Origin of the sequence: Rosenbergiella epipactidis, from assembly GCF_018494055.1 — a bacterium.
GTDB classification, from domain to species: Bacteria; Pseudomonadota; Gammaproteobacteria; order Enterobacterales; family Enterobacteriaceae; genus Rosenbergiella; species Rosenbergiella epipactidis.
On the sequence record NZ_JABBFQ010000002.1, the window covers coordinates 115,343 to 173,013 of the forward strand.

The 57,671-nt window shown below is 48.0% G+C and carries 46 protein-coding genes, 3 pseudogenes and 1 riboswitch (2 of these 50 running past the window's edge); of the genes and pseudogenes, 26 read left to right on the forward strand and 23 right to left on the reverse strand.

Translation table 11 applies throughout. The features are described from left to right. Together fhuE and HGT71_RS03480 are read left to right on the forward strand one after the other, a co-directional pair. Window positions 1-1,565, forward strand: the 3' portion of a protein-coding gene (gene fhuE, locus HGT71_RS03475; RefSeq protein WP_214216916.1) for a ferric-rhodotorulic acid/ferric-coprogen receptor FhuE. It extends 610 nt beyond the left edge of the window; only the last 1,565 of its 2,175 coding nucleotides appear in the window; the start codon falls outside the window, past its left edge; its stop codon occupies window positions 1,563-1,565. Between the two features lie 71 nt (window positions 1,566-1,636). Next, the gene (locus HGT71_RS03480; RefSeq protein WP_214216633.1) at window positions 1,637-2,707 is read left to right on the forward strand and encodes a YncE family protein; all 1,071 of its coding nucleotides are present in this window, start codon (window positions 1,637-1,639) and stop codon (window positions 2,705-2,707) included. A gap of 98 nt (window positions 2,708-2,805) precedes the next feature. On the opposite strand, the gene queA is transcribed toward HGT71_RS03480, so the two are convergent. Further along, complete coding sequence (queA, locus tag HGT71_RS03485; RefSeq protein WP_214216634.1) at window positions 2,806-3,876, reverse strand: tRNA preQ1(34) S-adenosylmethionine ribosyltransferase-isomerase QueA; 1,071 nt, start codon at window positions 3,874-3,876, stop codon at window positions 2,806-2,808. Window positions 3,877-3,975: 99 nt separating this feature from the next. Between queA and HGT71_RS03490 the strand changes: the two genes are divergently transcribed. The 6 genes from HGT71_RS03490 to HGT71_RS03515 all read left to right on the forward strand — a co-directional run bounded on the left by HGT71_RS03490 (window position 3,976) and on the right by HGT71_RS03515 (window position 10,283). After that, window positions 3,976-4,557, forward strand: a complete 582-nt coding sequence (locus HGT71_RS03490) for an acyl carrier protein phosphodiesterase (RefSeq protein WP_214216635.1) — start codon at window positions 3,976-3,978, stop codon at window positions 4,555-4,557. A 115-nt stretch (window positions 4,558-4,672) separates the two neighbouring features. Then, window positions 4,673-5,275: a peroxiredoxin C gene (locus HGT71_RS03495; protein ID WP_048911659.1), complete on the forward strand. Its 603-nt coding sequence runs from the start codon at window positions 4,673-4,675 to the stop codon at window positions 5,273-5,275. A gap of 512 nt (window positions 5,276-5,787) precedes the next feature. Then, complete coding sequence (locus HGT71_RS03500; RefSeq protein ID WP_214216636.1) at window positions 5,788-6,570, forward strand: glycoside hydrolase family protein; 783 nt, start codon at window positions 5,788-5,790, stop codon at window positions 6,568-6,570. Window positions 6,571-7,390: 820 nt separating this feature from the next. Further along, window positions 7,391-8,038: a lysozyme family protein gene (locus tag HGT71_RS03505; RefSeq protein WP_214216637.1), complete on the forward strand. Its 648-nt coding sequence runs from the start codon at window positions 7,391-7,393 to the stop codon at window positions 8,036-8,038. After that, window positions 8,025-8,375 (forward strand): hypothetical protein, encoded by a 351-nt coding sequence (locus HGT71_RS03510; RefSeq protein WP_214216638.1) that lies wholly within the window; start codon window positions 8,025-8,027, stop codon window positions 8,373-8,375. The genes HGT71_RS03505 and HGT71_RS03510 overlap by 14 nt, the downstream gene beginning before the upstream one ends. Window positions 8,376-9,014: 639 nt before the next feature. Next, window positions 9,015-10,283: a mechanosensitive ion channel family protein gene (locus HGT71_RS03515; protein ID WP_214216639.1), complete on the forward strand. Its 1,269-nt coding sequence runs from the start codon at window positions 9,015-9,017 to the stop codon at window positions 10,281-10,283. Between the two features lie 28 nt (window positions 10,284-10,311). Here the strand turns inward: HGT71_RS03515 and HGT71_RS03520 are convergent, their stop codons facing one another. From HGT71_RS03520 to HGT71_RS03530, 3 genes are all read right to left on the reverse strand, one after another. Further along, window positions 10,312-11,496, reverse strand: a complete 1,185-nt coding sequence (locus HGT71_RS03520; RefSeq protein ID WP_214216640.1) for an MFS transporter — start codon at window positions 11,494-11,496, stop codon at window positions 10,312-10,314. A gap of 70 nt (window positions 11,497-11,566) precedes the next feature. Continuing rightward, window positions 11,567-12,634, reverse strand: coding sequence for an AraC-like transcriptional regulator QhpR (qhpR, locus tag HGT71_RS03525; protein WP_214216641.1), 1,068 nt, complete (start codon window positions 12,632-12,634; stop codon window positions 11,567-11,569). A gap of 126 nt (window positions 12,635-12,760) precedes the next feature. Then, window positions 12,761-13,777: a phosphotransferase enzyme family protein gene (locus tag HGT71_RS03530; protein WP_214216642.1), complete on the reverse strand. Its 1,017-nt coding sequence runs from the start codon at window positions 13,775-13,777 to the stop codon at window positions 12,761-12,763. Between the two features lie 252 nt (window positions 13,778-14,029). On the opposite strand from HGT71_RS03530, the gene eat reads away from it, so the two are divergent. The 5 genes from eat (at window position 14,030) to thiQ (ending at window position 20,305) form a co-directional block, all read left to right on the forward strand. After that, window positions 14,030-15,397 (forward strand): ethanolamine permease, encoded by a 1,368-nt coding sequence (gene eat / locus HGT71_RS03535; RefSeq protein ID WP_214216643.1) that lies wholly within the window; start codon window positions 14,030-14,032, stop codon window positions 15,395-15,397. 66 nt (window positions 15,398-15,463) lie between these two features. After that, window positions 15,464-16,804, forward strand: coding sequence for an aspartate aminotransferase family protein (locus tag HGT71_RS03540; RefSeq protein WP_214216644.1), 1,341 nt, complete (start codon window positions 15,464-15,466; stop codon window positions 16,802-16,804). 84 nt (window positions 16,805-16,888) lie between these two features. Next, window positions 16,889-16,983: riboswitch (TPP riboswitch) on the forward strand. A 43-nt stretch (window positions 16,984-17,026) separates the two neighbouring features. Then, window positions 17,027-18,025 carry a thiamine ABC transporter substrate binding subunit gene (gene thiB / locus HGT71_RS03545; RefSeq protein ID WP_214216645.1) on the forward strand — a complete coding sequence of 333 codons (999 nt, stop codon included), beginning with the start codon at window positions 17,027-17,029 and terminating at the stop codon, window positions 18,023-18,025. Then, entirely contained in the window at window positions 18,001-19,623 is a 1,623-nt protein-coding gene (thiP, locus tag HGT71_RS03550) for a thiamine/thiamine pyrophosphate ABC transporter permease (RefSeq protein WP_214216646.1), read from the forward strand. The genes thiB and thiP overlap by 25 nt, the downstream gene beginning before the upstream one ends. Continuing rightward, the gene (thiQ, locus tag HGT71_RS03555) at window positions 19,595-20,305 is read left to right on the forward strand and encodes a thiamine ABC transporter ATP-binding protein ThiQ (protein WP_214216647.1); all 711 of its coding nucleotides are present in this window, start codon (window positions 19,595-19,597) and stop codon (window positions 20,303-20,305) included. Before thiP ends, thiQ begins: the two co-directional genes overlap by 29 nt. Here the strand turns inward: thiQ and HGT71_RS03560 are convergent. Both HGT71_RS03560 and HGT71_RS03565 read right to left on the reverse strand, forming a co-directional pair. Then, window positions 20,292-21,056 (reverse strand): DedA family protein, encoded by a 765-nt coding sequence (locus HGT71_RS03560; RefSeq protein ID WP_214216648.1) that lies wholly within the window; start codon window positions 21,054-21,056, stop codon window positions 20,292-20,294. The genes thiQ and HGT71_RS03560 overlap by 14 nt on opposite strands. 132 nt (window positions 21,057-21,188) lie before the next feature. Further along, window positions 21,189-21,767 (reverse strand): histidine phosphatase family protein, encoded by a 579-nt coding sequence (locus HGT71_RS03565; protein ID WP_244986391.1) that lies wholly within the window; start codon window positions 21,765-21,767, stop codon window positions 21,189-21,191. Window positions 21,768-21,915: 148 nt separating this feature from the next. Between HGT71_RS03565 and HGT71_RS03570 the strand changes: the two genes are divergently transcribed. Next, window positions 21,916-22,062, forward strand: coding sequence for a hypothetical protein (locus HGT71_RS03570; RefSeq protein WP_214216649.1), 147 nt, complete (start codon window positions 21,916-21,918; stop codon window positions 22,060-22,062). Between the two features lie 39 nt (window positions 22,063-22,101). Here HGT71_RS03570 and HGT71_RS03575 read toward each other — a convergent pair whose 3' ends face one another. After that, complete coding sequence (locus tag HGT71_RS03575; RefSeq protein WP_214216650.1) at window positions 22,102-23,007, reverse strand: LysR substrate-binding domain-containing protein; 906 nt, start codon at window positions 23,005-23,007, stop codon at window positions 22,102-22,104. Between the two features lie 160 nt (window positions 23,008-23,167). On the opposite strand from HGT71_RS03575, the pseudogene HGT71_RS03580 reads away from it, so the two are divergent. From HGT71_RS03580 to rluA, 5 genes and pseudogenes are all read left to right on the forward strand, one after another. Further along, window positions 23,168-23,691 (forward strand): annotated as a pseudogene (locus HGT71_RS03580) (sugar ABC transporter). A gap of 205 nt (window positions 23,692-23,896) precedes the next feature. Beyond that, a pseudogene (locus HGT71_RS03585) lies at window positions 23,897-24,738 on the forward strand (MBL fold metallo-hydrolase). Between the two features lie 509 nt (window positions 24,739-25,247). Then, window positions 25,248-27,593: pseudogene (locus tag HGT71_RS03590) on the forward strand (DNA polymerase II). 144 nt (window positions 27,594-27,737) lie between these two features. Continuing rightward, window positions 27,738-30,644: an RNA polymerase-associated protein RapA gene (gene rapA, locus HGT71_RS03595; RefSeq protein WP_214216651.1), complete on the forward strand. Its 2,907-nt coding sequence runs from the start codon at window positions 27,738-27,740 to the stop codon at window positions 30,642-30,644. A 36-nt stretch (window positions 30,645-30,680) separates the two neighbouring features. Next, window positions 30,681-31,331, forward strand: a complete 651-nt coding sequence (gene rluA / locus HGT71_RS03600; protein WP_048911494.1) for a bifunctional tRNA pseudouridine(32) synthase/23S rRNA pseudouridine(746) synthase RluA — start codon at window positions 30,681-30,683, stop codon at window positions 31,329-31,331. Window positions 31,332-31,360: 29 nt separating this feature from the next. Here rluA and djlA read toward each other — a convergent pair whose 3' ends face one another. Continuing rightward, window positions 31,361-32,173 carry a co-chaperone DjlA gene (djlA, locus tag HGT71_RS03605; protein ID WP_099823632.1) on the reverse strand — a complete coding sequence of 271 codons (813 nt, stop codon included), beginning with the start codon at window positions 32,171-32,173 and terminating at the stop codon, window positions 31,361-31,363. A 181-nt stretch (window positions 32,174-32,354) separates the two neighbouring features. Here djlA and lptD point away from each other — a divergent pair, with 181 nt between their 5' ends. From lptD to apaH, 6 genes are read left to right on the forward strand one after another with little or no spacing between them, the layout of a single operon-like run. Continuing rightward, window positions 32,355-34,712 carry an LPS assembly protein LptD gene (gene lptD / locus HGT71_RS03610; protein WP_214216652.1) on the forward strand — a complete coding sequence of 786 codons (2,358 nt, stop codon included), beginning with the start codon at window positions 32,355-32,357 and terminating at the stop codon, window positions 34,710-34,712. A gap of 54 nt (window positions 34,713-34,766) precedes the next feature. Then, complete coding sequence (surA, locus tag HGT71_RS03615; RefSeq protein WP_214216653.1) at window positions 34,767-36,062, forward strand: peptidylprolyl isomerase SurA; 1,296 nt, start codon at window positions 34,767-34,769, stop codon at window positions 36,060-36,062. After that, the gene (gene pdxA / locus HGT71_RS03620) at window positions 36,055-37,047 is read left to right on the forward strand and encodes a 4-hydroxythreonine-4-phosphate dehydrogenase PdxA (protein ID WP_214216654.1); all 993 of its coding nucleotides are present in this window, start codon (window positions 36,055-36,057) and stop codon (window positions 37,045-37,047) included. The genes surA and pdxA overlap by 8 nt, the downstream gene beginning before the upstream one ends. Next, window positions 37,040-37,867, forward strand: a complete 828-nt coding sequence (gene rsmA, locus HGT71_RS03625) for a 16S rRNA (adenine(1518)-N(6)/adenine(1519)-N(6))-dimethyltransferase RsmA (protein ID WP_099823627.1) — start codon at window positions 37,040-37,042, stop codon at window positions 37,865-37,867. Before pdxA ends, rsmA begins: the two co-directional genes overlap by 8 nt. Next, on the forward strand, window positions 37,867-38,244 hold the full coding sequence (gene apaG, locus HGT71_RS03630) for a Co2+/Mg2+ efflux protein ApaG (RefSeq protein ID WP_214216655.1): 378 nt from the start codon (window positions 37,867-37,869) through the stop codon (window positions 38,242-38,244). Before rsmA ends, apaG begins: the two co-directional genes overlap by 1 nt. Before the next feature lie 22 nt (window positions 38,245-38,266). Continuing rightward, window positions 38,267-39,094, forward strand: coding sequence for a bis(5'-nucleosyl)-tetraphosphatase (symmetrical) ApaH (gene apaH / locus HGT71_RS03635; RefSeq protein WP_214216656.1), 828 nt, complete (start codon window positions 38,267-38,269; stop codon window positions 39,092-39,094). Window positions 39,095-39,106: 12 nt separating this feature from the next. Here the strand turns inward: apaH and folA are convergent, their stop codons facing one another. The 10 genes from folA to HGT71_RS03685 form a co-directional block, all read right to left on the reverse strand. Next, window positions 39,107-39,592 (reverse strand): type 3 dihydrofolate reductase, encoded by a 486-nt coding sequence (gene folA / locus HGT71_RS03640; RefSeq protein ID WP_048911486.1) that lies wholly within the window; start codon window positions 39,590-39,592, stop codon window positions 39,107-39,109. A gap of 128 nt (window positions 39,593-39,720) precedes the next feature. Further along, complete coding sequence (gene carB / locus HGT71_RS03645; protein WP_214216657.1) at window positions 39,721-42,945, reverse strand: carbamoyl-phosphate synthase large subunit; 3,225 nt, start codon at window positions 42,943-42,945, stop codon at window positions 39,721-39,723. A gap of 14 nt (window positions 42,946-42,959) precedes the next feature. Further along, the gene (gene carA / locus HGT71_RS03650; protein WP_214216658.1) at window positions 42,960-44,108 is read right to left on the reverse strand and encodes a glutamine-hydrolyzing carbamoyl-phosphate synthase small subunit; all 1,149 of its coding nucleotides are present in this window, start codon (window positions 44,106-44,108) and stop codon (window positions 42,960-42,962) included. 455 nt (window positions 44,109-44,563) lie between these two features. Continuing rightward, complete coding sequence (dapB, locus tag HGT71_RS03655) at window positions 44,564-45,370, reverse strand: 4-hydroxy-tetrahydrodipicolinate reductase (protein ID WP_214216659.1); 807 nt, start codon at window positions 45,368-45,370, stop codon at window positions 44,564-44,566. A gap of 145 nt (window positions 45,371-45,515) precedes the next feature. Then, on the reverse strand, window positions 45,516-46,469 hold the full coding sequence (ispH, locus tag HGT71_RS03660; protein WP_214216660.1) for a 4-hydroxy-3-methylbut-2-enyl diphosphate reductase: 954 nt from the start codon (window positions 46,467-46,469) through the stop codon (window positions 45,516-45,518). Continuing rightward, window positions 46,450-46,923: an FKBP-type peptidyl-prolyl cis-trans isomerase gene (gene fkpB / locus HGT71_RS03665; RefSeq protein ID WP_048911480.1), complete on the reverse strand. Its 474-nt coding sequence runs from the start codon at window positions 46,921-46,923 to the stop codon at window positions 46,450-46,452. Before fkpB ends, ispH begins: the two co-directional genes overlap by 20 nt. Continuing rightward, window positions 46,920-47,429, reverse strand: coding sequence for a signal peptidase II (gene lspA, locus HGT71_RS03670; RefSeq protein ID WP_214216661.1), 510 nt, complete (start codon window positions 47,427-47,429; stop codon window positions 46,920-46,922). Before lspA ends, fkpB begins: the two co-directional genes overlap by 4 nt. Next, window positions 47,429-50,245, reverse strand: coding sequence for an isoleucine--tRNA ligase (gene ileS, locus HGT71_RS03675; RefSeq protein WP_214216662.1), 2,817 nt, complete (start codon window positions 50,243-50,245; stop codon window positions 47,429-47,431). Before ileS ends, lspA begins: the two co-directional genes overlap by 1 nt. Window positions 50,246-50,270: 25 nt before the next feature. Continuing rightward, window positions 50,271-51,209 carry a bifunctional riboflavin kinase/FAD synthetase gene (gene ribF / locus HGT71_RS03680; RefSeq protein ID WP_099823684.1) on the reverse strand — a complete coding sequence of 313 codons (939 nt, stop codon included), beginning with the start codon at window positions 51,207-51,209 and terminating at the stop codon, window positions 50,271-50,273. A gap of 73 nt (window positions 51,210-51,282) precedes the next feature. After that, entirely contained in the window at window positions 51,283-51,477 is a 195-nt protein-coding gene (locus HGT71_RS03685; protein WP_214216663.1) for a hypothetical protein, read from the reverse strand. A 50-nt stretch (window positions 51,478-51,527) separates the two neighbouring features. Between HGT71_RS03685 and rpsT the strand changes: the two genes are divergently transcribed. After that, complete coding sequence (gene rpsT, locus HGT71_RS03690; RefSeq protein ID WP_048911476.1) at window positions 51,528-51,791, forward strand: 30S ribosomal protein S20; 264 nt, start codon at window positions 51,528-51,530, stop codon at window positions 51,789-51,791. A 223-nt stretch (window positions 51,792-52,014) separates the two neighbouring features. Here rpsT and dnaJ read toward each other — a convergent pair whose 3' ends face one another. The 5 genes from dnaJ to tal all read right to left on the reverse strand — a co-directional run. Next, complete coding sequence (gene dnaJ / locus HGT71_RS03695) at window positions 52,015-53,157, reverse strand: molecular chaperone DnaJ (RefSeq protein WP_048911475.1); 1,143 nt, start codon at window positions 53,155-53,157, stop codon at window positions 52,015-52,017. A gap of 99 nt (window positions 53,158-53,256) precedes the next feature. Then, window positions 53,257-55,164, reverse strand: a complete 1,908-nt coding sequence (dnaK, locus tag HGT71_RS03700; RefSeq protein WP_214216664.1) for a molecular chaperone DnaK — start codon at window positions 55,162-55,164, stop codon at window positions 53,257-53,259. Window positions 55,165-55,330: 166 nt separating this feature from the next. Further along, window positions 55,331-56,623 (reverse strand): MFS transporter, encoded by a 1,293-nt coding sequence (locus HGT71_RS03705; protein ID WP_214216665.1) that lies wholly within the window; start codon window positions 56,621-56,623, stop codon window positions 55,331-55,333. A gap of 86 nt (window positions 56,624-56,709) precedes the next feature. Further along, window positions 56,710-57,297 (reverse strand): molybdopterin adenylyltransferase, encoded by a 588-nt coding sequence (gene mog / locus HGT71_RS03710; RefSeq protein WP_214216666.1) that lies wholly within the window; start codon window positions 57,295-57,297, stop codon window positions 56,710-56,712. 53 nt (window positions 57,298-57,350) lie between these two features. Next, a protein-coding gene (tal, locus tag HGT71_RS03715; protein WP_048911469.1) for a transaldolase crosses the window boundary here: on the reverse strand, window positions 57,351-57,671 show its final stretch. The gene runs 633 nt beyond the window's last position; the window shows 321 of its 954 coding nt (coding positions 634-954); its start codon lies beyond the right edge, outside the window; its stop codon occupies window positions 57,351-57,353.

A 57,671-nucleotide genomic window follows, 5' to 3' on the forward strand; every position in this document is an offset into this window, starting at 1 on the left:
ATGTCGCTGATCTTTCCACTCCCCTTAACCAATCCGGTTCGCTACGTGGCCGAGTGATTGCCGGTTATCAGAACCAAGATAGCTGGCGGGATCGCTACACCAAAAACACCAAATTCCTCTATGCCGCAATTGATGCGGACTTAAGTGAACGCACCACGCTTTCTCTCGCCTACGACTATCAAGATGCCGATACCAGTAACCCGACTTGGGGAGGAAATCCGGTCTTCTACAGTAACGGAACACTGACGCACTATCGACGAGGCCTTAATTCCTCCGCCGACTGGACCTATTATCACACCACGGTGCGTAAACTTTATGCTGACCTAGAACATCATTTCGAAAACGGTTGGATTGCCCACTTAAACGGTACCCACGCTGAAAACACCTTTAGCGATAAACTGCTGTATGTTGGCTATCTCAGTATGCCCGATAGAGATACTGGTGAAGGGGCTGACGGCTTTGGCAGTAAAGATCGTGGGAAACGTGAACTGACCTCTGTGGATGGCTATGCAAGTGGCCCCTTTGCACTGTTGGGGCGTCAACACCAACTTATGATTGGCGTAAACTACAGCCGTCAACATAATGCGACGGATAGCAGTAACGGAACGACCAGTGAGGACGGCAGCGAGATTACCAGCAATGATATTGGCATCTTTGATAATCATTGGAACGGTAATATCGCACAACCCACTTGGGGGGGTTGGTATCAGAACGCAAATGATATCATTCGTCAGAAGTCTGCTTATACTGCCGCTCGTTTTTCCCTTGCCGATCCCTTAGCCCTGATCGTGGGGGCGCGTTATACCCAATATCGTAACGATGGGTCCAGCGGCAATATGGAGAAAAATAACCTGATGCCTTACGCCGGTGTCGTCTATGATCTCAACGATACTTGGTCAGCCTACGCCAGCTACACCTCTATCTTCCAGCCGCAAACCTATCGCGATAGTACCGGCCATTATTTATCACCGATTACCGGTAAAAGTTACGAAACGGGACTGAAATCAGCGTGGGACGATGGACGACTCACCGCGACTTTCGCTATTTTCCGTATCGAACAAAATAATGTGGGTCAGGTACAAGATGGCGTCTATGTCAATAATAGCAGCGAGCAAGCCTACGTTGCGACCAAGGGCGCACGCAGTAAGGGTGCTGAGTTCGAATTGAACGGAGCCATCACAGATAACCTACAAATGACCTTTGCCGCAACGCGCTATGTCGCGACGGACTCTACAGGTCGCTTCAACAGTAACCAGCCCCAAACCGTCTTTAAACTCTTTAGCCGCTATCAACTCCCTACTCTACCCGAGCTGACGGTTGGCGGCGGGATCACTTGGCAAAACCGAGTATTCTGGGACGTTGCCGCCCCTGATGGCAGCACCCAACGGGTATATCAAAGCAGCTATCCTTTAGCGAGCCTGTTTACGCGTTATCAGATCAACAAGCAGGTTGCGGTACAAGCGAATGTTAACAACCTCTTCGATCGTACCTATTACACTTATAGGAACAGTGATGTCTACGGTGAGCTCCGTAACGTCTCAGTCAGTTTATCCTATCAGTTCTAATCACTCAGGCTAACATCCTGCCCGTCAGGACGTTTATCTCTACCGGTTTGAAGTTAATCAAGGAGTTTAGTATGAGAGGAAGCTTTCCCTCACTTAACGCATTGTACTCGGCACTCTTAATGACCACCCTGACGGCACCGATGGCTTTCGCCCAACAACCAGCATCCGCAGCGTTATCCGCAGCCTCCTCACCTGTAGAGCGGCAACTGGGGGATGGCTTATATGAATTGGCCCTAATTCCCGGACAAAATAAGCTCTATGTTGCGAGTGCACAAAGTTTTAAAGACGTTAATGGTGGCGTGATCTATCGTTTGGATCCCACAACACTGGCCATCACCGGTGAGACACACACTGACCTGAAAAACTTCGGCATGGCCATCGATGATAAAGGCCACTACTTCTACACCACCAACTCGCTTGATGGGGGGGTTTCGAAGGTCGATACCCAGAGCGGGAAGATTGTCGAACGGCTCTTTTTTAAAGGTAAAGATAAAGATGGCGATCCTATTGGTGCGCGGGAAATCCTCTTCCACAACAATCAACTCTATATAGGTCGCGTCACCGATCCCGGTTATATCTCGATTGTCGATGCCCAAACCATGACCTTAAAAGGGAAAATAGAGAATGTCGGCAAATGGGTAACAGGAATAATCTATTCCCCGTCAACTCAACGTATTTATGCGGCGAGTGGCAGTGGCGAAATGGCGGTGATCAATCCTGCGAATAATAAAATTGAACATCGCTGGAAACCTGATGATGGACAGAAGTACCTGTTCCTCAATATGGCGGAAGATCCTACTACCGGACGTTTATTCGTCACCGATAACTCCGAAGGCAAGACGACTTTAGTCTTTGATGAACATTCTGGAAAAGTGATTAAGCGACTCCCGGGTGATGCCTTAGGGATAAAGTTTAATGCAAAACGTCACGAGGTTTATATTAGCCAGCGTGAATCGAAAAAGGTTATTCAACTGGATGCCACCAGCCTAACGCCAAAGCACGTTTGGTCATTCGGCGGTCATCCCAACAGCCTGCTGGTGCCACCTGATGGTAATTCGCTGTATGTCACCATCAAACAGGACTTTAACGCGGATAACACCACCAAGGGTCCAGATAGCGTGGCGAAAATTTCGCTGAATTAACCAGGGTCTTAAGGCTCGTCCCCCCGCTCTACCTTAAAACCTCTCACCTAAAAAAAAGGGGCTTAAATTAGCCCCTGTTTAATTATAGGTGTTCTCCCCTAGTCGTCCATCACCTCATTCACCGCTTGCGGGTTTTGGGTAATAAACATGGCATCACCGTAACTAAAGAAACGATATTGTTGTTCCACCGCTTGCTGATAGGCATTCATAGTATTTTTATAACCCGCAAAGGCAGAGACCAGCATAATCAGCGTCGATTCGGGCAGGTGGAAATTGGTGATTAACGCATCGATAACTTGATACTGATAACCCGGGTAGATAAAGATCTGCGTATCATCGAAGAAAGGCGCGATAAGCGCGTTCTCCGCCGCCTTGGCCGCACTTTCTAAAGAACGTACCGAGGTCGTCCCCACCGCAACCACTTTATTCCCTCGTGCTTTACAGGCCAATACGGCATCCACCACCTCTTGCGGGACTTCAGCGTATTCAGCATGCATAATATGATCTTCGATGCTCTCAACCCTTACTGGTTGAAAGGTTCCCGCCCCCACATGTAAGGTGACAAAAGCCGTTTCGATCCCTTTTTGACGCAATGCGTCCAATAAAGGCTGGTCGAAGTGCAGCCCTGCGGTCGGAGCGGCGACGGCACCCGGTTTCGCGCTATAAACCGTTTGGTAAAGCTCGCGATCAGCCTCTTCATCGGGTCGATCGATATAGGGCGGTAAGGGCATATGGCCGATATGGTTGAGGATATCTAATACCTCACGGCTATCGTGGAATTCAATTTCGAACAGCGTATCATGACGAGCGACCATGGTGGCCCGTACATCTAAAGCGTCACCTAATAGCAATTCCGTGCCCGGCTTCGGTGCTTTCGAGGCACGAACGTGGGCTAAGACCCGCTTTTCGTCAAGCATCCGCTCCACCAGCATCTCAAGCTTACCGCCACTGGCTTTTTGACCATAGACCCGAGCGGGGATCACCCGAGTATTATTAAATACCAGCAAATCACCGGGTTGTAACTTATCCAGTACATCGGTGAAGACGCCATGCTGTAACTCTCCCGAGGGCCCGTCTAACGATAGCAGTCGGCAAGCGCTCCGCTCAGGTTGTGGATAATGGGCAATTAACGACTCAGGTAAAGCAAAGTTAAAATCAGCAACGCGCATGGTGACTTATTCCGATAAAAATTTAGGCGCACAGTGTAACGGAAAAGAGGGCATTACAGAACCTTTGGCTTTTAGGGCAACTCAGGTAATAATGGCAGCATGAATTTTCTCGCTCATCTCCACCTCGCCCAGCTCGCCAGCAGCTCCCTCACTGGTAATTTACTGGCGGACTTTGTCCGCGGCGATCCCGCTGGCCGCTGGTCAGATAGCATTGTGGCTGGGATTCAAATGCACCGTCGGCTGGACAGTCTTTCTGACCAATTGCCAGAGGTCCGTGAAGCGAAACAACGCTTTACGCCGGAAACTCGCCGCGTCGCCCCCATCGCATTGGATGTGATTTGGGATCATTTTTTAGCCCGCGACTGGTCAGCCTTCCATCCTCAGCAAAGCTTGGCCGAATTCTGTGCCGTAGCTGAACAGGCCATTGCTCGCGATTTGGCTCAGACGCCTGATAATTTCCAACATCTCAATCGTCTTATCTGGCAGCAACGTTGGCTAGAACGCTATGCCGAGCCGGAAAATCTGGAGAACGTCTTTCGGCAAATGGCGCAGCGCCGACCGCGTCTTATAATGTTGGCTGACTGTTATCAAGATTTCATTACCCACTATCGCGAATTGGAAGCCTTGTTTTACCGTTTTTATCCCCGATTAATGGCACAGGCAACAGAAAAACAGCTTTAAAGTCCCCCGCCACTGCGTGGGTTCTGATACACTGCCTTCGCGCAACAGACGCAGGATCGGCTCATCTTGAGCCTGTGTCCTAAAACGATTTTATTCATTAACACTTGGAGTATGTATGGTACTTGTGACTCGTTCAGCCCCTGATTTTACCGCTGCGGCAGTTTTAGGTAACGGTGAGATTGTTGAGAATTTTAACTTCCATAAGCACATTGCCGGCAAACCTGCCGTACTCTTTTTCTGGCCAATGGATTTCACCTTCGTTTGCCCTTCAGAGCTGATTGCATTCGATAAGCGTTACGCTGAATTCAAGCAACGCGGTGTGGAAGTCGTTGGCGTTTCTTTCGACTCAGAGTTCGTGCACAACGCATGGCGTAACACGCCAATCGAAAACGGCGGTATTGGTAAAGTGCAATACGCGATGGTTGCCGATATCAAGCGTGAGATCCAACAAGCTTACGGTATCGAACACCCAGAAGCCGGTGTTGCCCTACGTGGTTCATTCTTAATCGACAAAGACGGCGTGGTTCGTCATCAAGTCGTGAACGATCTGCCACTTGGCCGTAACGTTGATGAAATGCTGCGTATGGTTGACGCGCTGCAATTCCACGAAGAGCACGGCGAAGTCTGCCCTGCACAGTGGGAAAAAGGAAAAGAAGGCATGGGTGCATCACCAGAAGGTGTTGCGAAGTACCTGTCTCAAAACGCGGCGAAGTTATAATCGCCTTGCCCCCTAAGACGTTAGGGGGCACTCACTTCGTGTAAGGAATTTTCGCGCCGTAAACTATCTCTTTGCAGCCCTTTTGCTTACTTTTCTCTTTCTAGCCTCTACTTTTACCCACAAAATAAATACTCGAAAATCTCCGAGTCAGAATAGCATCTAGCATCAATTGGTACAGACCTAGTAATAAATATAATAAATGAATTGAAATTAACGATAACCGATTATAAAAATCTTACCTTATTATTTTCTCTGATAAAAATTCGACCATAAAATTCTGAAAAAACAACCCAATCGGCGATGAGGTTACCAATATTGATATAGATCAAAAATAAAACCCTGTATATATGATTGTATTATTTTTCAGATCTGAATAAATATAAAAACCCTGAATATTTTTTTAGAGGATTCGATAAAATTATAGTAACTCACTCGAGGCTAAATGGGTGATGGAGGGCTATGGATTACACTAATTTCACATACTACCGTATATAAAAAAGGATTGATTTTATATGCCCACAAAATATTCCGTGGGACTTATTGCGACGAATAAGCGCAGTGATGTGATAACCATTCAAAAGTTATTAGTCAAACAGGGGTTTTCATTAAAAATTGATGGTCTATGTGGGAATGAAACAATAAATTCTATTAGAGAATTTCAAAAGAGACTAATGATTTATCCCAATTCCTACGTTGACATCAATGGGAAAACGTTGAGATTTTTGAATAGCAACAAAATGACTATACTCAATAATTTAAATTTTCATTCTGTAGGCATAGGTAGAAAATTCGATGTAACGACGTTAAGACTGAGTCAATCCGGTATTAATCTATTAAAAAATTATGAAAGTCTTAGATTAAAAATTTATGATGACCAAACCGGAAAAGAAATCAGCCACTACATTAAAGGGGCGACAATAGGTTATGGTTATTTAATAAGAAATACATCAGAGTTTGAAGAGTATAAAAATGGAATTAGTATCAGTCAGGCAGAATTGTTGTTTAGCAAAGTTTTAGTAATTCATCAAAATGCGGTTAAAAAACATGTGAAAGTTAACCTCACTCAACGTCAATTCGATGCGTTAACAATTTTATGCTATAACATCGGTATAGGGAATAACTCAAGAGGGTTCGGTGGCTCAACCGTTATCAAGATCATCAATGGAGAGAGCTCAGAGAATCTTAATTTAGCTTGGAAGGTGTGGAATAAAAGTCAAGGTAGTATTAGTTTAGGATTAATAAAACGCAGAGAGACTGAATTGAAAATTTATTATAAGGCTAATTATACAAGATAATGGAAAAATATAAATTATTTCTATTCTTTTTCTTCACGCTGATGTCGAGTTTTACCTACGCTAAATCGTTTTCTCACTTTGAAGGAAAAAAATTTAAAGCAACGATTGAATACAATTGCCATGAGGGTAACCTCACATGTAATAACGTCCACCTGAACTCTACAAATATTATTGATAATTCCACGATCAGTCTCGACGGCGAGACGATAAATACTAACTGCCCAGATATCTGTAATTTTCGAGGGTATAAATTTAAAAATGGTAAATATAATTATGCCTTTTATCCTAGCTTAACAGGGGACAGTTTGTGGGATTATGTAGTAACGTTGAATGACAAAGTGATTGCTAAGGACTTAGGTATAATGAAATAGTCGGTAAAGTTATAATTATGCAGACGCAGTACTTAGCAATGAGAAATGATATTTTTATGTGCAGTTAAACTTGGATAGATTCACTTCGTTATACACAGATAGCAAAAAAACACTATTTTGATTTAACCATTCTCCAAATCTAGACGAATATCTCATATTACATGGTCTTACCCAGTAATGGTGAATACACGACTAAGTGAGTCAACGCTAAAACAGATTATTACTCCTGACAATAAAAAATTCAGTGACCGCCCTATTATAATTCATCGCTATGTTAATCGATCTTACACGCCTTAGGACTTTTTATATAGCAGACTATTATACCTAGAAAAATCTCTCGATAAGCCTGATTTTTCTAAAAAACTTTCACCTACCCCGCTTTAACGTCAAGGAAATGTCAGAACACTTCGTAATATAGTTGATTCTGGATAGATTAAGGATGATAAAAAATGCTAGAGCCAAAAAAAGGAAGACTGACATTTCGGGCAGAAGGGAATAATATAAAATCAAGTAGAGATTATTCCAAAAAAATACACTGGCCTGGGAACTCTCTATCTTGCCGGAAAGATCATTCAGGCGTCACAATTGGTAGAGGGTTTGACCTCGGCGATAGAAATCAAACTAGCGTACTCATTACGTTAAAAAAAGCGGGTATAGAAAATAAAAAGGCCGAAGCAATTTCTAAGGGTGCCAAAAAGAAAGGATGTTTAGCCTATAACTTCGTCCTTGAAAACAGGGAGTCCATTGAAGAAACAACAGATATTCAGCAGTTAAGATTATTTGAGATAACTTATAAAGAACTAGAAAAAGATGTTGAAAGAATAAGTAAGTTACGCAAAAATATTCGCGATTACCATTCTAATCCGTATACCCTACCAGATTTAGCTTGGGAAAATATTCCTGATAAAATTAAAGAGGTACTTATCGACCTTAGATACCGAGGAGACTACACGCCACAAGTCAGAGAACTTATACAAAAAATGACTTACGATGGAGATATAGAGGGCTTCGGAAAAGCCATCTCTAATAGAAGCTTTTGGATAAAAGTACCTAATGATAGATTTAATCGGAGAGTTGAGTACTATGAAAAAAATTAAACTTTCGCTTTTAATTATGATTTTTTCATTTAACGTTAATGCGGCTTTCACAGAGCCAGAAATGAGTCAACTCAATGAAATAAACAACAAATATATTAATAAAGAGATTGAGTCTAAGGAAATTCTAAAATTAGCCATAAAAGAATCAATAGCTAACCTACCATCAGAAAAAACAAATATTCTAAAATTACACGAGCTGTGGAGTCAGGCTACTAAAATAAAATGTAGGCTTGCCATCCTTGAATCACTCAATACTGATGCGGAAACAGCAAGTAAATACGAATGTCTGGCTAATGAATACATTGCTGAAGCTAATTTCTTGAAGAGTACATATTAAACGCATAGGGGAAAGAGTATAGAATAGTCCAATGCATTGGTACTCAGGAAGGAGTGATACTAAGAATCAATACTGAGTAAGGTCGGTTTAATCCTGTCGGACAGTCAAGTTGAATGATGAACCGTAACGGCCTAATGATTGGCTACGTATCAGCGATTTTGTTTGCTCCTCACAAAGCCGTTCTGGCTTGTCGAAAACCCTCACAATACTTTCTCGCGTAGTAAACGTACATGGCCTTCAATCAACGCAGAAGGATACTTTGTCGTCTTATTTTTTACTACTCTAGATGCTTTCGTTTCACTGCTAGCAGGGAGATACCCCTTAACGATAATCATGATATGAGGCTGATTCAGGGTCATCAGACACTAAAGCTAAAAAAGGGCCGGGGAGCGCGCCATTACCCAAAATTCACGACAAATTTTCATGTTTAGTATTGTGAAAAGTACCAGAAAAAATGCAATGATGAACGTTGTGTGTAGGATGTTTCATAAACAACCTATTCTTTAGTTTGTTTTTAGATACTTCTTCACATGAATTGATCATGTCGAGTTTGATATAAACAGATTAGTGTAGGTTTAGGTATACTATGAAAGTCGAATTTAAGAAAAATATTTTATGTAAAAAGGACTTACGACAATAATGCAACTTCCACTACAACATTGGCTTCAGACCCTAGGTCTTACTCATTACACCGATATTATCGCAACGCTACTCATGCTTACCGCGATGATTTTCATCTCTCTGATTATTCACCTCTTACTTCATAAACTGCTGTTACCGATACTGAAAAAACAGTCAGAAAAGAGCCAACACCTTTGGCCAAAATCGTTATTTAAACATCGCTTATTTAATCGTGCGACCTGGCTATTACAGGGCGTGCTATTTCAGACATTACTGCATATCCTATTCGACCCACAGAGTATGCTATTCGTCGCGCTGACCACTCTCTGCCAACTGTGGGTGATGCTCTTCAGCTTACTGATCGCCTTCTCACTGCTCGATGTTATTCAAGCGGCGACAGCCAAAAGTGAATTTGCCAAACAGATTCCGCTGCGGGGCATCTTCCAAAGTATTAAATTAATTATGGCGATTTTAATCGTTATCTTGATGATTTCGCTGTTATTAGGAAAGTCGCCCGGCACCTTGCTAACCGGCTTGGGCGCTATGACCGCCGTACTGATGCTGGTCTTTCGCGATCCCATTCTTGGCTTGGTCGCCGGAATACAGCTGTCCGCCAACGATATGCTGAAGATTGGCGATTGGCTGGATATGCCAAAATACGGTGCGGATGGTGCGGTCATCGATATCAATTTAACCACGGTTAAAGTGCATAACTGGGATAAAACTATCGTGACTATTCCTGCTTATGCCTTAATTTCCGACTCCTTTAAAAACTGGCGAGGGATGTCAGAATCGGGGGGCAGACGTATAAAGCGTAGCGTCAATATCGATACCACCAGCATTCACTTCTTATCGGAAACCGAGATCGACCGGCTTGGACAAGCCCATTTGCTCAGTCCCTATTTAGTGAATAAGCAGCAAGAGATCAGCCAATGGAACACCCAGCGCGATAATCAAAATGCATCGTTACTCAATCATCGTGCATTGACCAATATCGGTACATTTCGTATTTGGCTGGAAAATTGGTTGAAGACGCACCCACAGATTCGACAAGATATGACGCTTATGGTGCGACAGCTCGCGCCCACCGAGAACGGTCAACCTATTGAGATTTATGCTTTCACCAACACAGTGGTCTGGGCAGAGTATGAAGCGATCCAAAGCGATATTTTCGATTATCTCTACGCGGCACTGCCTGCCTTTGGATTACGCGTCCATCAAACCCCAACCGGTACCGATATACGGGCACTAATGCCAGGCCAGACCGATCAACAGCGCAATAGTTAAGATGAGGGGGCCTGTAGGCCCCCTGATATTATGCTTGTTCTTTAACGCGCAACAACAGCAGTAGCGAGATAACCATCAGTACAGTTGCTAAAACATAAATCGCCTGATGTCCCAGCAGATCACTCAATAGCCCTTGGCAGAGCCCGGCGAAAATCATCCCCGTCGAAACAGAATTGGTAAATAAGGTAGTCGCGGCCCCCGCTTTCCCTGGCATCAGATCTTGGAACCACAGCATCACTAATCCTGCCACAATCCCAATAAAGACAGCATTCAGCAGCTGGATCACTAATAACCCTGTTTGATGGTGAAATATCAGCATGGCGGGATAGAACAGTAGGCCACATACCGCCGCAACGATCACCAAGGGCCGTTTACCGACCCGTTTAGCCAAATAGCCAGCCAGCAGCATCACTGGGATCTCTAACCCTGCGGCGGTTCCCATCAACACCCCTGCAAAGCTTTCGGGCATGCCCAAGCTGTTGCTAATATAAAGGGGCATATCAATGATATACATCAGATTACAGACCCACATCAGTACCGAGGCCGCAAACAGGAATCGCACATCCGTCCGTTTCCAGCCACTGGCTGCACTTTTCGCTAAATCCTCTGCCGGATAAAGTCTAGGTACGCTAGGTAGGGTTGTTTTAATTAATATCAGCGACAACAGAAATAGCGCCGCGGCGACAAGATAGAGGGTAATAAAGCCATAGTTCAGTGCCAGTGCAAAGGAGATCGGCGGGCCAATCACCCAGGCTAACGACATTTGCGCCCGCATCACCGAGCTAAACATCACTACTTCGCGGCCAGTGCGATCGGCATATTCCCGGGCCAGGGCAAAGAGTTGCGGCATAACGACGCTGGTTAAAGCTGAAAGGATCAGTCCTAAAGTAATCAGCACCACATATTGGCGTACAAAAGCAAACATCAGCGCATTGGCGATAGCCATCGCGCAGCAAAACATCAATAAGCGCCGACGGTCCCCTTTGCGGTCTGAGCGCTTGGCTAATATAAAGCTGATAATAATACCCGTCACGGCATTGATGGTAAAAAATAACCCTACCATAAAGGGTTTAGCCGCTAACTCTTGGCTGAGATAAAGACTGAGGGTAGGTGCCTGTAATGCTCCAGCGATGCTGACAAAAAAAGTCACCAGCATAAACATCATAAAAACGGGGTTTCCCCCTTTCGGGGCGGGCGGGGTAAAAGATTGCATAAATGGCCTATAAGACTAACGCCCTACCTGTGGTAAGACATGGGTCAACATGAGGCGTTTATCATATCAGTTACAGAATGATCGAGGTATCCGCAAAACGCCTTTCCGTTTGCGACTGACGCCATTGGCGAGGACTGGTACCGAACCAACGTTTAAACGCCCGCGAAAAGGCGCTCACTTCCGAATAGCCAAGTAACAATGCCATATCCGTCACCGATATATGTGGCTGTTGCAGAAAGCTCATCGCCATCTCCCCGCGCACTTTATCCACCAACCCGGTAAAACTGATGCCTTCTTGACGTAACCGCCGCTGCAGTGACCAAGGCGTCATCGCAACCTGCTCAGCAATCTGTTCAAGTTCCGGCTCCCCCTGCCCTATCGCGAGCTGGACCTGAACCCGAATCTGATCGATTAAGGGCTGAGTCGAGACATGGCCATTTAATTGGCGAATGGCATCTTGAGTCACCGTCAACAACATCGGATCGCTATCAGGCATACTGCGTAGACCATCACTTTTCGGGATCACCATACAGTTAGTCGGTTGGTCAAACCAGATCGGGGCATCAAAGGCTTTACAATGTTCATGCCACGCCGCCGGCCGCGGGTGTTCGAAATGGATTTCTCTCGGCGCCCAGTGACTGCCCAACGCGTGACGAATCAGGTTTAAGAACATACATAGGGTCAACTCGGCATCTTGTCGACGTTGAAGGATTGCACCGTGACGCACTTGATAATGCAGTTGCCAGCTATCACCCTTATCCACTAATTGAATCAGGGTATCGTGTTGGTGATAGGGGAAAGCACGCACGACATTGCGTAACGCTTGTTCTAAGGTGGCTGAGCAGATGCCGATATAGCCGATCAATCCTAAGGATTGCGGTTTAAATTGTTTACCATAATAAAGGCCGAAGTTATCGACGCCAGAATGTTTCGCCGCAACTTCCATAACACGACAGTAGTTGACTAAACTTAAGCTCATCGTCGGATTCCCCAGTAATTCTGGGTCAATCCCACTCAGGCCAAACACCCGATCAATATCCCCGCCTTGATGCGTAATAAATTGGCTCAGTCCACTCGCGGCTGCCGCTAAAACGCCATGATGAGCGGCTTGCTGAGAGGAGGTGAATAATGATTGCATGGTGATGACCTCATGGATAATCGCAACGATATACACTCTGGTGCAAACTTCATACCAAGAGTGAATTTTGCGATATAACACAGACTTATCATCACCATAACGCTAAGGCGTACGCTTTTTTGCGCCTTAGTAGTGCGCAGTTTGACCAATAGGTCGCTGCTTCCCCTCCAAATAGGTGCGACATAATCCTAGCGTCTGTGCCGACCAACCTTGCGCCACACTTTTCGCCATCTCTGTCTCGCAATGCGAGCCTAACCATGCGGTTAATTGAATACGCCGTTGAATTAATAAGGCAGGTAATATCGCGAAGTCATCGTCGCTAAAATGATGGATACGCTGGTACCCCTCGATCCAGCGATCGACCCACAACGGTGCAGAAGGATGATGCTCGACGAAACTGATCGCCGCCGCCAGATCATGTAAATACCAACCAAATCCACAATCATCGAAATCGATCACCCGCGTTTCGCCACGATCTAACAATAAGTTGGTGAGACGTAGATCGGCATGGATTAATCCAAAACGATCGCTGTGTTGACCATAGCGGGTCAGCTTTGCATCTACATCCGCGATCACTGTCTCAATAAGGTCATGATCACGGGTCCACAGATCACTGATATCACGCCAATCTCCCCAATGGCTGCTGCGGCCTACCATTGAATCATGGTCCCAGCGCAAACGCTGAAAATCATCCGGGCGCTGCCACTGGCGGCTATGTTGGTGTAACCGTGCCGTAATCTCGCCTAACTGCTTGAAAGCATCCGGAGACACCTCACTGGTCGGCATCTCGCCCTCAATCCAGTGAAAAAGTACCGCATGCCGCTGTTCATCCGGCGACAAGACATAGGTTTGAATACGTTCACCTTGCCCATCTCGCAGGGCTTGTGGTACTTGGATCCCTTCCGCACGCAGGGCATCTAACCATAATAGCTCGCTTTCGATAGCCGCTTTCTGATGGTAATTCCCCCGATGCAAACGCAATGCATAACGTTTTCCTTGAGCCATCACTGAAAAAGTCGCGTTTTCTGAACGGCATAATAATTTGATTTCCGCATTTTGTAGCGGTGGATAGGCTTGCACGACATGGTTCGCAATATGCAGTAATACCGCTTGGTCGAGGGCATCGTATTGTTTCACACTCATCATCTTCTCCTACGCAGCGTTAAAACCTAATGTGAGAAGTAGCATCCACCAGAGTGACCTCCGTGAGCTTGACGATAAAACAGGGAAAGTTGACTCGAGAGTACAGGTGTTACTTTTTACACAATGAGTTAACACTGGGTGACAACAAACTGTCTTTTCCGGTCAAGTTTCTCACCGTTAAGCACTGCATTATCTTTCGAAACGCAGCATCAACCTGCAAGAACGTCTTCAATCATGCTAACGGGGTTAACTATGACGACATCATTAAAACCAACGCTGGGGGCACTCCATTTATGGGGGATTGCCGTAGGGCTGGTGATCTCAGGTGAGTATTTCGGCTGGAGTTATGGATGGGGTGTAGCAGGAACGCTCGGCTTCTTAGTCACCACATTAATTATTGCCGTGATGTATACCTGCTTTATCTTTAGTTTTACGGAACTGACGACGGCGATTCCACAAGCGGGTGGCCCTTTTGCTTACAGCCGTGCCGCGTTTGGCGACACGGGTGGCTTAATTGCCGGTCTCGCGACACTGATCGAATTCGTCTTCGCACCCCCTGCCATCGCGATGGCAATTGGCGCTTACCTCAATGTGCAATATCCAACGCTCAATCCTAAATACGCTGCATTGGGCGCTTATGTCGTCTTTATGGGACTGAATATTCTTGGCGTAAAATTAGCCGCGATGTTTGAACTCATCGTTACGCTATTAGCCGTGTTTGAATTGCTGGTCTTTATGGGCGTTGTCTCCCCAGGGTTTAGCATGAGTCATTTCGTTGCCCATGGCTGGTCGGGACAAGAACATTTCTCGATGGCCGCTCTACCCGGTATCTTCGCGGCAATCCCTTTTGCGATATGGTTTTTCTTGGCGATTGAGGGCGCAGCGATGGCCGCAGAGGAGGCTAAAAATCCTAAAAAGACCATCCCTATTGCCTACGTGACCGGTATTTTAACCCTCGTGTTCTTAGCCATCAGTGTCATGTTGTTTGCGGGTGGCGCAGGCGACTGGCGTGCCCTATCTGGGATTAATGACCCACTCCCGCAAGCGATGAAAATGATTGTCGGCGAACACTCACGCTGGATGCATATGCTGGTATGGATTGGACTATTCGGCCTAATCGCCAGCTTCCATGGCATTATTCTTGGCTACTCTCGCCAATTCTTTGCCCTGTCTCGTGGTGGCTATTTACCTGCCTCACTGTGTAAGCTCAGCCGTTTTCAAACCCCGCATCGCGCTATTATTGCCGGGGGGATTATCGGGATGATTGTGGTCTGTAACGATGGCATGATGCTACAAGGCATGAGTTTAACGGCTGCCATGATTACCATGGCTGTATTCGGTGCTAACGTAATGTATATCATGAGTATGTTAAGCCTATTCCGTTTGCGTAAAACTGCCCCAACGCTTGAACGCAGCTACCGTGCGCCGGGCTACCCCGTCATCCCCGGTATTGCATTAGTCCTCTCCATCATCTGTTTTATCACCATGCTCTGGTTCAATCCGGTTATTGGTGGCCTGTTTATTGGAATTATGGTTCTCGGCTACCTCTATTTCCTAACAACTAAGGTGAGACGCCAAACCAGTCCATCGATCAATCTCAACATGATAGAAAGCGAATAATTCCAAGATAGGGCTGCGTCCCTATCTGTGACCTCTTACTGATGACTGCAGTGCAAGGAGTAAATAATGACCACACGTTCCACCATTATGGATACCAACAGCTTTCGCGCTGAACATGCTGAGGCATTGCGCCCTGAAATCCGTCAACTTACAGATAAACGCGATCGGATCCTTGGTGAATCCTACCGCCTGTTTTACCGTAATCCGGTTCATTTGGTAAAAGGGGAAGGACAATATTTATGGGATGCAGAGGGCCGAAAATATTTAGACGTCTACAATAATGTCGCCAGTATTGGCCACTGCCACCCTGCGGTAGTCGAGGCGGTGAGCCAGCAAATGCAGCAGCTCAATACCCATACCCGCTACCTCCACGAGAATATTTTAAACTATACCGAATCTATCTTAGCGACCACCCCGGCAGAGATCGATCGTGCGATGTACATGTGTACCGGCTCGGAAGCCAACGATCTGGCCATCCGCGTCGCTAAGTCCTTTAGTGGCGGTTCCGGGATCATCGTCACCCAAGAGGCATACCACGGCACCAGTGAATTAACCTCCGGCGCCTCTCCTGCACTGGGCAGTGGCCAAGCACTCGCACCGACTACTCGCGTGGTGCCTGCGCCCGATTTTTATCGTTTAACCCCAAACGATCCGGGTCAGTGGTTTGCCAATGAGATTCAAAAACAGATCGATGACATGAAACAAAACGGCATCAAGTTTGCGGGCTTCCTTGCCGATTCGATCTTCTCATCGGATGGGGTGTTACCGAATCCTCCTGGCTTCCTTAAAGCGGCGATCGATGTCGTTCATCAGAATGGCGGCATTTTCATTGCCGATGAAGTCCAACCAGGATTTGCTCGCACAGGGGATACCTTCTGGGGATTCGCGCGGCACGGTGTCGTGCCGGACATTATCACCACGGGTAAACCGATGGGGAACGGGATCCCTGTCTCGGCACTCTTTGCGAAGAGTGATGTACTTGCTTCGTTTAGTGATCATATCCCTTACTTCAATACCTTTGGCGGTAACCCTGTTTCAATGGCGGCCGCGCAAGCTGTATTAAAGGTGATTCAAGAAGAGAACTTACAAGAGCATAGCCGCGTGATGGGCGCTCGATTACTTGAAGAGCTGCGCCATCTACAACAAAAGTATCGCTGTGTCGGCGATGTGCGTGGCGCTGGGCTCTTTATTGGCTTCGAGTTGGTGACCGATCCAGAAACTAAGCAACCGAATAAGGCGTTAGCCCTAGACTTGATCGAGCGCCTGCGGGATCAAGGGATCCTCACATCCGTTGCCGGTCCTTATGGCAACGTACTGAAACTGCGCCCACCTCTGGCTTTCCAAGCCGCCGATATCGACTGGTTAGTAGGCGGTCTCGATCGCGCACTGGAACAGCTCTGTGCTTAATCGCTCCTTCGCGCGCAGTCAGCTCTGGCTGCGCGTCCTTTCATGATCTTTGCTTTCCTCTGACTCAATAATTGCCTAGAATGCTCAGACTCAACGGGGTGCAGTCACGAACTGCTGAGAGACACCCGTAGAACCTGATCCGGTTAATACCGGCGGAGGGATTTGAGCGAACCTTTCTCAGATCCTTTGCGCCAACGAGCAATATTTTTCTAGGAGCGCAAAGTGTTTCCAACTAAAAAGTTTGTTTCAGGGTTAGTATTAGCCCTTACCGCACTGCCCGCCTTGGCGGCTAAGCCTGTATTAACGGTCTATACCTATGACTCTTTCGCGTCAAAGTGGGGGCCTGGTCCAGCCATTAAGGCCGCGTTTGAGAAACAGTGTGGTTGTACATTGCACTATGTCACGCTAGAAGATGGTATTTCGCTGCTTAATCGCCTCCGAATGGAAGGTCCGCGCAGTAAAGCGGATGTGGTATTGGGACTGGATAACAATCTGTTAGAAAGCGCGACCAAAACCGGCCTCTTTGCCCCCGCCAATATCGATACGCAAAAGCTTAAGGTTCCTAATGGCTGGACCGACAAGACTTTTATCCCCTACGATTACGGCTACTTTGCTTTCGTTTATAACAAAAAACGTTTACCGCACCCGCCGAAAAGTCTGCATGAGCTAGTCGAAAGCCCTGAGAAGTGGCGCGTGATCTATGAAGATCCCCGTACCAGTACTCCGGGACTGGGGCTTTTATTATGGATGAACCATGTGTTTGGCGATAAAACCGCCCAAGCCTGGCAGCAGCTGGCGAAAAAGACGGTAACTATCCCTCGCGGCTGGAGTGAAGCTTATGGGCTGTTTTTGAAAGGTGAAGCTGACTTGGTGCTAAGCTACACCACTTCACCGGCTTATCACATTATGGAAGAGCATAATAATGACTACGCCGCTGCCAACTTCTCAGAAGGCCACTATTTACAGGTAGAGGTTGCGGGCCAGTTAGCGAAAAGCCCACAACCGGCGCTCGCCCATCAATTTATGCAGTTTATGCTGTCTGATGATTTCCAAAAAACCTTGGCAACGGGTAACTGGATGTACCCGGCAACGCGTCAACCGCTACCCGCCGCGATCGAGCAGCTTCCGGTGCCACAGCAAGCCCTGCAATATAGTGCGTCACAAGTGGCCGCCTCCCGCGCATCGTGGGTCGAGTCATGGCAAATGGCTGTTTCGCGCTAATGAATCGTTGGCGTCTTCCCGGCAGCATTGCGGCATTCACTATTCTGGTCTGTCTTAGCGCAGCGCTTATCGCGCTGCTGTTTGCCCCCCCCTTGCCCTCATTGACGGGACTACTGGAAGACGCCTACCTCCATCATTTGATCGCGTTTTCGTTTAAACAGGCCTCGCTCTCGGCCCTTATCGCCGTCGGTTTGGCGATTCCCATTGCCCGGGCATTACAGCGGCGACATTTTCCCGGTAAGGTTTTGCTGTTACGCCTTGCCAGCATGACCTTAATTCTGCCGGTATTGGTCGCGGTATTCGGTTTAATGACCGTTTACGGCCGTGAAGGCTGGCTTGCCATGCTGTGTCATCGGCTCGGTATCGATTATACCTTTAGCCCCTATGGACTGAGTGGGATTCTACTGGCCCACGTCTTTTTCAATTTACCGCTCGCCACTCGCCTGTTATTACAAGCCTTACAGCAGATCCCCAATGAGCAGCGACAACTGGCCGATCAATTAGCCATTCAGGGATGGAACCTGTTTAAATTTCTTGAATGGCCTTGGTTAAAACGGCAACTTTTCCCGGCTTTTGTGCTGATTTTTATGCTCTGTTTTACCAGCTTTGCCATCGTCTTAACCTTAGGCGGAGGCCCTCAAGCGACCACTTTGGAACTGGCAATTTACCAAGCATTAAACTTTGATTATGATCCGGGTCGCGCTGCACTACTCGCCATTATTCAACTGTGCTGCTGCGGTGGGCTATTATTATGCAGCCATTGGTTGACCCCGCTTCGCGCCCATGAGGTCAGTCTACGCCAGACTTGGCAGCCTAAAGTGGAAGGTCTAGGGGCCGCTATTACCGACGCGGTAGCGTTACTGGTTCTGTTTCTATTGCTGATCCCGCCCCTTATCGCGGTTATCACTGCCGGCATCGGTCCTCAGACACTTGCAGCCTTAACCGACCCGGCACTATGGCAGGCCGTCGCGCTTTCACTTAAGATTGCTGTAGTCGCTGGCGTGCTCAGTGTCAGTATTACCCTGATGATATTGTGGACGTCACGGGAATACCGTCGACGACAGCAGTATGGCTGGGCCAGTTGTCTTGAAGGCAGTGCAATGCTTATTTTAGGCGTGCCAAGCATTGTTCTCGCGACAGGGGCTTTTCTGATCCTTAACCAAACCATCGGACTTGCTCGTTCACCCACCTATCTGGTCATTATCGTCAATACCTTGATGGCATTACCTTATGCCAGTAAGTTACTCGAGAGCCCGATGCGTGACTTAGCGAATCAATATAGCCGTCTGTGTCTCTCATTGAATTTAACGGGATGGCAACGGTTACGTCATATTGAGTTACCAACGCTGCGACAGCCGCTGTTACAAGCCTTTGCGTTCGCCTCATTAATGTCGATGGGCGATTTCGGCGTGATTGCCCTGTTCGGTAGCCAAGATTTTCAAACGCTACCCTATTACCTCTATCAGCAGATGGGCGCTTACCGGACACAACAGGCGGCGGTGACTGCACTACTCTTATTACTGCTATGCTTCCTGATTTTTATCCTTATTGAAACCTTGGCGGACCGTGATGCTCACCGTAAATCAACTAGGTTGTGATTACCCACAACAACCCCTAAGTTTTACCTTATCCGTGTCGGCGGGGGAACGGGTGGTGATATTGGGCCCTAGCGGCGCGGGCAAAAGCACACTGCTCAATCTCATTGCCGGTTTCATCCCTGCCAGCCAAGGAGAGGTATGGATTGCGGATCAGAACGTGACGACCTTGGCGCCAGCCAAACGACCGCTGTCGATGCTGTTTCAGGAAAATAATCTTTTTACCCACCTGACCGTTAGACAGAATCTCGCCCTCGGCTTATCCCCTGCCATGCGTCTGTCTGCCGCCCAGAAAGAGAAGCTTTTAGCATTAGCTGATCGTACTGGCCTATTGCCCCTGATGGATCGGTTACCTTCGCAGCTTTCCGGTGGGCAACGACAACGCGTTGCGTTGACCCGCTGTCTATTACGCGAACAGCCTTTACTCCTACTGGATGAACCTTTTTCGGCCTTAGACCCTGCCCTGCGCCAAGAAATGTTAGTCCTTACTCAAGCGCTATGTCAGGAGAATCAATTAACTCTCGTGATGGTCTCGCACCAACTCGCGGACGCTCGTTTTCTTGCCGATCGCTGTATTGTGATTGACCAAGGAGAGGTCGCCTGGAGTGGGAGCTGGCAGCAACTGGAAAAAGGCGACAGTGAAGCCGCCAAAATGTTAGGGGTACCGCCTACTAATGGCCAATAAATACTTTCCACAATAAGTGGCCAAACATTGGCATCATTGGATGTTGAAGCAATAGACACAAGGCGATGACGGTAATTCCCACCGTGATTGGCGCAAGATAGCGTAGGCGTGCCGGCGTTAACCAACCCTTAGCGACCGCTTCTTTAGCCGGACGTAACCAGCGCCAAGCAAGCCAAACACTGACCCAAATCAGCACTGCCACCCCGGCTAAATACCATTTGAATAAACTATCTTGTGCGCCAGCAGGCACATCAATCGCCACCCCCGCAAGAATTCCGGGTAGTAAGTAGATGGGCGGCCATAAAATGCATCCCACAAGATTGGGGGGTAAGAATTTTTTCGCTGGGAGCTCTAGCATGCCGGCAATCAACGGGATAAGTGGACGCGTAGGCCCGACAAAGCGGCCAATTAAGATGGTCGCGACGCTATGATTATGTAATGCGTGTTCGGTCTTGTTGAGCAGGGCTTGATGTTTCTGTAAATACTTCCAGCGATGTAACGGACCTTGGAATTTCCAACCGATATAAAACGATAACCAGTCCCCCACCAAGCATCCAATAAAACCTGCTGCCCACGCTGGATAGAGGCTGATATGGCCGCTACCAATGAGTGCACCGAGCGAAGCCATCATGACGGTTCCAGGCAGTATTAAGCCAACCAAGGCTAAGGACTCCAAAAAGGTCACAACCGCAACAACGCCTATCGCCCAGCCGACCGATTGCTCTAATAAATGTTGGATCCAGGCTTCCATTAACTTTCCTCGTAATTCTCGAGCTCGGATTGTTGCGGTCTGTACCGACCACGTCAAGTAAAGTTACCGATATTAAAACACTCCGAAACAAAATCGCTAACGCCTCAGCGAACCCTGTTTCATTTTTACGCTTCACTCTGGCGCGATAGGGTTGACGCACGCCGTCGGTAAATGGTTTAACCCCTCTTTTTCCAGCGTAAACGACTTGAACCGACGATGCTTATCAAGCTCAACCAGATAAATCGAATCATAATCAAACGGCGAAATAGACGGAATCTGCACGCTATCCCCCCCTGTGCTCGCCACCAGTTCTTTTACCGCGTCAACTAAGTGATCGTGCTCCCAGGCGATATAGGTTACTTGATGGTTATCGCTCGCTAACAAGCGACTGACTAAGGCATGGGTATCGCGAGCATGAAATTGTAAACCTATGCTCTCAGAGGTCTGAATAGCGAGCGGCATCAGTGTCGCAACGGCCCGAATTGAACTGCCCTCTTTCTCTTCGATGGGTGCCGAGGCGTACAGTTCGTCCGGTTTACCAAAGCGAGGGACGAGTACCCCAGGTAGACGCAAGGCACGGTTTAATCCTTGGCACGAGAGCTGGCCACTAAAATTCATCTGTTTTTCTGCATGACGGAAGAAAACAAAGGTCCGCTCTGCATGGCAGTTCGCGGCCACCACCAGTAGTAAAAGAAAAAAGACGTTACGCAAGATTCACTCCTCCAGCCAGAAATGATGTTGAATGACTATAACCGATTGCCATGTCATGACAGTCACCGCTTACCGCGATGTTTAGTATTGATTGAGGAAGTGGCGCCTATTTCTACGCTAATTTAAGAGGGTTCTATCAGAAAGTATTTTGTCATGTCCCCAAGGGATGGGGGAAACCGTTAGGGGATTGATCAATAAGGTAAGACTGTACGACGTCGCCGTGTGGACAATAAATCGTCACGCTGGCCATGGCAGTAGCTTAACGACTTACTATCTCACTTATTCAACCAATTAGCGCCATTCCCCAAAATTCCAGCTCTCTATTGCAATACTCTTAGTTTCTATTCACGTTAGTCAGCGTATCAACTTCCGACAATAACCAGCGCTCGAAACATTCCAAAGCCGTTTCGTTAATCCCTGTTTCCTTAGGTTTAATTAAGCTGAATTGTTTACTCAGCCTGCTTGAGCTTGGCCAAGGAGAAATAATCGAACCGTTATTGAGTTCATTCTCAACATACATCCCAGGCACCAATGCGACACCTTGTCCAGCGATGACAGCAGAAATAGCCATTTCATGAAGGTCATACTTTCTCCCTTTCATCGGATTATCTATACGAATTCCACTCTCTTGGGAATATTGAAGCCATGCATCGTGGTTCTGTCGTCTGTGAATAAGCTGGAGTTCGTTTAACTGTTGGTCAATACCATCACTTTTTAACAGTGCAGGATGACAAATAGGAAGTAAATTTTCCTGAAATAGAAATTGTACACGCATACCTGCCCACGCAGAGTGTTCATAATGAATGACCGCGTCAAAACCACTTCCAGAAAGAATAAACGGATCTGCTCGCGCCGCTAAATTTAGCGTTATATCTGGATATAGCTGATTGAATTTATTAAGTCGAGGAATAAGCCAGCGGCTCGAAAAAGTGGGTAAAACCGCTATATCAAGACTTCGACTTTCCTCTGGCATGCCCATTATGGACTGAGCATCTCTTTCCATCCAATAAAGGGATTCGCTTACATGGTGCGCATAATTAATACCTAAAGGATTAAGCTTTACTCTGCTGCCCATACGGTCAAATAACTTGCAGTTAAGTAGGGCTTCAAGACGTGCGATCTGACGACTAATTGCACCTTCTGTTAGCGATAATTCTTCTGCCGCCTTTGAGAAATTACCGTGTCTCGCAGCAGCATCAAAGGCTCTCAGAGATGTCGTGCTAGGTAATTTTCTGCGCATAGATTTGTTTTCCCATTTGGTCTTTGTAACTCGCTTACTGTGACGTAATGTCATTAAGTCATGAAATTTAATCGTTTTAAAGCACGTTGATAACTTTATATCATGATAAAAATCATTATTTACCGCTGATTTTATTAAAAATATAAACGAGGGTAAGCCTGTGCTCTATATCGTGGAATGTTCATATAATGATTCAGAAAGTGAAGATGAATGGAATTTTTTCTACAGCCAACAAAAACTCCCGGCATTAATATCTGTTACAGGCTTCAAGACATCTCAACGATTTCGCGCTATCAAAGAAGGTTATCCTGCCTATCTGCCATTCATACCATTGACAACACGAAGGTTTTAAATAGCGAAGATTACCATCTTAAAGGCGGTGGATACTTTTCTCGCTGGCAAAAAAATATTAGTGACTGGCATCGTAACCTTTATGAAACAGAGGGCATTGCTCCAGCCATTTCAGCCGATCAACGATTAGTGATAAGTACAAAAAAGATAGACTTCTCAGCGTTAGGAACGAGATTCAGCGGGACGAAATTGTATGCAGTAGGATTAGAAAAACACCCTGAATATCGTATTATTTATAGCGTTCCAGTAGAAATAGCGAAACTATTCATAGAGATAGAATCGGTAAGCGTCTATGAACCTATGACACAACAACTGCAGAGCCTGATAACCTAACACGCTTAAGGTAAGAGAGTTATACATACCGATTTACGCGGTAAATAATATAGCGAGCGTTATCTCAATTAACTGTTTATTTATCGAAAGATAAAGGCTGTCGTGAGAAAATTAAATTCAAAATGGTATAAGTCCCTCACCTCATGCCCTGTACTCGTTTTAATATTAGTAAAATCAATTCCCCATCACTGACCCCGAGGCATTAATGAGTAATTATTTTCCATTTTATCAAATTGGCGATTTTAAAATAACGGCAATTAGTGACGGAGATATGACGTCAAGCCTAGATTTACTTTCAGGCATTGAGCGTAATGATGCAGAAATTATCCAACATCATTCTGGAATCGATGAACCTGATGATATTCATATAAATTGCTATCTCATTCAAGGTAATGGCAGAGTTATTTTAGTCGATACGGGTATAGGTCAAAGTAATAGTATGGCAGGGAAACTTAAGGAAAATCTTGCATCAATTGGTATCAGCCCAAGCGATATCGATACTATTCTATTCTATTGACTCATTGCCATCCCGATCATATCGGAGGTCTACTTGATGCTGAAAATAGACGCGTTTTTAACGTCGCAGACATAGTCCTTCATCCCCTCGAAGCACAACACTGGCTAGATGATGAACAATTCACTTTGGCGGATGAGAGAGGGAAACGTAATTTTAGGTTAGTTCGCCAGACATTAGAGGCTTATGCTGGAAAAGTCTCTTTCTTAAACGATGAGAACATTGCTGAGGCTATTATGCCGGTCTGGTTACCTGGCCATACTCCAGGCCATACTGGGTTTCTTATCGAATCTGAGTGTACATCGTTATTAATATGGGGAGATATCGTCCATTACCCTCACATTCAACTCGCTCAACCAACGGTATCCATTCTTTTTGATAATGATCCTGTTCAAGCAAAAGAAACAAGAATGAAGATATTGGAGCATGCTGTGAATGAAAAACTGATTATTGCCGGTATGCACTTAGGGCAGAGAGGTTTTTCCTTTATTCATAAAGAGGAAAATGGTTACTGCATCGCCTATATAAATTAATGGCTAAATTTATAAGGTCGTTTTCAGGACTAAACATTTCATACCGGTTCTCAGCGTTCAATTATTCTACCAAACTGTAAGGTGACAGTTTTAGCGGCCAGAGGTTTGTTTTAGGCGGCTTCGCTGGCGTCGCTTCTACATCTATCACTTTTACCCTTTTAATAACGGATGGTATGAGTAAATAGGGTAACTTTGGCGAGTATTTTTACACTGAGAATAGAGGTGGCACTGTCAATTTTGAGTTTTTCTTCGGTAGGACATAAGCCAGAGAAAACGGTTATGTCCTGTGGGATGTTATGCGTGACAGCCCCCTCTCACAGAGTGGTAGCAGGACAATGGACAGCAGAGCCGTTCATAAGAACACCTCGAAAACTGAATTTACGCTTACTTGATAATGGTGATATCACCTATTCTCCCATCCCCACCGAAGCCTCCCCCACTAAAAGCCCTGTTGTCCTTTTCCAGCTAGCTTATACTGTCTACTGAATACGTAATTATGAGGAAGCGATATGGAGACTGTTTCGGCCGGTTTTATCTTAACCCGCCATTGGCGCGATACCCCCCGGGGTGTTGAAGTCTCCTTTTGGCTAGCGACCGATCAAGGTCCTCGCTCTGTCTCGGTGCCTTTGCAGCGGGCGACCGCTTTTTTCCCAACCGAATATCGTAATCAAGTAGAAGCCCTACTGGCTGACCAGCAAGGCATTACCCTGCACGATTCAGCACTGAAAGATTTCTCTCACCGTCCACAAACGACGCTTTACCTAAATCAGCAACGGTCACTCAAGGCCATCACTCAGCAGTTCGCGCAGGCAGCCATCCCGCTTTATGAGGCGGATATTCGTCCTACGGACCGCTATATGATGGAGCGCTTTATCACCGCGCCCGTCTGGATAGGTCATAGTACCGCGACTGAACCTGCTCGGCTAAAACCTCATCCCGACTACCGACCAACCTTAAAATGGGTATCGCTGGATATCGAAACCAACGAGCGCGGGGAGCTTTACTGTATTGGCTTAGAAGGTTGCGGACAGCGGCAAGTCTATATGCTCGGGCCACCTACCCCAAGCGAAGAACAGCCGGACTTTACCCTAACTTATGTCTCCCACCCACGGGAGCTGATCCATGCTCTCAACCAGTGGATGGCCATGCATGATCCGGATGTACTGATCGGCTGGAATGTCATTCAATTCGATCTGCGCATCTTGCACCGTGAGGCTGAACGATTCGGTCTGCCTCTCAAGTTAGGCCGTGGCGGTGGCTTATTAGTTTGGCAAGAGCACGGCTTCAAACCTGGGGTATTCAGCGCACAAGCTGCCGGGCGCTGGATAATCGATGGTATCGAGGCGTTAAAATCAGCGTTCTGGGACTTTCCCTCTTTTAGCCTTGAAAATGTCTCCCAACACTTATTGGGGGAAGGTAAAGATAGCGCGACACCACACGATAAAATGGCCGAGATCAATCAGCGCTTCCGCCAAGATAAAGTGGCGCTTGCCCGCTATAACTTGAAAGATTGTGAATTGGTGACGCGTATTTTTCAAAAAACCGAACTGATGGCCTTTTTATTGGAACGCGCCAGTACCAACGGCCTGCCTGCCGATCGCCACGGCGGCTCGATCGCTGCGTTCACTCATCTCTACTTGCCCCGCATGCACCGCTTAGGATTTGTAGCCCCTAATCTCGGTGATATTGCACCGCAACAGAGCCCAGGCGGATTTGTGATGGACTCACAGCCCGGTCTTTACCGTTCAGTGATTGTGCTGGATTATAAAAGTCTGTATCCCTCGATCATCCGAACTTTTCTGATCGACCCAGTAGGCTTAATCGTTGGCTTGGCCGATCCTGGTCCTTCCGTGCCAGGCTACCTCTCGGCACAGTTTTCACGGACAGTGCATTGTTTACCGGCTATTGTTGAACAGATCTAGCAGGGGCGTGAAAAAGCCAAGCGCGAGAAAAATGCCCCGCTGTCCCAAGCATTGAAGATTATTATGAATGCTTTTTACGGAGTACTCGGTACGCCCTCTTGCCGTTTTTTCGATCCGCGTCTCGCCTCGTCAATTACTCTGCGCGGACATGACATCATGCAACAGACGCGACAACTGATCGAACAACAAGGCTACACCGTTATTTACGGGGATACCGACTCCACCTTTATCTCACTGGGTGAGCACTGCGATCCGCAGCAAGCTGACGCGATTGGTCAGCGGCTCGTCGCCCTGATCAACCAATGGTGGCAACAGACCTTGCAGCAGCAACTCGGGATAGAGAGTGCCTTAGAGATCGAGTACGAGCGCCATTTTAGTCGTTTTTTAATGCCCACCATCCGCGGTGCCGAGCAAGGCAGTAAGAAACGCTATGCAGGCTTAGTGGCCGATCACGGCGAGGAACGTTTGGTTTTTAAAGGGTTAGAGACCGTCCGTACCGATTGGACACCGCTTGCTCAACAGTTCCAACAGACACTGTATGGCCTTATTTTTCGCGATCAACCTTGGGAAGAGTACGTGCAACACACCGTACAACAACTTTTAGCGGGTGAGTTAGACGATCAGCTGGTCTATAAAAAACGCTTACGTCGTCCACTGGCCGACTACGAAAAGAATATCCCTCCTCATGTGCGTGCCGCCCGTCTTGCTGAACAGGCTGCCCTCACACAAGGACAAAAATCGAGCTTCCGACGCGGTAGCGCAATACGTTATGTCATCACGCTCGCTGGCCCAGAGCCGCTCACGGCAATGACCGCACCTCTCGACTATACTCATTACTTAACTAAGCAATTGCAGCCGGTCGCAGAAGGTATTCTCGGTTTTGTCGGCGGCAATTTTGAAAATGTCATGACTGGGCAACTTGGACTATTTTGATAGGTGACGAATCCTCCGCCTTCCAGTACCATAGCGCCCTTCAAAATAACCAGGCCTTCTTCCACCACCAGGGTGGTAAACCGTGTTTGGCCCGTTAGCCGTGAATGAATACATCCCTATAATTAAGAGAATCGAGCAAAATTTATGCCTTTTACACTTGGTCAGCGCTGGATTAGTGATACAGAAAGTGAACTTGGACTGGGAACCGTCGTGGCTATCGATGCACGCATGGTGACCTTACTTTTCCCAGCCACCGGCGAAAACCGACTTTATGCCCGCAATGATTCTCCCATCACTCGCGTTATGTTTAACCCGGGCGATACCATCACCAGCCACGAGGGTTGGCAATTGCTGGTTGACCAGGTACGCGATGAAAACGGCCTAATGGCCTATATTGGCACGCGCAGCGACACTCAGGAAACCGACGTGGTGTTACGCGAAGTCATGTTGGACAGTAAACTGATCTTTAGTAAGCCACAGGACCGTCTGTTTGCTGGACAATTGGACCGGATGGATCGCTTCGCGCTACGCTACCGCGCAAGAAAGTACCAAAGCGAACAATACCGTTTACCGACCAGTGGCATGCGCGGGATGCGCACTAACTTAATCCCCCACCAGCTACATATCGCGCAAGATGTCGGACGTCGCCACGCGCCTCGCGTCCTGCTTGCTGATGAAGTCGGGCTAGGCAAAACCATTGAAGCCGGTATGATCATCCAACAGCAATTGCTGGCTGGCCGTGCTGAGCGCGTGTTGATCATCGTTCCCGAAACACTGCAACATCAGTGGCTGGTCGAGATGCTGCGCCGCTTTACCCTCCATTTCTCGCTGTTTGACGATGAGCGGTATAACGAAGCACGCTTCGATAGCGCTAACCCTTTCTTCACCGAACAATTGGTGATCTGCTCACTGGATTTTGTGTGCAAAAATAAACAGCGTCTAGAAGATATGCTAGAAGCCGACTGGGACTTAATGGTGGTCGACGAGGCACATCACCTCGCTTGGAGCGAAGGCAAGCCCGGTCGTGAGTATCAAGTCATTGAAAAACTAGCCGACGTCGTGCCGGGTGTCCTGCTGTTGACCGCTACGCCAGAACAGTTAGGCATGCAAAGTCACTTTGCTCGCCTACGTCTACTCGATGCGGATCGCTTCCACGATTTCGATGCCTTCGTCGAAGAGCAGCGTCACTTCCAACCCGTTGCCGAAGCCGTCGCCAGCTTATTGGCCGAAGAGTCATTAGCCGAGTCACAAATCGCCCTGATCAATGGCCTGATCAAAGAGCAAGATATTCGCCCGCTGATCCTACAAGCGAACAGTGACAGCGACGAACGCTTGGTGGCCCGCCAGCATCTGGTTGAGATGTTAACCGACCGTCACGGCACGAGCCGCGTTCTTTTCCGTAATACCCGCCAAGGGGTACAAGGATTCCCTAAACGCGCGTTGCATGCCGTGCGCTTACCGCTGCCAAGCCAATACCAAACCGCCATAAAAGTGTCTGGCATTATGTCGGCACGTAAGAGTAAAGATGAGCGGGCGCGTGACTTACTTTACCCCGAGCAGATCTACCAAGAATTCGAAGGGGATAACGGCACCTGGTGGGCGTTTGATCCTCGAGTAGAGTGGTTAATTAACTATCTACTGGAACACCGTAAAGAAAAAGTCCTCGTTATCTGTGCAAAAGCAGCAACTGCGCTTCAGCTAGAGCAAGTACTGCGCGAACGTGAAGGGATCCGTGCGGCCGTCTTCCACGAGGGATTGTCGATTATCGAACGAGATAAAGCCGCAGCGTTCTTTGCTTCGCAAGAAGAAGGTGCACAGGTACTGCTCTGTTCAGAGATTGGCTCCGAAGGGCGTAACTTCCAATTTGCCAGCCGAATGGTAATGTTTGATCTGCCGTTCAACCCTGATCTCTTAGAACAACGTATTGGCCGTCTGGACCGTATTGGGCAACTCCACGATATCGAGATTATGGTGCCATGGCTAGAAAATACCGCACAAGCCGTATTATTACGTTGGTTCCACGAAGGGTTAGACGCCTTCGAAAGTACTTGCCCGACTGGCCGAACTATTTACGATAGCGTGCATGACCAGCTATTAGAGTTCTTAGTTGCGCCGGAAAAAGATGAAGGCTTAGAGACCTTTATCGAGCAATGCCGTGCACAACATGACGACCTGAAATCACAGTTGGAATCGGGGCGAGACCGTTTATTAGAGTTGCATTCCCATGGCGGCGAGAAAGCGGAACGCCTTGCTGATGAAATAGCCGCACAAGATAACGATACCGCGTTGGTTAACTTTGCTTTGAATCTGTTCGATATTGTCGGCATTAACCAAGAAGACCGAAGCGATAACTTAATTGTGCTCACGCCTTCCGATCATATGCTAGTCCCTGATTTCCCTGGATTACCGGAAGACGGCTGTACGATTACCTTCAACCGTAACCAAGCGTTATCGCGTGAAGATACTCAGTTCATCACCTGGGAACATCCCCTTATTCGTAATGGTCTGGATCTCATCCTATCGGGTGATACCGGAAGCTGTGCGCTCTCGTTATTGAAAAATAAAGCGTTACCGGTGGGAACCCTACTGCTGGAATTGATCTACGTGGTGGAGGCACAAGCGCCTAAACAACTCCAACTGACTCGCTTCCTGCCGCCTACGCCATTGCGCCTTTTGGTCGATACCAAAGGCAACAACCTGGCGGATAAGGTCGAGTTCGAAAGCTTTAACCGCCAATTGAATGCGGTCAATCGTCACACTGGCAGCAAGCTGGTGAATGCCGTGCAACAAGAGGTGCACCAAATTCTGACGACCGGCGAGCAATTGGTCAGCGCGAGTGCGCAAGCCGTGATTGCCGAGGCTCAGCAGTCGGCGGAGAAACAGTTGACAGCAGAACTGGAACGTTTGGAAGCGCTGAAAAGCGTTAACCCTAACATTCGTGAAGATGAAATAGATGCACTGCGCGATAATCGTCAAGAAGTCCTCGACAGCTTATCGCAAGCGAACTGGCGTTTAGATGCTTTACGCTTGATCGTCGTGACCCATCAGTAATAATCGTGAGGGGGGAAGCCCCCTCTAGGATAGAAAATGGAAGCTTACCATCCCCCCCTAGAACCTTGGCTGCATATCCTGTATCAGGATGAGCATATTATCGTGGTCAATAAACCGAGTGGTTTACTGTCCGTCCCGGGGCGTCTACCGGAACATAACGACAGTATTATGACGCGTATCCAGCGTGACTTTCCCAGCGCCGAGTCCGTCCATCGCCTCGATATGTCCACGAGCGGCGTGATGGTGGTTGCCTTGACTAAAGCTGCTGAGCGCGAATTAAAACGCCAATTCCGTGAGCGAGAGCCGTCTAAAACCTATATCGCTCAGGTATGGGGGCAACTCGTCCCGGATGAAGGGTTAGTCGATTTACCCTTAATTTGCGATTGGCCGAATCGTCCTAAACAGAAGGTCTGTTTCGAGACCGGCAAAGCAGCACAAACAGAGTGGGAAGTTCTCGCGCGCGATGACGTAAGCTGTCGTGTCCAGCTCAAGCCAATCACTGGCCGTTCTCACCAGCTACGCGTACATATGCTTGCGATGGGACATCCTATCTTGGGAGATTACTTTTATGCTTCGCCGGAGGCGAAAGCATTAGCTTCGCGGTTACTGCTCCACGCAGAGCGTCTCACCATTACGCACCCTGTATTTGGAAACAGTATGACCTTTAAACAACCTGCAGAGTTTTAGGCTCGGCAGGCTGTTCTACAGGTCGCGGACTAGAAGCCTTTCTGGCTGCGGATGAGCTCATACGCCGATTGAATTTTTTGCGCTTTCTCTTTGGCTAGCGTCATCATCTCTGGGGGTAACCCTTTAGCCACCAGCTTATCCGGATGATGTTCGCTCATTAATTTGCGATAGGCACGTTTGATGGTTAAGGCATCATCCTCTGGAGAAACACCTAATACCGAGCAAGCATCCTGCAGGGTTGGCCCTTGAGGCGCTTGGCGAAAGCCCCCTTGCTGTTGCGAGTAGCCTTGCTGGCCAAAATGGCTTCCACCGGTCATCATGCGGATAAACAGCTCAAACTGCTGACGAGAAATGCCCAGCTCTTCTGCAATAATATATAAGACTTGCTGCTCATTCGGATGGAGCTCACCATCTGCTAGAGCTGCCTGAATCTGGATTTCCAGAAAAATCTTAATTAAATCAACCCGTCCCACGCACGCTTGTCTAAATTCGCGTAATTTTTGGCGTAACGGAAAGTCGGTTTCTTTACCCTCACGAAAGGCTTGCTGCGCCAGTTGGCGTGAGGCACCTTGCAGCTGCATACGGTCCATAATGGTTGAAGCCAGCTGGATATCCGCCTCCGTGACGCGGCCTTTAGATTTGGTTAAGTGTCCCATCACTTGGAAAGTCGTGATGAAAAAGAGATTCTGTCTTGAGTGTGCGGTACCCTTAAAATTTCCAGCAAAATTGGACATTACCGTATCGACAAGATGCCCGAGGAGTACACCGCCGACGATGCCCCAAAAACCTACCCCTGAAAAGAGCCCCAATAAAAAACCAATAACTTTGCCTCGGTAGCGCATAAACTCCTCAATTCGTCATGCTAATGTTTTCATTTTCGATTATCATACCCGTCATTTACTAAACCGCCTATCGCTAAACCAGCTTAATCACGATTATCGCTGGCGCTGATACTTTCGGTAAGTTACTCTTTATCGGACTGCTGGCCCCTTGCCAGAACTAACGGAATCTTAGATACCGCGTATGAATAAAAGACTACCTACATTGCTGGCCACTATGATTGGATCAGCCCTATACAGCCAGTATTCGCTTGCTGACGATCTGATGTCGCAATGTATGCTGGGCGTGCCTTCTTATAATCGTCCGCTGGTCAAAAGTGACCCAAATACGCAACCCGTGACTATTCATTCGGATAGTGTCAAAGGTAACTACCCTGACGATGCGGTATTTGACGGTAAAGTAGATGTTAATCAAGGGAATAGCCGACTTCGTGCTGACCAAGTGCAACTCCATCAACGTCAGCAGGCGGGGCAAAATACCCCGACGCGTACGGTGGACGCACTGGGTAATGTTCATTACGACGATAATCAAGTTATCCTAAAGGGTCCTAAAGCTTGGTCCAATCTGAATACCAAAGATACTAATGTTTGGGACGGTAACTACCAGATGGTTGACCGTCAGGGACGGGGTACTGGCGCACAGATGAAGCAACGCGGTAATAATCGCTATACTATTTTAGAGAATGGTAGCTTCACCACCTGTTTACCAAACGCCAACAGTTGGAGTGTCGTTGGCTCTGAAATTATCGAAGACCGCCAAGAAGAAGTGGCAGAAATTTGGAATGCGCGATTTAAAATCGGCTCAGTGCCGGTTTTTTATAGCCCCTACCTGCAAATGCCTCTCGGCGATCGCCGTCGTTCCGGTTTCCTAATCCCTAATGCGAAATATGGCAGTAAGAACGGCTTCGAATTTATGTTGCCTTATTACTGGAACATTGCGCCACAGATGGATGCCACCATTACGCCGCATTATATGAGCAAACGCGGTGTACAATTACAGAACGAATTCCGTTACCTCTCCGTGTTAGGCGCGGGGCTTATGGAGTTTGACTATCTGGGGTCTGATAACCAGTACGATAAACAAAAAAGCGCTCGGGGTATTGCCGACGGTGATAGCTCCAAACGTTGGTTATTCTATTGGAACCACAGTGGGGTCTACGATCAGCACTGGCGCTTTAATGCTGACTACACCAAAGTCAGTGATCGCTATTATTTCAACGATCTCGACTCAAAATATTATAGCTCGACTGATGGATACGCAGACCAAAAATTCAGCTTTGGTTATGCGGATAAAAATTGGGATGCGACCCTGTCGACGCGGGATTTCCAGACTTTCAATAAACTTGATACCAACATCTACCGTACCTTACCGCAGTTAGATGTTAACCTTTACCAAAACGATGTTGGCCCGTTCGATACCCACGTTTATGGCCAGTTCGCACGCTTTACCAATACGAACTCACGCCTACCGCGTGCAACACGACTGCATATCGAACCTACCATTGATTTACCCCTTTCGAATGGTTGGGCAAGCTTAAACACCGAAGCGAAATTACTGGCGACCCACTACCAGCAAGAGCACTTGCAAAATGCGAGTGAGCTTCCTAACGGTGGCGATTACAACCTGAAAAGTTCGGTAAACCGGACACTGCCTCAGTTTAAAGTGGACGGTAAGTTAGTCTTTGACCGTGATATGGATTGGGCGCAAGGCTACACCCAGACATTAGAACCGCGTGTTCAATATCTCTACACACCTTATCGTAACCAAAATAATATCTACCCTTACGATTCAACATTATTACAAACCGATTACACCGGTCTATTCCGTGATCGCACTTATAGCGGGTTAGATCGTATTGCCTCGACCAATCAATTGGCAACCGGGGTTACGACGCGTATCTATGATGAAAATTTAGTTGAACGTTTCAATGCCTCCGTAGGTCAAATCTACGCGTTCACTCGCTCACGTACGGGTGACCCGTCGGATGATAATGATACGGGAAGTATTATTTGGGCTGGTGACACTTACTGGCGCATGACTGACCAATGGGGTTTACGCGGGGGTCTACAGTATGACACCCACTTAAATAACGTGGCGCAAGGTAATGCCGGTATTGAATACCGCCAAGATAGTGACCGTGTGATACAACTGAACTATCGCTATAGTAGCCCTGAATACATTGCTCGCGCGATGAATAACTCAATCTATACCACGAGCCCAATCTATAAGAACGGGATATCGCAAGTGGGAGCCACCGCTAGCTGGCCAATTGCTGATGCATGGTCTGTTGTTGGTGCTTACTATTATGATACACGTAATAGTAAACCGGCTGAGCAACTGCTTGGCGTGCAATATAGCTCATGTTGCTATGCGGTGCGCTTGGGTTATGAACGTAAGATCAATGGCTGGCAAAACAATACCAGCGAGTACGACAATCAGATCTCATTTAATATAGAGTTCAGAGGGTTAGGGGCTAACTACGGTCTAGGTGCCGCAGAAATGCGGACTCAGGGAATTATCCCTTATCAGCCAACGTTTTAATCATTAGTCGATAACCGGTAATTTCCGCATTGCGGTCTTAACGATGGAAAATGTATGAAGAATTGGAAACTCCTGATGCTGGGCGCTTTAATGGCGAATGCAAGTCATGCTTTCGCAGCGCCTCAAGTCATTGATAAAGTTGCAGCCGTTGTCAACAATGGTGTAGTGCTTGAAAGTGATGTCGATAACATGATGTCTTCCGTGAAGAGCCAGGCTCGCCAAGCAGGTCAGCAGTTGCCGGACGATGCCACGCTGCGCCATCAGATTCTCGAGCGTCAGATCATGGATAGTATCATCATGCAACAAGGCCAGCGCGCGGGTGTCAACATCAGCGATCAAGAGGTCGATGAGGCCATTAAAAATATCGCCGCCCAGAACCATATGACGCTGGATCAGTTACGCAGTCGTTTAGCCTATGATGGGATGAACTATGCGACTTATCGCACGCAAATCCGTCATGAAATGACAATTGCTGCGGTAAGAAACAACGAAGTACGTAGCCGCATCACCATTCTACCGCAAGAAGTCGATACCTTGGCGAAGCAAGTTGCCGCACAGAATGTACCAGGCACTGAGATGAACCTGAGCATGATCCTGCTGCCTCTTCCTGAGAATCCAACGCAACAGCAAGTTGATGATGAAGAAGACCTCGCGAAAAAGTTAGTCGGTGAACTACGAGGTGGAGCAAACTTCGGTAAGATGGCCGTGACCTACTCTGCATCACCTGAAGCGCTAAAAGGCGGGAATATGGGCTGGGGCAAAATCGAAGAGCTCCCTTCCCTCTTCAGCCAAGCGTTAAGCACTGCGCAAAAAGGCGATATTGTTGGTCCAATCCGCTCAGGCGTTGGCTTCCATATCATCAGAGTGAACGATATGCGAGGCGAGAGTAAAAACGTCTCAGTCACAGAGGTTCACGCTCGTCATATCTTAGTCAAAACGTCACCGATCATGAACGACGATCAAGCGCGTGCTAAGATTGAACAGATTGCTGCCGACATCCGCAGTGGTAAAATCACCTTTGCGAATGCTGCGCGCCAAAACTCTGATGACCCAGGCTCAGCAAACCAAGGTGGTGATTTAGGCTGGGCATCGCCAACCATTTATGATCCTGCTTTCCGTGACGCACTGATGCACTTATCGCCGAATAAGCTTAGCCAACCAGTACGATCTTCTTTCGGCTGGCACCTAATTGAACTGTTAGGGACTCGCCAAGTTGATAAGACTGATGAAGCCGAAAAAGACAGGGCTTACCGTATTCTCTTCAATCGTAAGTTTGCCGAAGAAGCGCAAACTTGGATGCAAGAAGAACGCGCCTCTGCTTACGTTAAAATCTTAGACTCAAATGGCTAATACTCCGCGTATTGCTATCACTCCCGGCGAACCCGCCGGGATTGGCCCAGACCTGATTGTGCGGTTAGCACAACAGGCCTGGCCCGTCGAGTTGGTTGTCTGTGCCGACCGTGCGTTGCTGTTACAACGTGCTGAAATGCTTGGCCTCCCATTGACCTTACACCCTTATCAACCGCAACAGCCTGCGCAGCCCCAAGCTGCTGGAACCTTAACGCTCTGCTCTATTCCCTTACCCGCCGCGCCACAACCGGGCCAACTTAATCCTGCGAATAGCCAATATGTGCTGGACTCGCTCGCGCGTGCATGTGATGGGAATTTACACGGTGAATTCGAGGCTTTGGTCACGGGTCCTGTGCATAAAGGCGTTATCAATGATGCGGGGATCCCTTTTACTGGCCATACTGAATTTTTCGCTGAACGATCATTAACCCCACGGGTGGTGATGATGCTGGCGACAGAGGAGCTGCGTGTGGCCCTTGCTACGACGCATCTGCCGTTAAAAGATGTCGCCGCCGCGATCACGCAACAGAGCTTACGCGAGGTAATTACTATCTTGCATGCCGACTTGCGTCGTAAATTCGGTGTTTCAGATCCCCATATTCTCGTCAGTGGCCTCAATCCCCATGCGGGCGAAAATGGTCATATGGGGCGGGAAGAGATTGAGGTGATTGAGCCGGTATTGACTGAATTACGGCAGCAAGGCCTGCGGCTGAGTGGCCCTCTTCCGGCTGATACATTATTTCAACCGAAATATTTACAACAGGCGGATGCGGTACTCGCCATGTATCACGACCAAGGCCTTCCAGTCCTTAAATATCAAGGGTTTGGTCGAGCCGTGAATATCACTCTCGGCTTACCTTTTATCCGGACTTCAGTCGACCATGGCACAGCCCTCGACTTAGCCGGTACACACCAGGCGGATACCGGCAGCTTTATCACTGCACTTCGCCTTGCTATCACTATGATTAAGAGTAGTAATGAATAATCGCGTACATCAGGGGCACTTTGCCCGCAAACGTTTTGGACAAAACTTCCTAAATGACAGCTATGTCATTGAGAGCATTGTTGCCGCCATTCATCCGACGAAACAGGATGCTATGGTCGAGATTGGGCCAGGTCTAGGCGCCCTGACTGAACCCGTTGGCGAGCGCCTTGATGCGCTAACCGTTGTCGAGCTGGACCGTGATCTCGCCGCCCGCTTACAAACACATCCCTTTTTAGGTCCTAAACTGACTATCTTCCAACAAGATGCAATGACCTTTAACTTCGGTGAACTGGCGGAGCAAAAAGGACAATCTTTACGGGTGTTCGGTAACTTACCCTATAACATCTCGACGCCTCTGATGTTCCATCTTTTTAGCTTCACCAAAGCCATCAAAGATATGCATTTTATGCTGCAAAAAGAGGTAGTGAACCGTTTAGTCGCTGGGCCAGACAGTAAAGCCTACGGCCGCTTAACGGTCATGGCACAATACTATTGCCAAGTGATCCCGGTACTTGAAGTACCTCCTCATGCCTTTACGCCGCCGCCAAAAGTGGATTCAGCAGTCGTACGCTTAGTCCCTCATCAACAGTCACCGTATCCTGAGGTCGATGTGCGCGTACTGGGCCGTATTACCTTAGAGGCATTCGGAAAACGTCGTAAAACACTGCGTAATAGCCTAGGCCACCTTTTCAGTGCGGAAGTGCTCGATCAGCTCGGAATTAGCGGCACGCTTCGCGCAGAAAATGTTACTGTTGCTCAATATTGTCAGCTGGCTCAATGGTTAACAGCACACCCTCCCCAGCAAGCTCGTGAGGAATAATGTCGGACACTACCGCCTTAACGATTAGCGTAACCACTCATTATCTTCCGGCGCACTCGGCGCCGGATGCCAACCAGTATCAATTCGCCTACACTATTACTTTAGAGAACCACAGTGACCAACCGATGCAGCTGCTTGAACGCTATTGGCTCATCACGGACGGTAACGAAAAAATTACTGAGGTGGCAGGTGAAGGTGTCATTGGTAAACAGCCGACTTTACAGGTTGGCGAGCGTTTTAACTATACCAGCGGCGCAATGCTTGAGACCCCGGTCGGTACGATGCAAGGCCACTACCTGATGCGTAATGAGGATGGCAGCGAATTTAAAGCCCCAATCCCACCATTCCTATTAGCCGTAGAAGGTGCCCTGCACTAAGCTATTTTTTTAAAGGGTGATGATGAGTACCTATTTAATCGGCGACATACATGGCTGCTACCAAGAGTTCTGCCAATTATTGGATCAGGTCGCTTTCGACCCGGCCCAAGACGAATTATGGCTGACCGGTGACTTGGTCGCGCGTGGCCCGGATTCATTGCAGGTATTACGGAAAGTGAAATCACTCGGCGATGCCGTGCGACTGGTGCTGGGAAATCACGATCTTCACTTATTGGCTGTTTACGCTGGGGTCAGTAAAAATAAATCTAAGGATCGGTTACAGCCGCTGCTTGAGGCCGAAGATTGCGACGAATTAATTAATTGGTTACGCCGCCAGCCGCTACTGCAAATCGATCATGAAAAACAGCTGATCATGGCGCATGCGGGGATTACCCCGCAATGGGATTTAGAGACCGCACAGCGCTGTGCGGGCGATATCGAAGCCGTGCTAGCGAGCGACAGCTATCCGCTGTTACTCGATGCCATGTATGGCGATATGCCCAATAATTGGTCGGAAAACCTCAGCGGATTAGCACGTTTACGCTTTAGCACTAACGCCTTAACCCGAATGCGTTACTGTTTTCCAGGCGGTCAGTTGGATATGATCTGTAAGGAAAAACCTGACGACGCGACACCGCCGTTAAAGCCTTGGTTCGATATACCTCGGCAGTTATCCGAAGAGTTTACCATTGTATTTGGTCACTGGGCCTCATTGGAGGGCAAAGGTACGCCAAGTAATGTTATTGGGCTTGATACAGGATGCTGCTGGGGCGGCGAATTAACGCTTCTACGTTGGGAAGATGGCCGCTATTTTCATCAGCCTTCTGCACAGCAGAAAGCCGATGAATAGGCCGGCGAGCGATTAAGCGCGGCGTTCTAAGATCTCAAAACAGAGGCCATAGTGGTTGGCCTCGTCTGCATCACGAAATTCGCTGAAGACCGATTCCCACTGGTCAGGATCGTATTCCGGAAATTGGGTATCCCCCTCAATCTCAGCATCGACATGGGTTAAATACAGCTTTTGTGCCTGAGGCAAAAGTTGCTGATAAAGATTCCCGCCACCAATAACCATAATTTCTTCTGCCTCCGCGGCACAGGCAATTGCCGCGTCGATAGAGGTTACCCAAAAAACGTTGTCTTGTGCAGGTTGTACCTGACGACTAATGACGATATTTTTCCGGCCTGGTAGCGGACGACCAATCGACTCGAACGTCTTACGACCCATGATGATAGGTTTACCCAGAGTTTGCTGCTTAAACCACGCGAAATCGGCGGGAAGATGCCAGGGCATTTGATTTTCATTACCGATAATACGGTCGGTTGCCATCGCGGCGATTAGGCTTAACATAGTTGCACTCTCTGCATAAAAGACGCGCAATCATACGAGAAGGCGTGGAGATAGTCGAGAGGGATGAGGAGGAAAAAATGGATTTAAAAAAAATAAACGGCCTCATTGCGAGGCCGTGATTTTAAGGCTTAAGCTTTCAGCTCAGCATGCATTTCTTGTACAGAGATAACGCGCTCTGTTGGATCCGCATTCAGCGCCATCGCCGTGGCGAATCCACCATTCATCGTGGTATCGTAGTGCACTTTATACTGCAATGCGCTGCGGCGGATTAAGCGTGAATCCTCGATAGCCTGACGTCCGGCGGTAGTGTTAACGATATAAGCGTACTCACCATTTTTCAGACGGTCTTGGATATGTGGACGACCTTCATGCACCTTGTTAACAAGGCGAGGGTTAATACCCGCTTCACCTAGTACGACTGCGGTACCGTGAGTCGCATCCAACTCAAAGCCGAATTTCACTAATTTTGCCGCTAAATCGACAACGCGTTTTTTATCGCCCTCGCGTACCGAAAGTAACGCACGACCTTGTTTCTTCATCGTCGCTTGCGCACCCAGCATCGCTTTAGAGAAGGCTTCAGCAAAGGTACGTCCAACGCCCATCACTTCCCCAGTCGAACGCATCTCTGGCCCAAGAATTGGGTCAACGCCTTGGAATTTATTGAAGGGAAGCACCACCTCTTTTACCGAGTAGTAAGGCGGGATGACTTCTTCAGTAACGCCTTGCTCTGCCAAGGTTTTTCCTGCCATCACACGCGCCGCCACTTTCGCTAACGGTACGCCTGTCGCTTTCGAGACAAAAGGAACAGTACGCGCTGCACGCGGGTTCACTTCAATCAGGTAGACCTCATTATTCTTAACCGCGAATTGAACGTTCATCAGTCCCCGAACATTAAGTTCAAAGGCCAATTGTTCAACTTGCTTACGCATGACATCTTGGATCGCTTTGCTGAGTGTATAAGCTGGCAGAGAACAGGCTGAGTCACCGGAGTGAACCCCTGCTTGCTCAATATGTTCCATGATGCCGCCAATTAAGACTCGCTCACCATCGCAAATCGCATCCACATCGACTTCGACAGCATCATCCAAGAAGCGGTCAAGGAGGACAGGGGCATCGTTCGATACAGACACTGCTGTTTGGAAGTAACGCTTTAGATCCTGCTCGTCGTAAACGATTTCCATCGCACGACCACCGAGAACATAAGAAGGACGCACCACCAATGGATAGCCCAGACTCGCAGCGCGCTCAACGGCTTGCTCAAGTGCAGTGACGGTAGCATTCGCAGGTTGCTTTAACGCTAAACGGTCAACCGCTTGTTGGAAACGCTCACGGTCTTCCGCTCGGTCAATGGCATCAGGGCTGGTACCAATTACTGGTACACCTGCCGCTTCTAGGGCACGAGCCAGCTTCAGTGGCGTCTGTCCACCGTACTGTACGATAACCCCTTTCGGTTTTTCGATGCGGACGATTTCCAATACATCTTCGAAAGTCACCGGTTCAAAGTAGAGGCGGTCGGACGTATCGTAGTCTGTAGAGACCGTTTCAGGGTTACAGTTAACCATAATGGTTTGATAGCCGTCTTCACGCAGCGCTAAAGCCGCATGCACGCAGCAGTAGTCAAACTCGATCCCTTGACCGATACGGTTCGGGCCACCGCCCAAGATCATGATTTTTTCACGGTCACTGTCTGGTTGCGCTTCACACTCTTCTTCATAAGTGGAGTACATGTACGCGGTATCTGTCGCAAATTCAGCCGCACAGGTATCGACACGCTTGTAGACTGGGTAGAGGTTATACTGTTGACGTAATTTACGAATTTCTGCTTCGGCCACACCGGTTAAGGTCGCTAACCGCGCATCAGCAAACCCTTTACGCTTAAGTTGACGTAAGAAGTCAGCGGTAAGAATTTGAACGCCGCCGCGGGTAACCTGTGCTTCAAGGCGGACTAGCTCTTCAATTTGCACCAAGAACCAACGGTCGATATTGGTTAGGTTAAATACGCCTTCAACCGACATACCGTGACGGAACGCATCGGCAACGTACCAGATACGATCTGCACCGGCATCTTTCAGTTCGCGGCGGATTTTGGTTAAGGCTTCAACGTCGTCAGCATCGACTTTCGGGTCAAAGCCAGTCGCTCCAACTTCAAGTCCACGTAATGCCTTTTGCATGGATTCTTGTAGAGTACGGCCTATCGCCATCACTTCGCCAACAGATTTCATTTGCGTTGTCAGACGGTCATTTGTCCCTGCAAATTTCTCGAAGTTGAAGCGAGGAATTTTGGTAACAACGTAGTCGATAGACGGTTCGAATGATGCCGGAGTTTGTCCGCCAGTAATATCATTCATTAATTCGTCTAAGGTGTAGCCGACCGCCAGTTTGGCCGCAATTTTCGCAATCGGGAAGCCGGTTGCTTTAGAGGCTAATGCAGAGGAACGCGATACACGTGGGTTCATCTCAATGATAATCAAGCGACCATTTTCTGGGTTAACCGAGAATTGGACGTTTGAGCCACCCGTTTCAACACCAATCTCACGTAAAACCGCCATCGAGGCGTTACGCATGATTTGATATTCTTTATCCGTTAGCGTCTGAGCAGGCGCAACAGTGATGGAGTCACCGGTGTGGATCCCCATAGCGTCGAAGTTTTCAATCGAACAGACAATGATGCAGTTATCATTTTTATCACGCACCACTTCCATTTCGTACTCTTTCCAACCAATCAGTGATTCATCAATCAATAATTCATTGGTCGGTGAGAGATCGAGGCCACGCTCACAAATCTCTTCAAACTCTTCACGGTTATAGGCAATCCCGCCTCCCGTGCCGCCCATAGTAAACGAAGGACGGATGATACAAGGAAAGCCCACCTCTTCAGCGACCGCTAAGGCCTCTTCCATAGTGTGTGCGATACCGGAACGTGCGGTGTCTAAGCCGATTTTTTTCATCGCCTTATCAAAACGCTGACGGTCCTCGGCTTTATCGATCGCGTCTGCCGTCGCCCCAATCATGGTGACGCCGAACTCTTCAAGGACACCTTGACGTTCAAGCTCTAACGCACAGTTCAGTGCCGTCTGACCGCCCATGGTCGGTAATACGGCATCCGGACGCTCTTTTTCAATAATTTTTCTCACGACTTGCCAGTTGATCGGCTCAATGTAGGTCGCATCGGCCATCTCTGGGTCAGTCATGATGGTCGCCGGGTTGGAGTTAACCAAAATAACCCGATAACCTTCTTCACGTAACGCTTTACAGGCTTGTGCGCCGGAGTAGTCGAATTCACAGGCTTGACCGATAACAATCGGGCCAGCACCTAGGATCAGGATAGATTTGAGGTCAGTACGTTTTGGCATTGCTTCTCTCCTGATTACGCTTTAGCGCCGCGGTAAGCATTGATAAGTTCAATAAAGTGGTCGAATAACGGTGCTGCATCATGCGGGCCAGGGCTCGCTTCTGGGTGACCTTGGAAGCTGAAAGCCGGCTTATCGGTGCGGTGAATCCCTTGCACAGTATGGTCGAACAGTGAGCGGTGGGTCACACGCAAGCACTCTGGCAGTTGCTGATCGTCTACCGCAAACCCGTGGTTTTGCGCAGTGATCATCACAACGTTATTATCGAAGTCTTTAACTGGGTGGTTACCACCGTGATGGCCCAACTTCATTTTTACCGTTTTCGCACCGCTCGCTAATGCAAGCAGTTGATGTCCCAGGCAAATACCGAAGACTGGGATATCTGTATTAAGAAACGCTTGGATTGCGTTAATTGCATAGTCACAAGGCTCTGGATCCCCTGGGCCGTTAGACAGGAAAATCCCATCGGGATTAAGGGCTAAGACGTCCTCAGCAGAGGTCTGTGCCGGTACGACGGTCAGCTTACAGCCACGGTCAACCAGCATACGTAAAATATTGTGTTTCGCGCCGAAATCGTAAGCGACCACATGCCAAGGCAGCTCGGACTCATCACACGCATCCGGCAGCTCATTTTCCAGTGTCCAACTTCCTTGCTTCCACGTGTAACGTTCAGATGTGGTGACTTCTTTCGCTAAATCCATCCCCTTCAGGCCTGGAAACGCTTTCGCTTTTTCTAGCGCCAAGGCAACATCTGGGTCATCCCCCGCAACGATACAGCCATTTTGCGCACCTTTTTCGCGAAGAAGACGCGTCAGCTTACGGGTATCAATATCCGCAATCGCCACAATATTGTGTTGGATTAAGTAGGACGATAAATCGCTGGTACTGCGATAGTTACTGGCAATCAGAGGTAGGTCACGAATAACCAGGCCTTGCGCATGAACGGAAGAAGCTTCTGCATCGGCTGGGTTGGTGCCGACATTACCAATATGAGGATAAGTAAGAGTGACGATTTGGCGGGAGTAGGAAGGATCAGTAAGGATTTCTTGATAACCGGTCATTGATGTATTGAAAACGACCTCTCCAACTGCCGATCCCAATGCGCCGATCGCCCGGCCGTGAAACTCGGTTCCGTCTTCCAGAACCAAAATTGCTGACTTAGTCAAAACTTCCTCCAGGGGAATAAATAGTCACTGTTCATGCATATTAATTCAATCAGTGAGATTAAATCAACGCAAAAATGCCTGCCTATCTGGATTTTGGCAAATTGGCGGCATTCTAATGATCCCTAGGACTTATGTCTATACTGAAGAGTAATTAATTTATTTTTTTTACGCCTTTCATCTCAATTTCTTCATTTTCACGATGAAAAAGGATCTTATCTGGTCGAAAAAAACGTTTGCTGTGAAAGAATTAGCGAAAATAGGTCGAGAACGCAGTGGATAGGCGATAAATTAAACAATACAGCGGTAAAACTAGACCATTTGGTAAAATAAAATAACAAAAAGAACAACAAACAACGAACTAATCACTAAAATAGTAAAAATAGAGATTAAATCGGTATTTATAGATTAAAATACCGATACATCAGTCATTTAAAAAAATTAAACTTACACTTTAATTAGACACCCAACACATCTTTCATTGAGTAAAGCTTAGGTTTTTTATCACTTAACCAAAATGCAGATTTAACTGCTCCTTTAGCAAAGGTCATACGGCTTGAAGCCTTGTGAGTTATCTCTATCCGCTCACCGATATCTGCAAAAATAGCAGTATGCTCACCTACGATATCACCTGCTCTAATTGTGGAAAAACCAATAGTTCCGGCCTTCCGTTCGCCGGTAATCCCTTCTCTTGCGTAGACAGCATGCTCATCCAGTGACCAATCCATTGCGGTAGCTATCGCTTCCCCCATGGCTAATGCGGTCCCGGAAGGCGCATCGACTTTATGGCGATGATGCGCTTCGATAATTTCAATGTCGGTATAGTCCCCCATTACCTTAGCGGCCTGATCCAAAAGATTCAGCATAAGGTTAACGCCGACGCTGAAGTTAGCCGCAAACACGACCGGGATTGATTGAGCCGCTTCGGCGATCTGTTTTTTACCTGCCTCATCAAACCCTGTTGTGCCAATAACGATAGATTTATGGTGCTGACGGCAAAGTGTTAACAGATCGATAGTGAGTTCTGGGCGAGTGAAATCGATCAAAATATCAAAATCGTTGATGACTTGGTGAATATCATCCGCGATCGCGATACCCAGTGAGCCGATACCCACTAACTCGCCTGCATCGCATCCCTTCAATGATGAGCCTTGGCGAACAATTACTGCACCCAGTTGAACGGAATCGTCCGCGTGAACCGCTTCGATTAATTGTTTCCCCATACGGCCCGATGCGCCGATGATAGCAATACGTGTTGCAGCCATAACAAAAACCCTATCTCTATTATTTTCTGCCTTCAGCATAACGGGCCTATTAGGCTAACTCCAGCGTAAATTAGCCAGACCCGTGGTATTTTGGCCAAAAAAAACCAGCTCTAAAGGAGCTGGTTTCTATCGTACGAGGCGAGCCTTAAGTCACTTCTTTAACCGGAACACGAAGCTCTTTAGGAACTTCGAAGAAAATATTCTCTTCTCTTCCCGAAAGCTCGATTGCCGGTTCACCACCATGCTCCATCAGACGCGTAATGACCTGTTGGACCAAAATATCGGGAGCGGATGCCCCCGCTGTGACGCCGACACAGCTGATGTTCTCTAACCATTGCGGATTAATATCTTCGGCACTATCGATAAGTCGTGCCAACCTGCCCGCCCGTTGCGCTAACTCAGCCAACCGATTAGAGTTTGATGAGTTTTTAGATCCAACGACCAATACCACGTCTGCTTCGTCTGCTAACTGTCGAACAGCCTCTTGACGATTAGTGGTGGCATAACAGATATCGTCTTTGCGTGGACCAATAATTAGCGGAAAGCGTTGGCGAAGGGCGTCAATCACATCTGAGGTATCGTCCACCGATAAGGTCGTTTGCGTCATAAAGCAGAGGTTAGCTTCATTTTTAACCGTCAGCTTCCAGACATCTTCGGGCGATTCAACCAAATACATTCCCCCTTCTGGGTTACTGTATTGCCCCATGGTGCCTTCCACCTCGGGATGCCCAGCGTGACCGATTAAAATCGCTTCAGTCCCTTTACGGCTGGCTCTAGCCACTTCCATATGCACCTTAGTTACCAACGGGCAGGTGGCGTCAAATAGCATGGTCAGTTGGCGGGCTTTTGCTTCAGCCCGTACCGCTTGTGAAACGCCGTGCGCAGAGAAAATAAGAATGGCACCATCTGGTACCTCGCTGATCTCCTCAATAAAGATCGCACCGCGTTCACGTAATCCTTCGACGACATAACGGTTATGAACGACTTCATGACGCACATAGATCGGTGCACCATACATTTCTAGAGCACGTTCAACGATGCTGATCGCCCTATCAACGCCAGCACAGAATCCACGTGGATTAGCCAGTAAGATTTTCATTCTGCTCCTCCATCACGGGATTGATATCAATGATCTCAATATCAAAGGTGATGTCTTGACCTGCTAGCGGATGATTGAAATCGACGGTAACCGAATCACCAGAAATTTCACGTACAATACCTGGCATTTCACTGCCATCGATCGCGCTAAAGAGCATAATGGCCCCGACTTCTGGCTCCCCCGCCTCCATAAAGGATTGACGCGAAAAGTACTGCACCAGATCAGGATTACTTTCACCAAACGCATCTTCCGCCGCTAAGCTGAATTTATGTTGGCTACCTACTGTTAACCCAAGTAATTCAGCCTCCAGCTTTGGAGAAAGAGACTGATCACCCAAGGTTAGCAGAGCTGGTTTTTTGTTCGCTTTGGTCGATTCCGCCACCGACCCATCTGAGAGGGTAAGAACGAGTTCCACCACTACGCGACTGTCCGCCGTAACGATACGCTCACTCATGATTTGTCCTCGGCTGAATCGGCCTGCGACTTAGGTAGGAAACCTTCTAGCACGATCAGCGCGGCCCCCACACAGATGCCGCAGTCAGCGATGTTAAAGGTCGCGAAGTGCCAATCGCCAATATAGAAGTCGATAAAATCGACAACAAAACCGTGCCAAGCACGGTCAAAGAGGTTACCTAGCGCTCCACCGATAATCATTGCGTAAGCAATATTAGCCAGTTTCTGCTCAGCACGGCTACGATACATCATTAGCAGTAAGGAGGCCGCAATAGCAACGGCAATGGCCGCGAACATCCAACGCTGCCACCCGCCCTTATCCGCTAAGAAGCTAAATGCTGCACCATAGTTATGCGCATAAAAGAGGTTAAAGAACGGTATTAGCGCACGAGATTCGTGAAGTTGCATCGAGGTCATTACCCAGTATTTACTGGATAAATCAACGACGATAACAAGTACCATCACCCATAGCCAACGTAGCCCAGTCGAACATAAAGATCTTTTCATTAGGCAAACTTACGCTCTTCACCGTTTCCTGCCACATTGCTGTAGCAGCGGCCACAAATTTGTGCCTGTTCAGGGTTCGCACCAATGTCATTGCTGTAATGCCAGCAACGTGGACATTTTTCGCCCTGTGCTTTACCAAGCAGAATACGCAGCCCTTTAACTTGCTCGCTCTGGACCGCTTCATCTGAGGCTATCGCGAAATCAGCAACTTGTGCTTCCGAGGTGAGCAATACAAAGCGTAACTCATTACCCAAGGCGTGTAGGCGTGTAGCCAGTTCAGGTTCAGCAAAGAGGGTCACGGAGGCTTCTAAGGCTCCGCCCACTTTTTTATCTGAACGCGCTTGTTCGATAACCTTGTTAACTTCGCTACGGACTTTCAACAACTGATCCCAGTAGGCGTCGTTCATCGGCTCATCATTTGCTAAGCCGAATAAGCCTTGATACCACTCTTCGGTAAAGACATATTTTTCACGCTCACCCGCAAGGTGTCCCCAGATTTCATCAGCCGTAAAGGAGAGAATTGGTGCCATCCAGCGAACCAGCGCTTCGACAATATGCCATAGCGCGGTTTGGCAGCTACGACGAGCTAAACCATCCGCCTTCGCGGTATATTGACGATCTTTGATGATATCGAGATAGAACGATCCCATTTCTACTGAGCAGAAATGCATTAAGCGTTGTACTACTTCATGGAAATCATATTTCTCATAGGAAGCAATGATATCTTGTTGTGCCGCTAACGCACGGCCAACCGCCCAACGATCGACGACCACCATCTCTTCCGGCGCAACTTGATCGGTTTCTGGGTTGAAGCCGGTTAAGTTAGCCAATAAGAAGCGCGCCGTATTACGAATACGACGATACGCATCGGCCGAGCGTTTTAGGATTTCGTCGGAAACCGCCATCTCACCTGAATAGTCAGTTGAGGCGACCCACAAACGCAGAATATCTGCGCCTAGCTTATCCATCACATCTTGTGGACTGACCGTGTTGCCGATTGATTTAGACATCTTTCTGCCTTGTCCATCGACGGTGAAACCATGGGTTAAAACTTGACGATAAGGCGCTTTCGATTTGATTGCGGTGGAGATCATCAGCGATGACATAAACCAGCCACGGTGCTGATCTGAACCTTCCAGATAGATGTCGGCACTGTGCCCATTAAATTCAGGGCGAACATCGACTACGCTACAGCTGGTCGATCCTGAATCGAACCACACATCCAGCGTATCAGGCACTTTCTCGTAGTCGTCCGCATCGCTACCGAGCAGGTCGGCACTATCCAGATCCCACCAAGCTTGAATACCGTCTTGTTCGACACGCAGTGCAACTTTTTCCATTAACGCTAAGGTCTCTGGATGGATTGCCCCCGTCTGCTTATGGATAAACAGTGACATCGGTACGCCCCACGTTCTTTGACGTGAAATACACCAGTCAGGACGATTCTCTACCATAGATTCAATACGCGCTTGGCCCCAATCAGGGATCCACTGCACACCTTTGATTTCTTTCAAGGATTGCGCACGCAGGCCTTTTTGGTCCATGCTGATAAACCATTGTGGCGTGGCACGGAAGATGACCGGCGTTTTATGGCGCCAACAATGCGGGTAGCTATGGTGGAGATTTTCAAGATGCAGTAACGCACCTTTTTCACGCAGAATATCGATCACCAATGGATTGGCTTTAAACACATTGATGCCATCCAGACCTGGGTAAGTACCTGGTAGATAGCAGCCGTCACCGCCGACCGGGTTTACCGTTTCAATCCCATATTTTTGACCGATCACGTAGTCTTCTGGACCGTGGCCTGGCGCGGTGTGTACGGCACCCGTACCGGCATCTAAGGTGACATGGTCGCCCAATAAGACTGGAACATCTAAGTCGAGGAATGGATGTTGGAAGCGTTGGTTTTCTAACACCTCACCTTGGCATTCGCCTAATGCTTGCCAGCTCTCAGCACCAATTTTAGTCATAACCGCGTCGACTAAATCTTTTGCTAAGATAATACGTTGACCGTTAACCTCAAGCAGCTGATAGGTAAACTCAGCATTTAAGGAGATGGCACGGTTAGAAGGTAAGGTCCAAGGTGTAGTGGTCCAGATAACCAGTGAGACAGCTTGGTCATCCGCGGCTACGCCAAATTTCGCCGCTACCGCTTGCGGGTCCACGGCATTGAACAGAACGTCGATAGAAGGTGAGGTTTTGTCGTAATACTCAACTTCCGCTTCGGCTAATGCCGAACGGCAATCTAAACACCACTGGACCGGCTTAGCCCCTTTATGAAGGTGCCCGTTACCAATGATTTTAGCCAATGCGCGAATGATATTGGCTTCGGTTTTAAAGTCCATCGTAAGGTAAGGACGGTCCCAGTCGCCAAGAACACCTAGGCGAATAAAATCTTTCTTTTGGCCTTCAACTTGTTCTGCAGCGTAGTCGCGGCAGGCTTGGCGGAACTCCGCAGCGGTCACTTTCTCACCCGGTTTGCCAATCATTTGCTCAACTTTGTGCTCGATCGGTAAACCATGGCAATCCCAGCCTGGAACGTATGGGGCATCGAAGCCCGCCATACCGCGAGATTTCACGATAATATCTTTAAGGATTTTATTAACTGAGTGACCGATATGAATATTGCCATTCGCATACGGAGGGCCGTCGTGCAGAATAAAGGTCTTTTTCCCTTTCTTCGCTGCACGAATGGTCGCGTAGAGATCATCGGCGTACCAACGCTTAAGCATGTCTGGTTCTCTTTTTGCTAAATCACCACGCATTGGAAAACCTGTTTCAGGAAGATTCAGGGTTGATTTATAGTCACTCATTAGATTTTAGTTCCAGGTTTCGGGATTACACCGTTGTTCGTTGAACGAAATAATTTCTGGCCGTTTCCACATCCTGCGCAATTTGTTGCGTCAACGCGTCTAGGGATGCAAATCGTTGCTCATCACGTATTTTATGTTTAATCACTACTTGGATTCGTTTTCCGTATAGGTCTCTCTGTGTATCGAGTAGATGGACCTCAAGTTGTTGACGAATTCCTTTAATCGTTGGGCGAGTACCAATATTCGCGACTCCTGCGAGGGGGTGCTCATCGACGCCATAGACTTCTACTGCAAAAACGCCTTTTACCGGAGTGACTCGACGCTTTAACGGTATATTGGCTGTCGGGAACCCCAGTGTCCTACCTAGCGCATCGCCATGCACCACACGCCCGGTGATAGACCAAGGACGGCCGAGTAAAATTTCTGCCTGTGAGAAGTCGCTGTTAGCTAACGCCTGACGCACGGCGGTGCTACTGATACGTTTACCTTGTTCAATATAGGTTTCAGTACTGACAACATCAAAACCATATTGTGTTGCTGCCTGTTGTAATAACAGGAAATCACCGCGGCGACCAGCGCCAAATCTAAAATCATCGCCAATCGCGAGTAATTTCACATTCAGCCTTTTTACCAGAAGTTCACTGATAAAGTTCTCTGCGGTAAGCTTCGCAAAATCTTGATCAAAATTAATGCAGACCACTTCGTCCACACCAAACTTTTCTAAATGCTCTAGTTTCTCACGCAGACGTGTTAGCCTCGCCGGGGCCGCTTCAGGTTGGAAGAGCTCTAAAGGCTGGGGTTCGAAAACCATCACCACAACGGGTAAGTGTCGGTGCGAACCTGCTTGCCGCAAATGACGCAGCAAAGCTTGGTGCCCCCGATGTACGCCATCAAAGTTTCCAATCGTTAAAACGCAACCTTGTTGATGCTGTGTGAGATTATGTAGCCCACGGATAAACTTCATGGCAAACTCGATTTGCTGAAAATGCCCGATTATACCTTGTTCAGCGTTCAAAATTAACCCGTTGATGTCGGCTTTACGCACTAGTTTTGCCCTTTTTATCCAGTGAATCGCTATTGGGCGTAAATTCCGCACAATTTTGTTGCGAAAGACTGTATTCAACGGAGGGAATTTGGTAGAATCCTGCGCCATCAATTACGTAACCGAGCGCCGCGATGTAAGCGACGCTTATTTGCACAAATCCATTGACAAACGAAGGGACAAAAGGCATAGTCCTCGACCTTTGATTTGTCCATAAAGAACTAATTTGGGAGTTGGACCTTGGCTAATATCAAATCAGCTAAGAAGCGCGCGGTAACATCTGAAAAGCGTCGCAAACACAATGCTAGCCGTCGCTCTATGATGCGTACTTTCCTCAAGAAAGTTTACGCTGCAATCGCGACTGGCGACAAGCAAGCTGCACAAAACGCATTTAACGAAATGCAACCAATCGTGGACCGTCAAGCTGCTAAAGGCCTGATCCACAAGAACAAAGCTGCACGTCATAAAGCTAACTTGACTGCACAAATCAACAAAATGGCTTAATCGCCACACGTTGATGTTCTTTAAAAAGCCGACCTCTGGTCGGTTTTTTTGTTTCTACTTCCCCGTCTCATCTCTTATCTCGTCAATCACTCAAAGCTACCCTTTTGTTTTACGCCGATCTCATTCTAGGGTCATCTGCCTGCCTTTTTAACCGTAAAAAAATACCCCATAGATCGGAAACCAACCTATGGGGTAGATAAAGCACGTGAATCAGTAAGAATGACTAACGCGTTAAATCATCAAAAAACTTTTTCACGCCATCAAAGAAGCTCTTAGAGCGTGGGCTATTGGCATCACCTGCCGGTCCACCTAATGACTCACCTAGCTCTTGCAGTAGCTGTTTCTGCTTCTCATTGAGCTTCACAGGGGTTTCTACCACTACACGACAGAGCAAATCCCCTACAGCGCCGCCACGAACCGATTTGACGCCTTTACCGCGCATACGGAATAGCTTACCGGTTTGGGTTTCTGCAGGGATTTTTAGTTTGACTCGACCATCCAGTGTTGGGACTTCAATTTCCCCACCCAGGGCTGCCATGGCAAAATTGACCGGCACTTCACAGAAAAGATTACTCTCTTCACGTTCGAAGATAGCGTGCTTTTTAACTGAAACTTGAACGTACAGATCACCAGACGGTGCACCCTGTTCTCCGGCTTCACCTTCGCCGCTTAAGCGAATACGGTCACCAGTGTCGACACCTGCGGGGATTTTTACCGACAGCGTTTTAGATTTCTCTACACGACCATGTCCATGGCAAGCATTACATGGGTCTTTAATGACGGTCCCACGCCCTTGACAGGTTGGGCAAGGCTGTTGCACCGCGAAGAAACCTTGGCGCATTTGTACTTGGCCCGCGCCCTGACAGGTCGAACAGGTTTGAGGCTTAGAGCCAGCCTTCGCACCGCTGCCGTCGCACTTCTCACACTCTTGCAACGTAGGGATCCGGATCTCTTTGGTGACGCCACGGACAGCTTCCTCAAGCGTCAGCTCCATGGTGTAGCGTAAATCGGAGCCACGCGCTGCGCGTTGACGACGACCGCCACCGAAAATGTCACCGAAAACATCACCGAAGATATCGCCGAAATCAGCACCGCCGCCGCCAAAGCCGCCGCCGAAACCACCACCGCCCATTCCGCCTTGCTCGAACGCAGCATGGCCGTATTGGTCATAAGCAGCACGCTTCTGATCATCGGTGAGGATTTCATAAGCTTCTTTAACTTCTTTAAACTTTTCTTCAGCTTCTGCATTCCCCGGGTTTCTATCCGGGTGAAACTTCATTGCTAAGCGTTTGTACGCTTTTTTGATTTCACGCTCATCCGCTGATTTGGATACGCCTAAAATCTCGTAATAATCACTCTTTGCCATCGTTCTTGCCCTTAACATGAGAGCACGGGCGTGGAGAAACTCCTACGCCCGTGCTGGTTAGCAATACAGACTTACTGTATTGAGCCCGGTCATGGGCAATTATTTTTTGTCTTTGACTTCTTCAAACTCAGCATCAACGGCATCGTTGTCTTGCTGAGTAGCACCTTCGGCTTGGCCTGATTGAGCTTGCTGTTGTTGCTGAGCCAGTTCCATCAGTTTGCCTGATACTTCAGCTAAGGCTTGGATCTTAGCTTCGATCTCAGCTTTATCTTCACCGCGCAGTGCTGTTTCCAGCTCTGTCAGTGCAGTGTCGATAGGCGCTTTGTCGTCTGCAGACAGTTTGTCACCTGCTTCTTCCAATTGCTTACGAGTGCTGTGAACGATCTGGTCACCTTGGTTACGAGTCTGTACCAGCTCCTCGAACTTACGGTCAGATTCAGCGTTCGCTTCTGCATCACGTACCATTTTTTCGACTTCTTCATCGTTCAGACCCGAAGAGGCTTTAATGGTAATTTTTTGCTCTTTTCCGCTGTTCTTATCTTTAGCAGAAACGTGCAGGATGCCATCCGCATCGATGTCAAAGGTTACTTCAATTTGTGGCATACCACGTGGTGCTGCTTGGATACCATCTAGGTTGAACTGGCCAAGTGACTTGTTATCACCTGAACGCTTACGCTCACCTTGCAGCACATGAATGGTTACCGCAGATTGGTTGTCTTCTGCAGTAGAGAACACTTGGCTGTGCTTAGTTGGGATCGTGGTATTTTTGCTGATCAGTGAGGTCATCACGCCGCCCATTGTCTCGATACCCAGAGATAATGGCGTAACATCCAGCAATAATACGTCTTTAACGTCACCCGCTAAAACACCACCTTGTACTGCTGCACCGACGGCAACGGCTTCGTCTGGGTTCACGTCTTTACGTGGTTCTTTACCAAAGAAATCTTTAACTTTGCTTTGAACCAGTGGCATACGTGTTTGACCACCAACCAAGATGACATCATTGATATCTGAAACAGACAGACCCGCATCTTGCAGTGCAATTTTTAACGGCTCAATAGAGCGAGCAACCAAATCTTCAACTAAAGATTCTAATTTCGCACGAGTTACTTTTAAGTTTAAGTGCTTAGGCCCTGTCGCATCAGCGGTGATGTATGGCAGGTTAACGTCAGTTTGTTGTGCAGAAGAAAGCTCGATTTTTGCTTTCTCAGCCGCTTCTTTCAGACGTTGCATCGCTAACGGATCGTTGTGCAGATCGATGCCTTGCTCTTTCTTAAACTCAGCAACTAAATAGTTGATCATACGGCTATCGAAATCTTCACCACCTAAGTGAGTATCACCATTGGTCGCTAATACTTCGAAGGTTTTTTCACCGTCAACTTCGTCGATCTCGATGATTGAGATATCAAAAGTACCACCACCTAAGTCGTAAACCGCGATAGTACGGTTACCTTCACCTTTGTCTAAGCCATACGCCAGCGCTGCGGCAGTTGGTTCGTTGATGATACGCTTAACTTCTAACCCTGCGATACGGCCAGCATCTTTAGTTGCTTGACGCTGCGCATCGTTGAAGTATGCCGGTACGGTGATTACGGCTTCAGTCACTGGCTCACCCAAGTAGTCTTCCGCTGTTTTCTTCATTTTCTTCAGAACTTCAGCAGAGATTTGTGGTGGTGCCATTTTTTGGCCTTTCACGTCTAACCATGCGTCGCCGTTATCAGCAGACACGATTTGGTAAGGCATGATTTTCAGGTCACGCTGCACTTCTTCGTCTTGGAAACGACGTCCGATTAAGCGCTTAATTGCAAATAAAGTATTTTGCGGGTTGGTTACTGCTTGGCGCTTCGCAGGTTGACCCACTAAGGTTTCACCGTCTTGCGCATAAGCAATAATTGATGGAGTGGTACGATCACCCTCTGCGTTTTCTAATACGCGCGCTTTTGCGCCGTCCATGATGGCAACACATGAGTTGGTTGTACCAAGGTCAATACCAATAATCTTACCCATTATAAACATCTCCCACGTAAATTCTGTTTTGTTCGGTTATAAACTATAGATGCGGTCTATTGAGTGATTTTCAAGACGTCGATCTCAGTTTTTTTTCGTTGATAACGTTCGATAGTTACCAGATGGGGGCGGTTTACCGAGCATCAAGGGATAAACGAAAAAAAATTTACTTTTTTTTCGAAAAATCCTGCTGTCCACCTCTAAAAATAAGGCAACTGACGATAACAACGCCACAAAGGCCGAGTAGATACAGTGCAGGAAGTTGTCGGTTGTAGGGCATCAGTAGGGTAATAAATAACGGCGTCAGCCCGCCAAATACGGCATAACCAAGATTATAGGCAGTGGCTAATCCGGTGAATCTGACCTGAGGGGGGAAAACCGTCACCATCAGCGCGGGGATGATGCCCAACACGCCCATCATCAGCCCGACCATGCCATAAGCGAAAAAGAATTGAGAGGGGGCGACGTTCAGGCAGTAAAAGAGCCACAAGACCGCCGCCGCGAGCAGCACACAGCCGACTAATAAACTGCGACTCATCCCCCATTTATCCGCTGCCATCCCCCCTCCTATACAGCCGAGCATCAGCATACAGGTTGCGAGAGTATTCGCCTGAAGGCTGTCAGCCGCTGAGATAGCAAACCATTTTTGAAATAATACGGGTGCCATCAGGATTAATACAATAATGGCCACAGCTAAGAGCCAAGTCAGCAGGGTCGAGAAAATGAGAGCCGGACGATAAGAGAGTAAAAGGGTTTTGATCGGTAAACGAGTTTGGCTTCGCTGCTGTTGCATCGCCAAAAAAACCGGCGTTTCGTGCAACCAACGCCGAAGAAACATGCCCATCAAACCAAATCCCCCTCCTATTAGAAAAGCGATTCGCCATCCTATGTCGGCCAATACCCCTGCTGGTAGCAAATAAGTCAGCCCTTGTGTAATCAGTGAGCCAAGGATAATACCGAGGGTGAGCCCACTCGTAAGCAGACCACAGGCTACCCCCACCCGTGAATGAGGGACATGCTCAGACACAAATACCCATGCACCAGGAACCTCCCCACCGATGGCGGCTCCTTGCAGGATCCGCAACAGTAACATTATGATTGGCGCGGCAATCCCTATTGATGCGTAATCGGGCAGTAGCCCCATCACTGTCGTGGGCAGTGCCATCATTAAAATACTTAGCGTGAAGGTTTTCTTACGGCCTAATTTATCGCCGTAATGGGCGAGGATAACACCGCCTAGTGGTCGGGCGAGATAACCTGCAGCGAACAGTGCGAAGGTTTGCAGCTGGCGTAACCAGTCAGGAAGGTCGGCAGGGAAAAAGTGCTCCCCGATAACCAGCGCGAAAAAGGCAAAGATAACAAAATCGTAGAACTCTAATGCCCCGCCTACGGCGGCTAAAGCGAGTGTTTTAATATCGTGTCGCGTTAGGGGTCGCGGGGAAATTGTGGGTTGCTGCATTAACGAAGCCTCTCCATGACTGGGGTAAGCCTCGACTATATCTGGATAATTTCATTAATAGAATTAACGATTATAAAATCAGTACCTCAAGCCTCTGGGGGACGTCGAGCACTTTTCGGGCGAAACGAATCGACTACCGTTTTATCCGTGTCCAACCACGGGTTATCTAAAAGTTGTAGACAATACCCGACACTCGCGAAGATCCCCGTGACGCGAATATTTCCCTGTTCATCCCTCACGCCTTCAAGAGTTTCCTTGATGGATTTAGGTTGGCCGGGAAGGTTGAGGATTAGCGCTTGCCCTCGGATTACGCCGACTTGTCGAGAAAGTATTGCCGTCGGGACATAATGTAAGCTGATTTGGCGCATCTGCTCGCCAAATCCAGGCATTACCCTGTCGGCAACCGCTAAGGTCGCATCCGGTGTGACATCGCGTAATGCGGGGCCGGTGCCTCCTGTCGTCAACACTAAGTGACACCCTTGCTGATCAACCAACTCACATAGTGTCTGTTCGATAAGGGCTTGTTCGTCAGCAATAAGACGCTGCTCAAGAAGATAAGGGGTTGTGATCGCCTGTTCCAACCATTCGGCTAAGGCGGGTAAACCTTTATCGGGATAAATACCTTGCGAGGCGCGATCGGAGACGGAGACAATACCAATACGTAGTGGGGTCATAACAATTCTTTAATAGGAAGAAAACCGCGGCCGATGGGCCGCGGAGAGGAAGATTACAGCAGTTCTTCGATCATTTTTTCTAATTTGCCTTGGTCTACCGCAAAGTTACGGATGCCTTCAGCAAGTTTTGCAACGGCCATTGGGTCTTGGTTATGTTCCCAATAGAACTCAGCTTCAGTCATTTTTTCAGGACGCGCTTTAGTTTCGCCGCTGTAGCTCAGTTTACGTTCTAACTCACCTTCAGACTCGTGCAGCTCTTTAAGCAGCGCAGGTGAAATGGTCAGGCGATCACAACCGGCTAATTCAATAATTTCGCCTACGTTACGGAAGCTAGCACCCATTACTACGGTTTCATAACCGTGTTGTTTGTAATA

Coding starts and splice junctions, on each gene's coding strand:
- dnaK (WP_214216664.1), bottom strand. CDS start 55,164: ATGGGTAAGATTATTGGTATTGACCTTGGTACAACCAACTCATGTGTT.
- HGT71_RS03500 (WP_214216636.1), top strand. CDS start 5,788: ATGCCCACAAAATATTCCGTGGGACTTATTGCGACGAATAAGCGCAGT.
- surA (WP_214216653.1), top strand. CDS start 34,767: ATGAAGAATTGGAAACTCCTGATGCTGGGCGCTTTAATGGCGAATGCA.
- HGT71_RS03685 (WP_214216663.1), bottom strand. CDS start 51,477: ATGCCTTTTGTCCCTTCGTTTGTCAATGGATTTGTGCAAATAAGCGTC.
- rsmA (WP_099823627.1), top strand. CDS start 37,040: ATGAATAATCGCGTACATCAGGGGCACTTTGCCCGCAAACGTTTTGGA.
- HGT71_RS03540 (WP_214216644.1), top strand. CDS start 15,464: ATGACCACACGTTCCACCATTATGGATACCAACAGCTTTCGCGCTGAA.
- HGT71_RS03510 (WP_214216638.1), top strand. CDS start 8,025: ATGAAAAAAATTAAACTTTCGCTTTTAATTATGATTTTTTCATTTAAC.
- HGT71_RS03560 (WP_214216648.1), bottom strand. CDS start 21,056: ATGGAAGCCTGGATCCAACATTTATTAGAGCAATCGGTCGGCTGGGCG.
- eat (WP_214216643.1), top strand. CDS start 14,030: ATGACGACATCATTAAAACCAACGCTGGGGGCACTCCATTTATGGGGG.
- fkpB (WP_048911480.1), bottom strand. CDS start 46,923: ATGAGTGAGCGTATCGTTACGGCGGACAGTCGCGTAGTGGTGGAACTC.
- HGT71_RS03530 (WP_214216642.1), bottom strand. CDS start 13,777: ATGAGTGTGAAACAATACGATGCCCTCGACCAAGCGGTATTACTGCAT.
- folA (WP_048911486.1), bottom strand. CDS start 39,592: ATGTTAAGCCTAATCGCCGCGATGGCAACCGACCGTATTATCGGTAAT.
- HGT71_RS03575 (WP_214216650.1), bottom strand. CDS start 23,007: ATGCGCAGAAAATTACCTAGCACGACATCTCTGAGAGCCTTTGATGCT.
- ribF (WP_099823684.1), bottom strand. CDS start 51,209: ATGAAGTTTATCCGTGGGCTACATAATCTCACACAGCATCAACAAGGT.
- djlA (WP_099823632.1), bottom strand. CDS start 32,173: ATGCGCTACCGAGGCAAAGTTATTGGTTTTTTATTGGGGCTCTTTTCA.
- lspA (WP_214216661.1), bottom strand. CDS start 47,429: ATGAAAAGATCTTTATGTTCGACTGGGCTACGTTGGCTATGGGTGATG.
- HGT71_RS03515 (WP_214216639.1), top strand. CDS start 9,015: ATGCAACTTCCACTACAACATTGGCTTCAGACCCTAGGTCTTACTCAT.
- rapA (WP_214216651.1), top strand. CDS start 27,738: ATGCCTTTTACACTTGGTCAGCGCTGGATTAGTGATACAGAAAGTGAA.
- HGT71_RS03490 (WP_214216635.1), top strand. CDS start 3,976: ATGAATTTTCTCGCTCATCTCCACCTCGCCCAGCTCGCCAGCAGCTCC.
- mog (WP_214216666.1), bottom strand. CDS start 57,297: ATGACCCCACTACGTATTGGTATTGTCTCCGTCTCCGATCGCGCCTCG.
- rluA (WP_048911494.1), top strand. CDS start 30,681: ATGGAAGCTTACCATCCCCCCCTAGAACCTTGGCTGCATATCCTGTAT.
- apaG (WP_214216655.1), top strand. CDS start 37,867: ATGTCGGACACTACCGCCTTAACGATTAGCGTAACCACTCATTATCTT.
- dapB (WP_214216659.1), bottom strand. CDS start 45,370: ATGGCTGCAACACGTATTGCTATCATCGGCGCATCGGGCCGTATGGGG.
- ispH (WP_214216660.1), bottom strand. CDS start 46,469: ATGAAAATCTTACTGGCTAATCCACGTGGATTCTGTGCTGGCGTTGAT.
- thiP (WP_214216646.1), top strand. CDS start 18,001: ATGGCAAATGGCTGTTTCGCGCTAATGAATCGTTGGCGTCTTCCCGGC.
- apaH (WP_214216656.1), top strand. CDS start 38,267: ATGAGTACCTATTTAATCGGCGACATACATGGCTGCTACCAAGAGTTC.
- dnaJ (WP_048911475.1), bottom strand. CDS start 53,157: ATGGCAAAGAGTGATTATTACGAGATTTTAGGCGTATCCAAATCAGCG.
- HGT71_RS03705 (WP_214216665.1), bottom strand. CDS start 56,623: ATGCAGCAACCCACAATTTCCCCGCGACCCCTAACGCGACACGATATT.
- HGT71_RS03520 (WP_214216640.1), bottom strand. CDS start 11,496: ATGCAATCTTTTACCCCGCCCGCCCCGAAAGGGGGAAACCCCGTTTTT.
- pdxA (WP_214216654.1), top strand. CDS start 36,055: ATGGCTAATACTCCGCGTATTGCTATCACTCCCGGCGAACCCGCCGGG.
- qhpR (WP_214216641.1), bottom strand. CDS start 12,634: ATGCAATCATTATTCACCTCCTCTCAGCAAGCCGCTCATCATGGCGTT.
- carB (WP_214216657.1), bottom strand. CDS start 42,945: ATGCCAAAACGTACTGACCTCAAATCTATCCTGATCCTAGGTGCTGGC.
- lptD (WP_214216652.1), top strand. CDS start 32,355: ATGAATAAAAGACTACCTACATTGCTGGCCACTATGATTGGATCAGCC.
- HGT71_RS03505 (WP_214216637.1), top strand. CDS start 7,391: ATGCTAGAGCCAAAAAAAGGAAGACTGACATTTCGGGCAGAAGGGAAT.
- queA (WP_214216634.1), bottom strand. CDS start 3,876: ATGCGCGTTGCTGATTTTAACTTTGCTTTACCTGAGTCGTTAATTGCC.
- HGT71_RS03480 (WP_214216633.1), top strand. CDS start 1,637: ATGAGAGGAAGCTTTCCCTCACTTAACGCATTGTACTCGGCACTCTTA.
- ileS (WP_214216662.1), bottom strand. CDS start 50,245: ATGAGTGACTATAAATCAACCCTGAATCTTCCTGAAACAGGTTTTCCA.
- HGT71_RS03495 (WP_048911659.1), top strand. CDS start 4,673: ATGGTACTTGTGACTCGTTCAGCCCCTGATTTTACCGCTGCGGCAGTT.
- thiQ (WP_214216647.1), top strand. CDS start 19,595: ATGCTCACCGTAAATCAACTAGGTTGTGATTACCCACAACAACCCCTA.